The organism is Pseudogemmobacter sp. TB195, from assembly GCF_058313095.1.
In genome coordinates, this window is sequence record NZ_JBZEGG010000013.1 from 56854 (window position 1) to 113226 (window position 56373).

53 protein-coding genes and 1 riboswitch (2 of these 54 cut by a window edge) are annotated in these 56373 nt (G+C 64.0%); of the genes, 32 read left to right on the forward strand and 21 right to left on the reverse strand.

Annotation, left to right across the window (positions count from 1 at the left end; genetic code table 11):
- From AC4FS3_RS14405 to AC4FS3_RS14415, 3 genes are all read left to right on the forward strand, one after another.
- Window positions 1–656, forward strand: the 3' portion of a protein-coding gene (locus tag AC4FS3_RS14405; RefSeq protein WP_491021146.1) for a DNA alkylation repair protein. The gene continues 40 nt to the left of window position 1, outside the view; only the last 656 of its 696 coding nucleotides appear in the window; the start codon falls outside the window, past its left edge; the stop codon is at window positions 654–656.
- A 113-nt stretch (window positions 657–769) separates the two neighbouring features.
- The gene (locus AC4FS3_RS14410; protein ID WP_491021147.1) at window positions 770–1390 is read left to right on the forward strand and encodes a glutathione S-transferase family protein; all 621 of its coding nucleotides are present in this window, start codon (window positions 770–772) and stop codon (window positions 1388–1390) included.
- 21 nt (window positions 1391–1411) lie between these two features.
- On the forward strand, window positions 1412–2908 hold the full coding sequence (locus tag AC4FS3_RS14415) for a VOC family protein (RefSeq protein ID WP_491021148.1): 1497 nt from the start codon (window positions 1412–1414) through the stop codon (window positions 2906–2908).
- Here the strand turns inward: AC4FS3_RS14415 and AC4FS3_RS14420 are convergent.
- Complete coding sequence (locus tag AC4FS3_RS14420; protein ID WP_491021149.1) at window positions 2905–3846, reverse strand: LysR family transcriptional regulator; 942 nt, start codon at window positions 3844–3846, stop codon at window positions 2905–2907. The two genes, AC4FS3_RS14415 and AC4FS3_RS14420, sit on opposite strands and share 4 nt — an antisense overlap.
- Window positions 3847–3963: 117 nt before the next feature.
- On the opposite strand from AC4FS3_RS14420, the gene AC4FS3_RS14425 reads away from it, so the two are divergent.
- The gene (locus AC4FS3_RS14425) at window positions 3964–4920 is read left to right on the forward strand and encodes a ring-cleaving dioxygenase (RefSeq protein ID WP_491021150.1); all 957 of its coding nucleotides are present in this window, start codon (window positions 3964–3966) and stop codon (window positions 4918–4920) included.
- A 133-nt stretch (window positions 4921–5053) separates the two neighbouring features.
- Here AC4FS3_RS14425 and AC4FS3_RS14430 read toward each other — a convergent pair whose 3' ends face one another.
- Window positions 5054–5959 carry an EamA family transporter gene (locus AC4FS3_RS14430; protein WP_491021151.1) on the reverse strand — a complete coding sequence of 302 codons (906 nt, stop codon included), beginning with the start codon at window positions 5957–5959 and terminating at the stop codon, window positions 5054–5056.
- 193 nt (window positions 5960–6152) lie between these two features.
- Here AC4FS3_RS14430 and AC4FS3_RS14435 point away from each other — a divergent pair, with 193 nt between their 5' ends.
- Entirely contained in the window at window positions 6153–6650 is a 498-nt protein-coding gene (locus tag AC4FS3_RS14435; protein WP_491021152.1) for a hypothetical protein, read from the forward strand.
- A gap of 62 nt (window positions 6651–6712) precedes the next feature.
- Here AC4FS3_RS14435 and AC4FS3_RS14440 read toward each other — a convergent pair whose 3' ends face one another.
- Window positions 6713–7132 (reverse strand): hypothetical protein, encoded by a 420-nt coding sequence (locus AC4FS3_RS14440; RefSeq protein WP_491021153.1) that lies wholly within the window; start codon window positions 7130–7132, stop codon window positions 6713–6715.
- Window positions 7133–7352: 220 nt separating this feature from the next.
- Here AC4FS3_RS14440 and nrdR point away from each other — a divergent pair, with 220 nt between their 5' ends.
- Both nrdR and ribD read left to right on the forward strand, forming a co-directional pair.
- Entirely contained in the window at window positions 7353–7823 is a 471-nt protein-coding gene (nrdR, locus tag AC4FS3_RS14445) for a transcriptional regulator NrdR (RefSeq protein ID WP_198837080.1), read from the forward strand.
- Window positions 7824–7855: 32 nt separating this feature from the next.
- Window positions 7856–8950: a bifunctional diaminohydroxyphosphoribosylaminopyrimidine deaminase/5-amino-6-(5-phosphoribosylamino)uracil reductase RibD gene (ribD, locus tag AC4FS3_RS14450; RefSeq protein WP_491021154.1), complete on the forward strand. Its 1095-nt coding sequence runs from the start codon at window positions 7856–7858 to the stop codon at window positions 8948–8950.
- Window positions 8951–9049: 99 nt separating this feature from the next.
- On the opposite strand, the gene AC4FS3_RS14455 is transcribed toward ribD, so the two are convergent.
- The 3 genes from AC4FS3_RS14455 to AC4FS3_RS14465 all read right to left on the reverse strand — a co-directional run bounded on the left by AC4FS3_RS14455 (window position 9050) and on the right by AC4FS3_RS14465 (window position 11862).
- A complete protein-coding gene (locus AC4FS3_RS14455; RefSeq protein ID WP_491021155.1) occupies window positions 9050–10648 on the reverse strand; it encodes a trimethylamine methyltransferase family protein in 1599 nt (532 codons plus the stop codon).
- A gap of 125 nt (window positions 10649–10773) precedes the next feature.
- The gene (locus AC4FS3_RS14460) at window positions 10774–11466 is read right to left on the reverse strand and encodes an HAD family hydrolase (RefSeq protein ID WP_491021156.1); all 693 of its coding nucleotides are present in this window, start codon (window positions 11464–11466) and stop codon (window positions 10774–10776) included.
- Between the two features lie 114 nt (window positions 11467–11580).
- Window positions 11581–11862 carry a DUF3572 family protein gene (locus tag AC4FS3_RS14465; protein ID WP_491021157.1) on the reverse strand — a complete coding sequence of 94 codons (282 nt, stop codon included), beginning with the start codon at window positions 11860–11862 and terminating at the stop codon, window positions 11581–11583.
- Window positions 11863–12330: 468 nt separating this feature from the next.
- On the opposite strand from AC4FS3_RS14465, the gene AC4FS3_RS14470 reads away from it, so the two are divergent.
- The gene (locus AC4FS3_RS14470) at window positions 12331–13716 is read left to right on the forward strand and encodes a diguanylate cyclase (RefSeq protein ID WP_491021158.1); all 1386 of its coding nucleotides are present in this window, start codon (window positions 12331–12333) and stop codon (window positions 13714–13716) included.
- 245 nt (window positions 13717–13961) lie between these two features.
- On the opposite strand, the gene pdxY is transcribed toward AC4FS3_RS14470, so the two are convergent.
- Window positions 13962–14816, reverse strand: a complete 855-nt coding sequence (gene pdxY, locus AC4FS3_RS14475) for a pyridoxal kinase (RefSeq protein ID WP_491021159.1) — start codon at window positions 14814–14816, stop codon at window positions 13962–13964.
- A gap of 249 nt (window positions 14817–15065) precedes the next feature.
- Window positions 15066–15260: riboswitch (cobalamin riboswitch) on the forward strand.
- A gap of 110 nt (window positions 15261–15370) precedes the next feature.
- Here pdxY and AC4FS3_RS14480 point away from each other — a divergent pair.
- From AC4FS3_RS14480 to AC4FS3_RS14500, 5 genes are read left to right on the forward strand one after another with little or no spacing between them, the layout of a single operon-like run.
- Window positions 15371–17512 carry a TonB-dependent receptor gene (locus tag AC4FS3_RS14480; protein WP_491021160.1) on the forward strand — a complete coding sequence of 714 codons (2142 nt, stop codon included), beginning with the start codon at window positions 15371–15373 and terminating at the stop codon, window positions 17510–17512.
- An 11-nt stretch (window positions 17513–17523) separates the two neighbouring features.
- Window positions 17524–18477 carry a DUF6925 family protein gene (locus AC4FS3_RS14485; protein ID WP_491021161.1) on the forward strand — a complete coding sequence of 318 codons (954 nt, stop codon included), beginning with the start codon at window positions 17524–17526 and terminating at the stop codon, window positions 18475–18477.
- Window positions 18474–19334: an ABC transporter substrate-binding protein gene (locus tag AC4FS3_RS14490; protein ID WP_491021162.1), complete on the forward strand. Its 861-nt coding sequence runs from the start codon at window positions 18474–18476 to the stop codon at window positions 19332–19334. The genes AC4FS3_RS14485 and AC4FS3_RS14490 overlap by 4 nt, the downstream gene beginning before the upstream one ends.
- Entirely contained in the window at window positions 19334–21265 is a 1932-nt protein-coding gene (fhuB, locus tag AC4FS3_RS14495; RefSeq protein WP_491021163.1) for a Fe(3+)-hydroxamate ABC transporter permease FhuB, read from the forward strand. The genes AC4FS3_RS14490 and fhuB overlap by 1 nt, the downstream gene beginning before the upstream one ends.
- A 5-nt stretch (window positions 21266–21270) precedes the next feature.
- A complete protein-coding gene (locus AC4FS3_RS14500; protein WP_491021231.1) occupies window positions 21271–22056 on the forward strand; it encodes an ABC transporter ATP-binding protein in 786 nt (261 codons plus the stop codon).
- A 133-nt stretch (window positions 22057–22189) separates the two neighbouring features.
- Here AC4FS3_RS14500 and AC4FS3_RS14505 read toward each other — a convergent pair whose 3' ends face one another.
- The 6 genes from AC4FS3_RS14505 to AC4FS3_RS14530 all read right to left on the reverse strand — a co-directional run bounded on the left by AC4FS3_RS14505 (window position 22190) and on the right by AC4FS3_RS14530 (window position 27944).
- On the reverse strand, window positions 22190–24166 hold the full coding sequence (locus AC4FS3_RS14505) for a TonB-dependent receptor plug domain-containing protein (protein WP_491021164.1): 1977 nt from the start codon (window positions 24164–24166) through the stop codon (window positions 22190–22192).
- A 283-nt stretch (window positions 24167–24449) separates the two neighbouring features.
- Window positions 24450–25235 (reverse strand): ABC transporter ATP-binding protein, encoded by a 786-nt coding sequence (locus AC4FS3_RS14510; RefSeq protein ID WP_491021165.1) that lies wholly within the window; start codon window positions 25233–25235, stop codon window positions 24450–24452.
- On the reverse strand, window positions 25223–26227 hold the full coding sequence (locus AC4FS3_RS14515) for a FecCD family ABC transporter permease (RefSeq protein WP_491021166.1): 1005 nt from the start codon (window positions 26225–26227) through the stop codon (window positions 25223–25225). Before AC4FS3_RS14515 ends, AC4FS3_RS14510 begins: the two co-directional genes overlap by 13 nt.
- 16 nt (window positions 26228–26243) lie before the next feature.
- The gene (locus AC4FS3_RS14520) at window positions 26244–27287 is read right to left on the reverse strand and encodes an ABC transporter substrate-binding protein (protein WP_491021167.1); all 1044 of its coding nucleotides are present in this window, start codon (window positions 27285–27287) and stop codon (window positions 26244–26246) included.
- Complete coding sequence (locus tag AC4FS3_RS14525) at window positions 27284–27742, reverse strand: SAM-dependent methyltransferase (protein WP_491021168.1); 459 nt, start codon at window positions 27740–27742, stop codon at window positions 27284–27286. The genes AC4FS3_RS14520 and AC4FS3_RS14525 overlap by 4 nt, the downstream gene beginning before the upstream one ends.
- Entirely contained in the window at window positions 27735–27944 is a 210-nt protein-coding gene (locus AC4FS3_RS14530) for a TOBE domain-containing protein (RefSeq protein ID WP_092898552.1), read from the reverse strand. Before AC4FS3_RS14530 ends, AC4FS3_RS14525 begins: the two co-directional genes overlap by 8 nt.
- A gap of 183 nt (window positions 27945–28127) precedes the next feature.
- Here AC4FS3_RS14530 and AC4FS3_RS14535 point away from each other — a divergent pair, with 183 nt between their 5' ends.
- The 5 genes from AC4FS3_RS14535 (at window position 28128) to AC4FS3_RS14555 (ending at window position 32975) form a co-directional block, all read left to right on the forward strand.
- A complete protein-coding gene (locus tag AC4FS3_RS14535) occupies window positions 28128–28868 on the forward strand; it encodes a metallophosphoesterase family protein (RefSeq protein WP_491021169.1) in 741 nt (246 codons plus the stop codon).
- Window positions 28865–30274, forward strand: coding sequence for a protein kinase domain-containing protein (locus tag AC4FS3_RS14540; protein ID WP_491021170.1), 1410 nt, complete (start codon window positions 28865–28867; stop codon window positions 30272–30274). The genes AC4FS3_RS14535 and AC4FS3_RS14540 overlap by 4 nt, the downstream gene beginning before the upstream one ends.
- Before the next feature lie 83 nt (window positions 30275–30357).
- Window positions 30358–31149, forward strand: a complete 792-nt coding sequence (locus AC4FS3_RS14545; protein WP_491021171.1) for a dimethylarginine dimethylaminohydrolase family protein — start codon at window positions 30358–30360, stop codon at window positions 31147–31149.
- The gene (locus AC4FS3_RS14550) at window positions 31092–32153 is read left to right on the forward strand and encodes a GT-B fold glycosyltransferase domain-containing protein (RefSeq protein WP_491021172.1); all 1062 of its coding nucleotides are present in this window, start codon (window positions 31092–31094) and stop codon (window positions 32151–32153) included. The genes AC4FS3_RS14545 and AC4FS3_RS14550 overlap by 58 nt, the downstream gene beginning before the upstream one ends.
- A 300-nt stretch (window positions 32154–32453) precedes the next feature.
- Window positions 32454–32975, forward strand: coding sequence for a hypothetical protein (locus AC4FS3_RS14555; protein WP_283178444.1), 522 nt, complete (start codon window positions 32454–32456; stop codon window positions 32973–32975).
- Between the two features lie 57 nt (window positions 32976–33032).
- Here the strand turns inward: AC4FS3_RS14555 and AC4FS3_RS14560 are convergent, their stop codons facing one another.
- Window positions 33033–33944, reverse strand: a complete 912-nt coding sequence (locus AC4FS3_RS14560; protein ID WP_283178445.1) for a response regulator — start codon at window positions 33942–33944, stop codon at window positions 33033–33035.
- 91 nt (window positions 33945–34035) lie between these two features.
- Between AC4FS3_RS14560 and AC4FS3_RS14565 the strand changes: the two genes are divergently transcribed.
- The 3 genes from AC4FS3_RS14565 to AC4FS3_RS14575 all read left to right on the forward strand — a co-directional run bounded on the left by AC4FS3_RS14565 (window position 34036) and on the right by AC4FS3_RS14575 (window position 36727).
- Window positions 34036–34212 (forward strand): NepR family anti-sigma factor, encoded by a 177-nt coding sequence (locus tag AC4FS3_RS14565; RefSeq protein ID WP_491021173.1) that lies wholly within the window; start codon window positions 34036–34038, stop codon window positions 34210–34212.
- Window positions 34213–34289: 77 nt separating this feature from the next.
- Window positions 34290–34874 (forward strand): sigma-70 family RNA polymerase sigma factor, encoded by a 585-nt coding sequence (locus AC4FS3_RS14570; protein WP_283178447.1) that lies wholly within the window; start codon window positions 34290–34292, stop codon window positions 34872–34874.
- Window positions 34871–36727 (forward strand): sensor histidine kinase, encoded by a 1857-nt coding sequence (locus AC4FS3_RS14575; protein WP_491021174.1) that lies wholly within the window; start codon window positions 34871–34873, stop codon window positions 36725–36727. The genes AC4FS3_RS14570 and AC4FS3_RS14575 overlap by 4 nt, the downstream gene beginning before the upstream one ends.
- Before the next feature lie 170 nt (window positions 36728–36897).
- On the opposite strand, the gene AC4FS3_RS14580 is transcribed toward AC4FS3_RS14575, so the two are convergent.
- The 3 genes from AC4FS3_RS14580 to AC4FS3_RS14590 are packed head-to-tail and all read right to left on the reverse strand — an operon-like array spanning window position 36898 to window position 38781.
- Window positions 36898–37815: a hypothetical protein gene (locus tag AC4FS3_RS14580; protein WP_491021175.1), complete on the reverse strand. Its 918-nt coding sequence runs from the start codon at window positions 37813–37815 to the stop codon at window positions 36898–36900.
- A complete protein-coding gene (locus AC4FS3_RS14585; RefSeq protein WP_491021176.1) occupies window positions 37808–38299 on the reverse strand; it encodes a phage holin family protein in 492 nt (163 codons plus the stop codon). The genes AC4FS3_RS14580 and AC4FS3_RS14585 overlap by 8 nt, the downstream gene beginning before the upstream one ends.
- Entirely contained in the window at window positions 38296–38781 is a 486-nt protein-coding gene (locus AC4FS3_RS14590) for a hypothetical protein (RefSeq protein WP_283178452.1), read from the reverse strand. Before AC4FS3_RS14590 ends, AC4FS3_RS14585 begins: the two co-directional genes overlap by 4 nt.
- A 1288-nt stretch (window positions 38782–40069) precedes the next feature.
- Here AC4FS3_RS14590 and AC4FS3_RS14595 point away from each other — a divergent pair.
- Window positions 40070–40882 (forward strand): lytic murein transglycosylase, encoded by an 813-nt coding sequence (locus AC4FS3_RS14595; protein ID WP_491021177.1) that lies wholly within the window; start codon window positions 40070–40072, stop codon window positions 40880–40882.
- Between the two features lie 1938 nt (window positions 40883–42820).
- On the opposite strand, the gene AC4FS3_RS14600 is transcribed toward AC4FS3_RS14595, so the two are convergent.
- Window positions 42821–43249: a VOC family protein gene (locus tag AC4FS3_RS14600; protein ID WP_491021178.1), complete on the reverse strand. Its 429-nt coding sequence runs from the start codon at window positions 43247–43249 to the stop codon at window positions 42821–42823.
- Between the two features lie 327 nt (window positions 43250–43576).
- Here AC4FS3_RS14600 and thyA point away from each other — a divergent pair, with 327 nt between their 5' ends.
- The 4 genes from thyA (at window position 43577) to AC4FS3_RS14620 (ending at window position 46097) form a co-directional block, all read left to right on the forward strand.
- A complete protein-coding gene (gene thyA, locus AC4FS3_RS14605) occupies window positions 43577–44473 on the forward strand; it encodes a thymidylate synthase (RefSeq protein ID WP_491021179.1) in 897 nt (298 codons plus the stop codon).
- Between the two features lie 367 nt (window positions 44474–44840).
- A complete protein-coding gene (locus AC4FS3_RS14610) occupies window positions 44841–45320 on the forward strand; it encodes a dihydrofolate reductase (protein WP_491021180.1) in 480 nt (159 codons plus the stop codon).
- Window positions 45321–45418: 98 nt separating this feature from the next.
- Window positions 45419–45766, forward strand: coding sequence for a hypothetical protein (locus tag AC4FS3_RS14615; RefSeq protein WP_198837109.1), 348 nt, complete (start codon window positions 45419–45421; stop codon window positions 45764–45766).
- Window position 45767: 1 nt separating this feature from the next.
- Window positions 45768–46097: an arsenate reductase family protein gene (locus tag AC4FS3_RS14620; protein ID WP_491021181.1), complete on the forward strand. Its 330-nt coding sequence runs from the start codon at window positions 45768–45770 to the stop codon at window positions 46095–46097.
- Between the two features lie 298 nt (window positions 46098–46395).
- Here AC4FS3_RS14620 and AC4FS3_RS14625 read toward each other — a convergent pair whose 3' ends face one another.
- Both AC4FS3_RS14625 and thrS read right to left on the reverse strand, forming a co-directional pair.
- A complete protein-coding gene (locus AC4FS3_RS14625) occupies window positions 46396–46602 on the reverse strand; it encodes a cold-shock protein (RefSeq protein WP_092898588.1) in 207 nt (68 codons plus the stop codon).
- A 278-nt stretch (window positions 46603–46880) separates the two neighbouring features.
- On the reverse strand, window positions 46881–48827 hold the full coding sequence (gene thrS / locus AC4FS3_RS14630) for a threonine--tRNA ligase (protein ID WP_491021182.1): 1947 nt from the start codon (window positions 48825–48827) through the stop codon (window positions 46881–46883).
- Between the two features lie 510 nt (window positions 48828–49337).
- Between thrS and AC4FS3_RS14635 the strand changes: the two genes are divergently transcribed.
- Entirely contained in the window at window positions 49338–50120 is a 783-nt protein-coding gene (locus tag AC4FS3_RS14635; RefSeq protein WP_491021183.1) for an alpha/beta fold hydrolase, read from the forward strand.
- Window positions 50117–51118 (forward strand): alpha/beta hydrolase, encoded by a 1002-nt coding sequence (locus AC4FS3_RS14640; RefSeq protein ID WP_491021184.1) that lies wholly within the window; start codon window positions 50117–50119, stop codon window positions 51116–51118. The genes AC4FS3_RS14635 and AC4FS3_RS14640 overlap by 4 nt, the downstream gene beginning before the upstream one ends.
- Before the next feature lie 99 nt (window positions 51119–51217).
- Here the strand turns inward: AC4FS3_RS14640 and phaZ are convergent, their stop codons facing one another.
- Window positions 51218–52537, reverse strand: coding sequence for a polyhydroxyalkanoate depolymerase (gene phaZ / locus AC4FS3_RS14645; protein WP_198837114.1), 1320 nt, complete (start codon window positions 52535–52537; stop codon window positions 51218–51220).
- A 159-nt stretch (window positions 52538–52696) separates the two neighbouring features.
- On the opposite strand from phaZ, the gene phaC reads away from it, so the two are divergent.
- From phaC to AC4FS3_RS14665, 4 genes are all read left to right on the forward strand, one after another.
- Entirely contained in the window at window positions 52697–54508 is a 1812-nt protein-coding gene (gene phaC / locus AC4FS3_RS14650) for a class I poly(R)-hydroxyalkanoic acid synthase (RefSeq protein ID WP_491021185.1), read from the forward strand.
- A 354-nt stretch (window positions 54509–54862) separates the two neighbouring features.
- Window positions 54863–55312, forward strand: coding sequence for a phasin family protein (locus AC4FS3_RS14655; protein WP_283178461.1), 450 nt, complete (start codon window positions 54863–54865; stop codon window positions 55310–55312).
- A gap of 189 nt (window positions 55313–55501) precedes the next feature.
- Complete coding sequence (phaR, locus tag AC4FS3_RS14660) at window positions 55502–56059, forward strand: polyhydroxyalkanoate synthesis repressor PhaR (protein ID WP_283178462.1); 558 nt, start codon at window positions 55502–55504, stop codon at window positions 56057–56059.
- Between the two features lie 24 nt (window positions 56060–56083).
- Window positions 56084–56373, forward strand: the 5' portion of a protein-coding gene (locus AC4FS3_RS14665) for a LysR family transcriptional regulator (protein ID WP_491021186.1). Its footprint extends 655 nt past the window's final position; 290 of the gene's 945 nt are visible here — the first part of the coding sequence; it begins with the start codon at window positions 56084–56086; its stop codon lies off the right edge, out of view.

The following is a 56373-nucleotide window of genomic DNA, read 5'->3' on the forward strand; positions in this document are numbered from 1 at the left end:
TTCGTGCCGCCGCCGACCCGGCCCGTGCCGCCGAGGCCGCCAGCTATCACAAGACCGCCCGTGACTATCTTGGCATCCCGGTGCCGGTGCTGACGGAGCTGGCAACCGCCTGGCGCCAGGGGATCGATATTGACCAGCGGGTCGCGCTGGCCTCCGGGCTTTGGGACAGCAATATCCATGAGGCGCGGATCGCGGCGGCCAGGCTGATGGTCCAGGCCCGGATCCGCCCGGATGACGGCGTCTGGGCGCTGATCGCCTCCTGGGTGCCGCAATTTGACGGCTGGGCGATAGCCGATCATGTGGCCGATGCCGGCGGGCGCCGGCTGATCGCCGATCCGTCGCGCCTTGACGAGGTCGAGACCTGGACCACCTCGCCGCATATGTGGTCGCGGCGCGCGGCGCTGGTCTTCACCCTGCCCTGGGCAAGGATGAGCAACCCGAAAGCCGCAGACCTTGAGATCCGCGAACGGGTGCTGGGCTGGGCCGGGCGCTATGTTACGGAAAGTGACTGGTTCATGCAAAAGGCGGTCGGCTGGTGGATCCGCGATTTTTCGAAACATGATGCAGCGCGCACCGAAGCGTTCCTCGCCGGCCCCGGCCAGGGGCTGAAGAGTTTCGCGAAAAAGGTTGCCCGTACCTGGCTGCCCCGGGACTGACGCCTCGCCACCTCTCGTTCGATAATCACGAACCCGGCTTTCCGCCTCCGGGGACTGCCTCTTCCGGCCATGAAATGGCATATGGGGGATGACAGTTTCGACAGGAGGCAGGAATGACCACTCTTTTCTACAAACAGGGCGCATGTTCGCTGGCGCCGCATATCGTGCTCGAATGGATCGGCGCGCCTTATGAGGCCGTGCGGGTCACCGCCGGCTCGCCCGAGATCCTCGCGGTCAATCCGACCGGCGCGGTGCCGGTCTTGCGCGAAGACGATGGCTGGCTTTTGACCCAGGCCGGTGCGATCCTCGACTATCTGGCGCATAAGCACCCCGGGGCCGGGCTTTCCGGCGGCGACAGCCTGCGCGCCAAAGCCGAGGCACATAAATGGTCGGCCTTCCTGACCTCGGATGTCCATGCCGCCTTCTGGCCGGTCTTCATGCCCGACCGCTATACGACCGATGGTTCCGATGCGGCAAAAGCCGCCGTGACCGCCGCCGGGATCGAGCAGGTGAAGAAGAAGTTCGCGGTGCTGAACGATCATCTCGCGGGGCGCGACTGGTTTCTCGACGGCGGGCGCTCGGTGATCGATGCCTATGCTTTCCCGATGATCCGCTGGGGCCGTGCGAAAATTCCGGGCGGGCTGAAAGATTATCCCCATATTCAGGCGCTGCATGACCGGCTGGCGGCTGACGAACAGGTGCAGAAGATCCTCGCGCGTGAAGCGGGGAAATAACCCCGCGAAAGGAGAGCTGAAATGACAACGGGCATCCATCACGTCACCGGAATCACGGCCAGTGTTCAGGCCAATGTCGATTTCTATATGGGCTTTCTGGGCCTGCACCTGGTCAAACAGACCGGCGGATTTGAGGATGCCGAACAGCTCCACCTGATCTATGGCGACGAAACCGGCAGCCCTGGCTCGCTTTTGACCTTCCTGGTCTGGGAGGCGGCGGGCCGGGGTCGCACGGGTCTCGGCCAGGTTTCGGAAATTGCCCTGGCGGTGCCGTCAGAGACGATCGGCGACTGGCTGACCAGGGCGCTCTCAGAGCGGATCCAGGTCGAAGGCCCGGGCCGGGAATTCGGCGAGCCGGTCTTGCGGCTGAAAGACCCGGACGGGATGGTCGTGAAGCTGACCGGCACCGATAGCATGGCTGCGATGCGGGTCCGGGGCGTCACCATCCTGACCGATAAGGGCGATGAGACCGCCGGTTTCATCACCCGCTTCGGCTATGGTGAGACCGCCCGCGACGGCGCCAGCCGCCGGCTCAGCTCTGACACGGATGTGGTTGATATTCGTGAGGTTTCCGGATTCGTGCCCTCGATCCAGGGCGCGGGCGTCGCCGATCACGTCGCCTTCCGCGCCCCGGATGTGGCAGCGGTCCAGGCGATGCGGGTCTCGCTTAAGGATTACGGGCCCACCCATGTCCATGACCGCAAATATTTCCTGTCGCTCTATGTCCGCGAACCGGCTGGCACGCTGATCGAATATGCCACGGACGGGCCGGGGATGAGCGTTGATGAGGCGCCGGATCAGCTGGGCAAGCGCCTGATGGTGCCGCCCTCTGATGCTGCGCGGGCAGATGACCTTCGGGTCATGCTGCCGCAATTCGCCCGACCGGGCGAGGAGAGATTTCCGATGCGCGATCTTGCCTTCATCCACCGTTTTCACCGGCCTGAAGACCCCGATGGCTCGACCATCGTGCTGCTGCATGGCACCGGCGGAAACGAAACCGATCTGATGCCGCTGGCGCATAAGATCCATCCGCGCGCCACATTGCTGGGTGTGAGGGGCCGCTCGACCGAGGAAGGCATCAACCGCTGGTTCCGCCGTTTCGACGCGGTGACCTATGACCAGGATGATATCCGCGCCGAGGCGGAGGCTTTTGCGGATTTCACCGCTGGCGCGATAAGGGGCTATGGGCTTGACGAGGGCAAGCTTTCTTTCCTCGGCTATTCCAATGGCGCGAACCTGCTCGGCGCGATCCTGCAACTGCATCCGGGCGTGGTGAACCGCGCGCTGCTCCTGCGCGCGGTGCAGGCGCTGGAGGTGCCGCCTGGTGGCAAGCTGGGTGCACCAGAGGTCCTGATGCTGAACGGCGCCCGCGATCCCTTCGCCCGAATGGCCCCGGCACTGGAAAGCGCTCTGCGCCAGGGCGGTGCAGATCTGACCGCCGAGACGCTTTCCGCCGGACATGAACTGGCCGCTGACGACCTGACCCATGCCCGGGCCTGGCTCCGGGCCCGCACCTAACCCTGTGTCGCCCCCTGGATCATCTTGAGCCAGGGGGCTTCGCCGTTGAAATGCCCCAGCAGATGGTCGATGAAGCGCCTGAGTTTCAGCGGCATCGGCTGCACCGGCGGCCAGAGCGCCGTCACCGGCAGGCTGCGCGTGCCGCATTGGCCTAAGACCGCCACCAGCGCCCCCGATTGAAGTGCAGGTGCCGCGATAAAGCCGGGCAGCATGGCAAAGCCAAGGCCCGCCACCGCCATATCGCGCATCGCCTCGCCATTATTGACGCTGATCCGCTCGGTCACGGCGGGCGAGACCATGCGACCGCCCTCGCTTAACTGCCAGAGATCCGCGTTGGAGATATGGCTGTAGCCGATCACCGGCTGGCCGGTCAGGTCCTGCAAACCTGCGGGACTGCCGTGGCGGGCGAGGAAATCGGGGCTGGCACAGACCAGCGAGCGATCCTCACAAAGCTTTCGCGACATCAGCGCGCCGCCCGGCGACTGCCCGACCCGGATCGCGAGGTCAAACCCTTCGCGCGCAAGATCACGGGCGCGGTCGTCGTAATCAACCCGGATCTCCAGCCCCGGGTGAAGCCGCGCGAAATCCGCAATGATCCCGGTCAGATGCAGGGTGCCAAAGGTCATCGGCGCGGCAAGTGAGAGCGTGCCGCGCAGCCCCTCGCCATCGCCTGTCCCTCCCCAGGCGGCGGATTCCGCCGCAGCGCGCAGATCGGTCAGCGCCGGGCGAAAGCGGTTGGCCAGCCGGTGCGCGGCCTCGGTCGCAGTGATGCGGCCGGCATTGCGGCGAAACAGCGCCACGCCAAGCCCGGTTTCCAGATCACCCAGCCGTTTTGAGACCACCGATTTCGACAGGTTCAGCCGCGCGGCAGCAGCGGTGACGGTGCCAAGCTCCATCACGGTCAGGAAAGTGTCGATTTCATCAAGAGTGTAGCGCATGACCGACTTTCGCCTGGACAGGGCCGTTCGTAAAGCGCGAACACCGGATCAGGCAATGCATCGCTGGAAGGAAACGGCCGCTGCACGCATATTCAGGACAACGAAAGGAGGCCGATCATGGCAAACTCTTCTGACCTTACACTCGGCGGCATCCATCACCTGACGGCGATCACCGCCAATGCCCCTGAAAACAAACGTTTCTATACCGAGACCCTGGGCCTGAGGCTGGTGAAAAAGACCGTGAACCAGGATGATACTTCGGCCTATCACCTCTTCTATGCCGACGGGCTGGCAAGCCCGGGCACCGATCTGACCTTCTTTGACTGGCCGGTGGGGCGCGAACGGCGCGGGGTGCATTCGATCAGCCGGACCGGCCTTCGGATTGCGCCTGACAGCTTTGATTTCTGGGCTGGACGGGTCCGCGATCATGGGCTGGTCAGCGGGGCTGTCAGCACGGTTGACGGGCGGGTGAGCCTCGATTTCGAAGACCCCGAAGGCCAGCGTTTCCGGCTGACCGCCGATGAACCGGGTGTGGCGAACCCCTGGGACCGGAGCCCGGTCGAGGCGGCGCATCAGATCCGGGGCCTTGGTCCGATCACCATCTCGGTCGCCGACCTGGCGCCGACAAAGGCAGTGCTGGAGCGGGTGATGAACATGCGCGAGACCGGAGAATATGCGAGCCCGGATGGCGAAGGGGTGGTGCATGTCTTCTCGATGGGCCAGGGCGGTCCGGCGGCGGAGCTGCATGTCGCGGTGCAGCCCGGATTGCCGGTAGCCCGTCAGGGCGCAGGTGCGGTGCATCATGTCGCCTTCCGCACCCCGGATACGCAAGGCATCCAGGACTGGGCCGCACGGCTCAGGGAGTTCCGCATTCCCTCTTCCGGCGAGGTGGAACGCTACTATTTCCGCAGCCTCTATTTTCGGGAGCCCGGTGGCAATCTGTTCGAAATCGCCTCGGACACGCCTGGTTTCACCGTGGACGAGCCGCTGGAAAGCCTCGGCGAACGCCTGTCGCTGCCGCCCTTCCTCGAAGCAAAGCGCGAGCAGATCGAGGCCAGGCTGAAACCGCTGTAATCTGGTCGTGCGATTAACCAGAGGCGGTGGCCGCCCGCCTCACGGCGGGCGGCGGGGAGGGGGCAGGGGAAGGGTTCCCCCTCCCCTGCCCCCTCCCCGGTTGCGCCTTTGGCGCAACCGCATCTCCCTCAGCTCAGCCGAAGATCAGGAGGACAAGGATCCCGCCCGTGATCAACAGGCAGCCGGTCACTTCGCGCGGCGCGATCTTTTCGCGAAAGAAGAAGACCGTCGCCGCAAAGGTGAATAAAAGCTCAACCTGACCAAGCGCCTTCACCACTGCCGCGTTTTGCAAGGTCATCGCCGAAAACCAGCACAGCGAGGCCCCTGCCCCGCAGACACCCGCAAAAAACGATACTTTCCATGCTTTTGCGATGCGGGAGAATTCCTCCCGCTCGCGCCAGAGCATCCAGCCCCCCATCACCACCACCTGCACGACCAGGGTCGCCACCAGCGTCAGGGTCGCCTGGGTCAGGAAATCCGGCCCGCCAAGCGAAAGCGACGCCGCCCGGTAAGACACCGCCGACCCCCCGAACATCGCCCCGGACCCCAGCCCGATCAGCGCATTGCGCGAGAAGACCGAGGTCAGGAGGCTCCGCCACCCCCCCTGGACATGCGCGACTGATATCAGCATCACACCCGCCACGCTGATCGCGATTGCAGCCAGCGCGCCCGGCGTCACCCGCTCGCCCAGAAAGATCAGTCCGAACAGCGCGGCCTGTGCGGGCTCGGTCCGCGAATACGCCGTCCCGACCGCAAAATTCCGAAAGGAAAACAGGTGGATCAGCAGGAATGTCCCCGCAATCTGCGACAGCGCTCCGATGAGAACCCAGAGCGCGAAGTCGATCTGCGGCACCGGCAGTGGCCCGCGCCCCGAGGCCAGCACCCCCGCCAGCATCAAAAGCGCCACCGGCAGACCAAAGCCAAAGCGCACGAAGGTCGCGCCGGTCGTGCCCATCGCGCCTTTCAGATGCTTCTGCGCCGCCGAGCGCAGGTTTTGCAAAAAGGCACCGGCAAGGGTGATCGGGATCCAGATTTCCATGCTCAGAACCTCCAGCTTTTAAGGCGACTATGCGAGCGAGGCGCCACTGGCAAGCGCCCGAAGCATGCGCCATCCCCACAGGACGGCACGCGCCCCGGTGAAAGCGCCCGGATGAAAACACAGGGAAAACCCTCCCTTGTGCCGCCATGCATCTCCGTCCAGACTCGCGTGAAACCCGATTTCAGGATGTCCGATGCGCCCGTTCGCTCTTGCTGCCCTTGTCCCTCTGGTCGCCGGCCTGCTTACCGCCGCCCCCGCCTTTGCCGCCTGCCAGGGCGAGGGTCTCTTTGAATGCCGCATCGGCAAGAAAGCGCTGGAAATCTGCCGTACCGGCAGCGCGGTAAGCTATCGCTTCGGCCCCGCAGGCAAGCCAGAGCTCGAGATCGCCACGGCACTGAGCGATCTGCAGTACCAGCCCTGGCCTGGCGTCGGCCGCGCGATCTGGGAGGCTGTCACATTCCACAATGACGGCACCAGCTATGAGGTCTGGTCCAGCTTTGACCGCCAGGACCCGGATGCAAGGCCCGAAGGCGGGGTGAATGTGCTCAAAGGCGAGAAGCTGATCGCCGCGCTCGACTGCACCAAAGGCTCCGTTCTAAGCGGGCTCGATCTGCTTTACGGCGCGAAAGAGAGCATCGGCCAATGCTGGAGCTTTGAGAACCACCGCTGGACCACCGCGCCCTGCAACTAGGCCAAATCCCCTTTTGATAGCCCATGCCGTCCGCCCCGGGCGGACCGATCTTCTGCTGCCCTTCATGCAGGATCGGTTTTCTCCGCCGGCGGAACGGCGTCAGGGGAAAGCACGCCTTCACCCATACCCGCGCGCGGAGCGGTCGGGCCCGCACCGTCCCAGGCCTCGCCCATCGCGACAAGGCAGCTCAGCCCATCCGCATAATTTTGCAGCAAAAGCCAGTTTCCATCCGCATCGGCACGGATCTCGATCATCGCCTCGGAATCGCGCAACCCCTGGCCCTGGGTGGCAAAGTCCCGCCCATGTTCAAGACGCGCCAGCAGCCGGGCCCTCGGGGCGCAGATCGTCTCGCCGCCAGGCCCCTTTTGCACCCGGCCTGTCTCTCCCGGGCCTTTCAGGGCCTCCTGCGCCGATAAACCAGGAGCACCGCCCGGAAACACGGCGAGACAGGCGGCGGATAAAAGGGCGAGGCGCTGCGTCATGCATGAAATCGTAACATAGAAATGACAAATGCCATGCAAAAACACACCCCTCCGGGGAGCAGCGTTTGAGTCCTCCCGGCCACACCTGGCCCACACAATATCCGGTGGTTAACTTTTTCCCTTTCTCCTCATCCGGTGGTGGTGCCTATAGTCAGAGCAATGAACCGGGGGGAACACCCGGTCTTGAGGCAGGCCAATAACAACAAGCAAGGAGGGCGCGATGCGCTGCCCGTTCTGCGGTAATATCGACACCCAGGTGAAGGACTCGCGTCCCGCCGAAGATCACGTCTCGATCCGTCGTCGCCGTTTCTGCCCCGCCTGTGGCGGGCGTTTCACCACCTATGAACGCGTGCAGCTGCGCGATCTGGTGGTGGTCAAATCCAATGGCAAACGCGAGGATTTCGACCGCGACAAGCTGGAGCGTTCGATCCGGATCGCGATGCAGAAGCGCCCCATCGACCCCGAGCGCATCGACCAGATGATTTCCGGCATCGTGCGGCGGCTCGAAAGCATGGGCGAAACCGATGTGCCGTCGCGGACCATCGGGGAAATCGTGATGGAATCCCTCGCCAGGATCGACACGGTGGCCTATGTTCGCTTTGCCAGCGTTTACAAGAACTTCCAGGCTGCGGGTGATTTCGACCGCTTTGTCAGCGAGCTGCGGCCCGCCACCGACAAGGCCGAGGAGTAATCCCCCGGGGCCGCAAAGGCCCCGGAGTGACCATGACCCGTCAGATCGATGAGACCCATATGACCCATGCCCTGCGCCTCGCGGCGCGGGGCAATGGCACATGCTGGCCCAACCCTTCGGTCGGCTGCGTGCTGGTGAAAGACGGGCGGGTCGTCGGGCGCGGCACCACACAGCCCGGCGGGCGCCCCCATGCCGAACGCGTGGCGCTGGCCCAGGCTGGCGCGGCCGCGCGCGGCGCCACCGCCTATGTGACGCTGGAGCCCTGCGCCCATCACGGCAAAACCAGCCCTTGCGCCGAGGCGCTGGTGGCGGCAGGCGTCGCGCGCGTCGTCAGCGCGATCACCGATCCCGACGCCCGCGTCGCAGGACGCGGCCACGCGATCCTGCGCGCGGCCGGCATCGAGGTGACCGAGGGCATCCTCGCCGCCGAAGCCACCGAGGTCACGGCAGGCTTTCTCAAACGGGTCACCCGCGGACTGCCTTTTGTGACGCTGAAACTTGCAACCACACTCGATGGCCGCATCGCGACGGGCACCGGCGAAAGCCGCTGGATCACCGGGCCGGAGTCGCGCCGCGCCGTCCATGCAATGCGGATGGCGCATGATGCAGTGATGATCGGCTCCGGCACCGCCCGTGCCGATGACCCGGATCTGACGGTGCGCGGCATCGGCGCGACCCGCCAGCCCATCCGTATCGTGATCGACAGCCAGCTGAGCCACCGCCCCGACAGCCGCCTCGGCCGCACCGCGCGCGAGGTGCCGGTCTGGCTGATGCATGGGCCCGATGCGCCCGCCGCCGCACAGACTGCCTGGGCCGCAACGGGCGCGAAACTGCTCCCCTGCCCCAGAACCGGCCCCCATCTCGACCTGACGGCGGCGCTGCAAGTGCTCGCCGCCGAGGGCCTGACCCGCATCTTCTGCGAAGGCGGCGGCAGCCTCGCCGCAGCGCTGATCCGCGCGGACCTCGTCGATGAACTGGTCAGCTTCACCGCCGGCGCGCTGATCGGAGAAGACGGGCGCGCCGCCCTCGGCCCGCTGGGGCTCAGCGCCCTGCAAGACGCGCCCCGCCTGGATCTGATCGCGCAACGCCGCATCGGCACCGATACCCTCAGCCAGTGGAGATTCTGACCCTCGGCGCGCCACAGAGAAACAAGGCGCCCGTGTGGAACGCCCCGGCCCCTGCCTGAAAGGCCGCGGCGTGCTTGTGGCCCCCGCGCGCCCTCAGGCTCAGAAATCGGTCGGCGCGCCGCCTTCCTGCTTGCGCCGCGCCACAAAGCGCGCGAGCTCCTCCTGCGCCGTATGATCCATGGCCGGAGGCTCGAATTCCGCAAGGATCTGCTTATAGATCCGATGCGCCCGCTCGGCGGTCCAGGTCGCCCCATCCAGCGCCCAGGCCTCATAATTGCGCCAGTCGCTGGCAAAGGGCTGATAGAACGCGGTCTGATAGCGCGCCTGGGTATGGGCGCAGCCAAAGAAATGCCCTCCCGGCCCGACCTCGCGGATCGCCTCCAGCGCGATTTCGTCCTCGCCGGAAGCAAAAGTCGCCTCCTCGAAATAGCGCTGGATCATTTGCAACACTTCGCAATCCATCACGAATTTCTCAGGGCTCGCGATCAGCCCACCCTCCAGCCAGCCCGCCGCGTGATAGACCATATTGGTCCCCGACTGCACGGCGGCCCAGAGCGAATTCGAGGTCTCCCACATCGCCTGGCCATCGGGGACATTGGCCGCACAAACGCCGGAAGACCGCAGCGGCAACCCGTAATATCGCACCAGCTGCCCAGTCATCTGCGTCGCGCGCATATATTCCGGCGTCCCGAACGCGGGCGCACCCGATTTCATATCGACATTCGAGGTGAAGGTGCCGATCGCCACCGGACAACCCGGGTTGATATATTGCAAAAGCGCCACCGCCGCCAAAGCCTCGGCCAGCGACAAGGCCACCGCCCCCGCCATGGTCACCGGCGCCATAGCCCCCGCCAGCGTGAAGGGTGTGATCACCACCGGCTGTCCGCGCCGCGCAAGCCGCATCGCACCATCGAGCATCGGATAGTCGTGTTTCAGGGGCGAGACCGAGTTGATATTCGTGTACATACGCGGCTTTGCGTCAAATTCGGAATGCGAAAGCCCGCCCGCGATGCGGACCATCTCCATCACATCCTCAACCCGTTCGGCACCCAGCGAATAGGCGTGAACCACCTTATCGGTCACCACCAGCTTTTCCTGCAGACAGTCGAGGTGCCGCACGCTTGCGTGAATATCAATCGGTTCGACCGGATAGCCGCCCGCAACATGGATACAGTTGAAATACTGCGTCAGTTTGATGAATTCCTGGAAGCTCGCGAAATCGCCCGAGCGTTTGCCGCGTTCCAGATCCCAGGAGTTCGGCGGTGACGACACATTTACAAACACCATGTGTTTGCCGCCGATCACGATCTCACGCCCGGGGTTACGCGGCGTGATGGTGAACTGGCTGGGAGCATGGCCCAGCATCTCCATCACGAAAGCCTCATCCATCCGCACATTGGTGCCGTTGATGATGCAGCCCGCCTTACGCATGATCTCCAGCGCCTCGGGGTTCAGGAACTCAATGCCGATCTCCGAGAGGATCGTCATCGCACCCCGGTGGATACGCTGGACGCCGTCGGCATCCAGTGGCTCGGTCGGGCGGTCGGGGTTCAGCGGGATTCGCCAGGGCATCTGTTCAATGGCCAAAGCGCCGCGAGATTTCATCCCGGCGCGCCCGCCGCTGCGCTTGCGCCGGCCCGTGTCAGCCCCGCTGTCAGAAGCGTGGTCACCTGCCTGGATCCCTGAATCCCCGGTCATCTGCGGCCCTCCCTGAAGCTCCGGGCGCGCGGCCCGGTCAGGAATCACGATGACTGAGCCTGCGCGCAGAGGCGCAACAAACCGGCGACATGCTTATGTCGTTTTTGGCGCGCGCCTGCAGATAATCAGTTCGACAGCTGATCCAGCCAGGCCGGCAGCGCACCGATATCACGCAAGACCAGATCGGCATGCGGCGCCAGATCTGCCTCGGTGGCGATCCCGGTCAGCACCGCGATCCGCGTCATGCCCGCCGCGTGCCCCGCCTCCATATCATGGCGCGAGTCGCCGATCATCGCCACCCGCCCGGGCCTGAGGCCCTGTTCGCGCAGAAAGGCGTTCAGCATCCCCGGCCCCGGTTTCGCCCCATGGCCGCTGTCATAGCCGGCAATGTAATCGACCAGCCCGGTCAACCCATGTGCCGCCATATGCGCCTTCGCCGGGCGCTCGGAATCATTGGTGACGATGCCAAGTTTCAGCCCGCGCCCCCGCAGCGCGGTGAAAAGTGGCACCAGCGGCACCGCCTCGACCATCCGCGCCTGGGCCGCCGCCTGGTCGATCCGCCCGGTCAGTTCGGCCAGCCCGACCCCCGGCAGATGCGGTTGCAGCGTTGCGGCTATATCCGCCGCTGTCGCCGCTATGACCGGGCTGTCGGGGTGAAAATCATTGGTATCAGGCAGATAGCCGACAGCCGCTGCCAGCCGGCTGGCATGATCCGCATCGCTCGCGATCTGGGTCAGAAAGCTCTGCGCCCAGGCGCCCCAGCTTTTGCGGAAGTCGAAAAGCGTGCCATCCTTGTCGAAAAGCAGGGCGTCGATCATCAGGCGGGTTCCTCTGGCTGCGGCCCTTTGCACTTAGGGCCGGGGGGTAACAGGATCGTCTCGCAGACTGCAGCCGCCGTCAGAAACGCGTGTGCGGCCGGATCGGCGCGGCTCTCAGGTCCAGTCGGGCACCTCGCCCCCGGGCAAAGCTGCCCGCGCCGCCGCCACCTCTGCGGGCGCACGCCCCGCCCCGGCCGCGAATTCTACGACCCGTGCATCATCGCCCAGCAGGAAATCCATCACCGCCGCCAGGACCTCAGTCTCGCCGGCCCGCGCCTGCAATTCCAGGATCCCGATGCCGCTTTGCGCCAGGAACGGGCCAATCCGGTCCTCATCCGCCGCAAGCCAGGCCAGGGCCTGAAGGGCCAGGATCTGCGCGTTTTCCTGCTGCGTCATCGGGGGGTTCTCCTGCTGTCATCGCGCACGTCCGAGGCTTCATCCATCCCACAGCCATCGGCGGCCGGCAATGCCGCATGTCCCGGCTGAGCCGGGGTGGGTCGCGAAAAAAGGCAGGGAAGCCACGCGCGATCTTGGGGGAAAGTGCCGACCGAGCCCCCTCCGGGAGAAGATTTTTCTAATCGTGAACCCGACCTCGGACCTGGCCCTTGCTGTTATCCAGAGCTTTACCCACAGATTCCAGGATTTATCGCCAAAAGGTGAGCGGGATCGAAGCGATTTGAAAGGATTTGTTAACCATCTGCATAACAAAATCCTGACAGATAAAACCGCGCTGTCTTTCCTGCATGCGACCAACCGAAGATCCTGCAATCTGACTTTCCGTCCCGCCCTCCCCAATCGGCCGATAATCCCCGTAATTGTCCGCCGCGCCCCGTTCCGACCGACCTTCCAGCAGGGAAGCCTGATATGCCACGCCGTATCCTGATCGCGGACTCTATCCCGGCAAACCGGGTCATCTTCCAGGTCCGGCTGAGCGATGGCTTTTTCCGGCCCCTGCTGACGGCGGATGCCACTTCCTGTCTGCGCGCAGCACGGCGCGAACGTCCCGATCTGATCGTAATCGATTGTGACCTGCCCGATATGCCCGGCCCGCAAGTGATTAGCGCGCTGCGCAGCGATCCGCGCACCCGCAACCTGCCGGTGATTGCCCTCATCGCGCCAGACACGCCAGAGCGCCGGCTGGCCGCGCTGCGGGCGGGCGCAGATGACGTGATGGTCAAGCCCCCCGATATGTCGGTCCTGCTGGCGCGGATCCGCAATCTGCTGCGCCAGCGCGAGGAAAGCCAGATGATGTCACGCGCCTGGGGGTGCGAGATCCCCGAGATGCTGGGCCTCGCAGACCGCAAGGGCAGCTTTCTGCCGGTCGGCCCCGTCGGCCTGATCGCCGCCCGGCCCGAGACCGCGCAGGCCTGGAAACAACAGCTGGACCCAAGACTGCGTGACCATGCGCGCGTACATGCCCCTGCGGAAGTGGCGAGCTATGGCGAACAGGCGGCCCATACCCATGTCTTCCTGATCGAGGCCGATACCGGCACCCATGGCGGCGGTCTGCGGCTGATGACCCAGCTTTCCGGCATTTCGCATTTCCGCCACAGCATGTTCTGCATCCTGGCGCCGGAAACCAGTGACACCGCCGCGCTGGCCTTTGATCTGGGCGCCCATGACGTGATCGACCCTTCTGTCAGCGCCGAAGAGCTGGATCTGCGCATTCGCCTGCTTTTACGGCGCAAGCAACAGGCCGATGCCGAGCGGAGCTCGATCGAGGCCGGGCTGCGGCTTGCGATCATCGACCCGCTGACCGGTGCCTATAACCGCCGCTATGCTTTCCCGCGCCTGGCAGGCATCGCCGAACAGGCGGCGGTCGAGGGCAGCGAATTCGCGGTGCTGGTAATCGACCTCGACCGGTTCAAATCCGTCAATGATTGTTATGGCCACACCACCGGCGACACTGTCCTGGTCGAAGTGGTCCGCCGCCTGCGCGACAATCTGCGGATCGATGATATGCTGGCGCGGATCGGGGGTGAGGAGTTTCTGATCGCCCTGCCCGAAACCACCGCCGCCGAGGCGCAGCGCATTGCCGAACGGCTGCGCTGCGTGGTCGGCGCCACGCCGGTCGATGGCGGCAATGGGGTCACGCTCAGCGTGACGGTTTCCATCGGCGTGAAAACCGGCGGCGGCCCGATGGCGCCTTCCGAGGATATCACTGCCATGGTGGATGCGGCCGATGGCGCGCTTTTGCGGTCGAAAACCCTGGGCCGCAATGTCGTAACGCTCAGCCATTCCTCTGTGTGACGCCACCTCTTGCCGCCATCCTGCGGCGCCCCGGTGATATGGCGCGGACGGAAGAGCCCGCGTCCAGCGCCTTGCCAAAACCGGGCACCAGACCTCGCCCTCGCATCCTCAGACCAGGCAGCGCCGCACCTGTCTGTGCAGGAGACCTGCTGGCGGCCCCTGCGCCCTGGTCAGGAAGACAGCTGGCGGAAACCGATGCCACATCCCCACAGGCAGAACAGCGCGGACGGGCCCGGTACCCGAGGTCAGCGGCGGATCGCCGCCAGCTCTGCCAGGCTCGCCAGAAATTCCGCGCTGCTCAGCATGACCTCCTGCCGTCCGAGTGCCGCCGCCTCCCCCATCGCAATCCCGGTGAGCTTTTGCGCAAAAACAACGGCATCGGCCAGGGAACGGCCGCGCCCCAGCCCGGCAATGATCAGCGCCGCGAACAGATCCCCGGTCCCCGACAGCGCCAGCGGCAAATGCGGCGCGGGGTGACGGCTCACGCCGTCCGGCGTGATCACAACGCTTTCAAGACAGCCCTCGGGGCTGTCTTCCAGCACGCATCCGGTCGCAATTACCCGCGCACCAGGCCTCAGGTTCAGCCCCGCCCGCGCCAGCGCCAGATCTTCAGGCCGCGTAATCTTCTGCCCCGACAACAGCGACAGCTCAAACGGGTTCGGCGTGGTCAGATCGGCCAGCGGCAGCAATTCGTCGCGGATCACCGCCACCACCGCTTCGGGCACATAGCGCCCCGGGCCGGCATCGCCGATCACAGGGTCGCAGAGATAGACCAGTCGCGGGTTGATCTCGCGCGCTTTTGCGATGAATTCCGCCGCCAGATGCGCGATCGCGGCCGAACCGATATAGCCCGTCACGATATAATCGGCCCGTTCGGGCAACCCACGCTCCATCGCGCCCAGAAGCAGATCGGCGAAAAAATCCTCGGGCAGCGCGCGACCGCGCAGGCTCGGGTAATCGGGGGTATTCGAGAACACCACCGTCGGGATCGCCGCCACCTCCAGCCCGGCCGCGCAAAGCGGAAACAGCGCCGCCGAATTGCCGACATGGCCGAACACGACCTGGCTCTGGATCGAAATGACGAAAGGCGGGGTCTGCATGGCTATGTCCTTCCTGCGCAGGATCCCGGTCATGGCCCGGCGCGCGCGGGCAGAGGTTACATCCGCCCGCGCGCAAAAGGCCATGGGGTAAACCACGGGGCTTTGGGGAAATTTCAGCAAAGAAATGAAGAGGGGGGCCGAACGGCAACCGCCCGCCCCGCCCCTCAGGACAGGCTCCTCACAAGGGGTCCCGGATGCCCCCTTATAACGCGCCCGTGATAACGGGCGTTGACAGACCACCACCCCGGCGGGTAGCGCAGAGGCGACGGTTCCCGCGAGGGAGGAAAGAGGGAACGCAGCAGGGCATCCGCCCGATCTGCGGCTGCCCCCGCAACTGTGAGCGGCGAGGGTTTCGCGATATGCCACTGGGGTTCAGGGACCCTGGGAAGGCGCGAAACCCACTGACCCGCGAGCCAGGAGACCTGCCGTCGGCCATATTCACGGGCAGGCACATCGGGCGGGGGTTCCTGATGGCAAGGATGACATGCGGGTGATTGCCCGTCGGTTCCTTGCAGTCTGCAGTGACGTGCAAAACGCCTTTCGGGGTAAAATTCATGCCGTCCATTTCCCGCCGCACGTCTGTGCGGCTTTTGCTGACACTTACCGCTCTCACCCCCATCGCCGCTGCGCCGGCGCTGGCAGAAGAGACCACCATCGGCCTTGGCACCATCTGGCTGCCGGTCGATGACGACGCAGGCCAGGGACTTGACGCCACCCCGCCCACCGCCAGCCGGCTGGGCGAAAAAATCCGCGACATCCCTGCTGCCGTCGAGGTGATCGGCACCGAAACCATGGCCGAACGCGGTCTCCATTCGATCACTGCTGCCGTATCGCAGACCGCAACCGGGGTCACCGCGACCGGAGCGCCAAATTACGACAATCATTTCGCCGCGCGCGGCTTTCAGGGCAGCAGTTCGGTCATGATGCTGTTTGACGGCACCAGGCAGTTTCCCGGACGCGGCAATATCTCTTTCCCGGTCGACAGCTGGCTGATCGAGGAATTCGAGGTCCTGAAAGGCGGCGGTTCGGTGATCCATGGCCATGGCGCGATTGGCGGTTTCGTCAATGCGATGCCCAAACGCCCGTTTGACGGTGCGCCGCGCCATTTGCTGACCGCGCTTGCGGGGTCAGATGGCAGGCTGCGCTTTGGCGCCGACAGTGGCGGCTCGCTCTCGGATACGCTTTCCTACCGCATCGCGGTGATCGCGGATGGATCCGACGGCTGGATCGACGGTGCGGATGACAGTCTCGGCGCCGTGACCGCCGCGCTGAGCTGGAAGGCGACGCCCGATCTGACCTTCACCCTGTCCGCCGATTACGCAAAGCGCGAGCCGATGACCTATTATGGCACGCCTTTGCGCAACGGGATCCTCGTCGCGGGGACCGAGGCACTGAACTACAATGTTGAAGACGCGAGGACCGACTTCACCGATCACTGGCTGCAGCTGAAAACCGAATGGGCGCCGTCGGACGCGGTCCGCGTCTCGGCAGTGCTGTACCGCATCGGCTCTGACCGCAGCTTCCGCAATGCTGAAACCTATGAATGGGATCCGGTGACCGATACGGTATCGGTCGGCGAATTCGTCGCCATCGACCAGGATCAGGATCAGACCGGCTTCCGGCTGGATGCAGGCTTGCGCCATGGGATCGCGGGCTATGACAGCCATACGGTGATCGGCTTTGACCTGAACCGCTCGAAATCCAGCTATGCCAGTGCCTTCAACTTCGGCTCGGTCACGGTCGATCCGTTCAACCCGCGCCCCGGCCGTTTCCCCACCGGCCTGACCCCGGTGGCGCAATACCGCTCGACCCTAGACCAGCGCGCGATCTTTCTGGAAAACCGCACCGAGCTTGGCCAGGGGCTGGCGCTCAGCCTTGGCCTGCGCCAGGACTGGTTCGATCTGAGCCGCCAGGGCATCGCAAACCCCGCCACGAGCTTTGACGCCAGCTACAAGGCGCCATCGGCGCGGGTCGCGCTCAGCTGGGCGGCGACTGAGACCACGGTGGTTTACGGCCAGCTGGCCTGGTCCACCGACCCGGTGAACGTGCCGCTGATGGATTACGCCGCGAATTTCCGCGACTTCGACCTGACCACGGGGCGACAATTCGAGATCGGGCTGCGCCAGAGCTTTGCCGATGGCCGCGCCGAATGGTCGCTCACCGCCTATGATATCGTGAAGCGCAATGTGCCGGTGCTGGCGCCGGGGTCTTTCACGATGCAACAGGCCGGGCAGCAATCGTCGCGCGGGATCGAGCTGGCAGCCAGCGCCAGGGTGACCGATACCCTGCGGCTCAGCGGCAATATCGCCCGCACCAGAGCGCGGTTTGACGATTTCACCTACCTCGATTTCAACACCTTTTCCTGGGTGGATTATTCGGGGAATGTGCCGCTCCTCGTGCCGGAAACCTCGGCCAATCTCTGGGCCTCCTGGGAATTCGCCGATGTCTGGACTGCGCATCTGGGTGTGCAATTCGTCGGCAAGGCCTGGTATGATTACGCCAATACCGAGAAACGCGGCAGTTTCTCGCTGATCAATGCCGGGCTTGACTGGCAGGCGGGCGAGAGCTCGACCCTGTCTTTGCGCGTGACGAACCTCTTCGACAAAAGCTATGCGGCATATCTCTACCCCGAAAAGGGTCAGGTGGTTCTCGGTGCGCCGCGCCGGTTTGAGTTGCAGCTGACCTCGAAGTTCTGAAAGCTCGCGCCATGACCGATGCCCCACAAGATGAAACCTTCGCGTTGCTTGCCCGGCTTTTCGGCGCCGAAGGGCATTTGTGGAGCATCGGCACCCTTGCGGGGTTCATGGGGTTTGACCTGACCGGTATCCCGCAAAAGATCGGCGGGGCACTGGTGCTGGAAGGTGAGACCGGGCGCGCCCGTCTCACCCCCGGAGCAAAGCTTCTCGCATTCGAGACCCTCAGCAGCGAGCCGAGGGGCTGGAATCACGGGATCGCGCTATGCGAGGCAGGTGGGCTGCCTCCCTGCCCCCGCGACCACCACCTTACCGTGGTCGCGGATGACGCGGCCCTGGTCGCCGCAGACCAGGGCGCACCGGCGCTTGATCTGGGGCTGGGCCATGCCGGGCTTCGCTGTTTCTTTCGACCTGCAGCGACGGCCCGCGCCCGGGCCCTGCTGCTGGCGGGCCAGCACTGGAACGATTGCCGCGAGGCGCTGGCCGCGCTTCCGGGTGACTGGATTGCCGAGACCCCCTTTCTGCGCGCCGAGCGGGTGGCGGATGGCGCCTGCCCGATCCATGCGATCCCTTCCGCCGGTAGCCGGGGCCTGACCCATGCCGCGACCACGCCGGTACCAGAGGGCTGGCTGCCCTTTGCTCATATCTTCCCGCCGCATCCGGCGCGGGTGCGCCCGGGGCAGCGCCGCCCGTTCGATCCCGATATCCATACCGTATTCCAGACCATCCTCGCGCGTCATGGCCGCCCCGACCTGATGGCGCTGAAAGCCGCGACCCGCGCGCGGCTGCAAAGCGGCCTGCCGCCCGAGGCAACCGATGCGCCCGGGCAGAAGCCCGACCGCCACGCCCAGGCCGTCATCCGCGTCACCCTGCGCCAATGGCTCGCCGAGACCGGCGCAGCCCCGCCCGAAGCCTGGCTCTCGCGCTATGACCGCCCGCTTCTGGCTGCGGTCCGGAGCCAGACATGACCCCCTTCCCCCCTCTGACGCGGCGCGGGGCACTGGCGCTCGGGGTTTCTGCGCTCCTTCCGGCCCTTGCGCCGCGCGGGGCCCGTGCACAGGATGCGCACGCGCCCCGTTTTGTCACGACCGAACTGATCCTGACCGAAACCGCGCTGGCGCTTGGGCTCACCCCGCTCGCCGCCGGCAATCTGCCGCTCTATCGCCGCCTCGTCGGCGTTCCGGCATTGCCCGATGGCCTGCATGACCTCGGCCCGCTCAATGAGCCGAATATGGAGCTGCTGTTTCACCTCGCCCCCGATCTGATCATTGCCGCCGACTGGCAGCGCGGGCCGCAGGCAGGGCTGGAACGGATCGCGCCGGTCCTCTGGCTGGAGACAATGCCCTTTTCCCGCCCCGGTCTTGAGATCGCGACCGATCTGGCCCGAGAGATCGCCGATGCGGGGCAGATCAGTGCGGATGACCTTGTCACCGGATTTGACCATGCGCGGGACCGCCTGACCCGGGCCATCGCAAGCCGCAACCCGCCCCCCGTTCTGCTGGCCCGCTTTCTGGAAGATGGCCGACACGCGCTGGTTTTCACCGAAGGCTCGCTGCCCGGGGATCTGCTGGCCGCTGCCGGAGGGCGCAATGCGCTTCCCGGCAGCGGCCCGCCGGGCGCTTTGCCCCTTGGCCTCAGCGAGATCCTCGCCACCGGCGCCCCGATCCTCGCCACCGGGCCGCTGCCGCAAGGCGCGCTCTTCACCCGTGTGATCGAAAGCGGCGCCCTGCGCGCCATTCCCTTGCCGCCGGTCTTCCCCGCAGGCGGTCTCGCCTCGGCCACCCGGCTCGCCGATGCCCTTACCACCGGGATCGGGCTGATCTGATGCGCGCTTTACTGATCCTTTTGCCCGGGCTGACCGCCCTGGTGCTCTTCGCGCTGAATGCCGGGACTGCGCTGCCCGGCCGCTGGCCTGCCGCGATCCTTTGGGCCGATCCGGGGGATATCCCGGCGCTTATCCTGCATCTGAGCGCCGCGCCGCGCCTCGTCACCGCCGCCCTCGCGGGGGCGGCGCTCGCGCTGGCCGGTGCTTTGCTGCAGCGCGTTTTCCGCAACCCGATTGCCGAGCCCGCGACGCTGGGGATCACCGCCGGGGCGCAATGTGCGCTGACGCTGACACTCCTGAACGCGCCAGGCCTTGCGCCGGCCTGGCTGCCGCTGCCGGCTTTCGCGGGCGCGCTTACGGCACTGGCGCTGGTGCTGGCTCTGGCCGCGCTTCAGGGGGTCTCGTCGCTCACGCTGATCCTGTCGGGGCTGGTGGTGACCACGAGCCTTGGCGGGCTGAATGCCGTGCTGACGCTGTTTCACCATGAGGTGCTGCAAAGCCTGTTCCTCTGGCAGGCGGGCGCACTGGAGCAGGAGGGCTGGACCATTGCCGCGCGGCTTGCCCCGGCACTGGCGCTGGCGCTGGTGCTCGCGCCTTTCGCGCGCAGGCCGCTCGAGGTGCTGGCGCTTGGCGATCAGGGCGCGCGGGTGCTGGGGCTGGCGCCGGGCGGCTGGCGGGTCATGCTGGCGACGGCGGCGGTGAGCCTTGCCGCGCTGGTGACCGCGCTGACCGGGGTATTCGCCTTTCTCGGCATCATCGCGCCGCTGGTGGCACGGGCGCTGACCGGCCGGACGCCGGGATCCGGCGCGATTGCCGTGACGGGCGCCGGGATCCTGATGCTGGCAGATCAGCTGGTCCAGCTGCTGCGCCCCTGGATCCCGGTGCAGACCGGCACGCTTCTGGCCCTGATCGGGGCGGTGCTGATGATCGCCCTGTTGCGCAAAAGCAGCCAGCCCGCGCCGGAGCATCTCTTGCCCGCTTTACCACGCCGCGCGCGGCCTGTGCCCCGGCTGCCCCTTCTCCTGCTGGGGCTTCTGGCGCTGTTTGCCGCCGCCCTTGCCATCGGGCGCGGTCCGGAGGGCTGGGATATCTCGCCCCTCGCCATGTTTGACTGGCGGGTGCCGCGCGTGGCCGGTGCTGCGGCAGCCGGGGCGGCCTTCGGTCTTGCGGGCTGCCTGATGCAGCGGCTGACCGGCAATCCGCTGGCCAGCCCCGAGCTTCTCGGCATCAGCGGCGCGGCGGCACTTGGCCTCGTGCTGGCCGTCGTGATGACAGGTGGCGGCGGACGCGGGCTGCTTTACGGGGCCACCAGCCTTGGCGCCCTCGCAGGTCTGGTTCTGATCCTTGTGGCAGGAGCGCGGCTGCGGTTTTCATCCGAAGGGCTGCTGCTTGCCGGGCTGGCGGTCTCGATGCTCCTGTCGGCGGTGCTGGCGATGCTGCTGGCCTCGGGCCATCCGCTTGCGGGGCAACTGATGACCTGGCTCTCCGGCTCCACCTACCGGATCGCCCTGTCAGATGCCGTCATCGCGTTAAGCGTGACGGCGGCGCTTCTCGGCCTCGCACTGCTGCTCCGCCGCTGGCTCGACCTGTTGCCTCTCGGGCCAGACGCCGCCCGCCTGCTGGGGCTACCGCTGACACGGGCCCGCGCAAGCGTGGTGGTGCTCGCGGCGCTGGCCACGGCTGTCGGAACGATCCTGACCGGCCCGCCGGGGTTCATCGGGCTGATCGCCCCCGCCATCGCGCGGTTTTGCGGCCCGCCCCGCGCCAGCGCACAGCTGCCGCTTGCCACGCTATGCGGGGCCGCGCTGATGGTTCTGGCCGACTGGCTTGGCCGCAATCTGGCCTTCCCCTGGCAGATCCCTGCGGGGATGATGGCGCTGCTTTGCGGCGGGGTTTTCCTCATGATCTTTCTCGCAAGGAGACCGGCGTGACCCGCATGACCATTGGCGACCCCGTTGGATTTCATCTGGAAAATCTGGGCCTTACCCTGAACGCTCAGCCGGTTCTGCGAGAGATCAGCCTGCGCCTGGCCCCCGGAAGGGTCTGCGGCGTGATCGGGCGCAACGGCTCGGGAAAGTCGAGCCTGTTGCGGGTGCTTGCCCGGCTCTCCCCGGTCGATGCCGGCATATGCAGCCTTGACGGCCTGGCGCTTGACGCCTGGAAGTCGCGCGATTTCGCCCGACGCGTCGCGCTGATGCCGCAAAGCGCGCCCGCCACCGGGGTCATGGTGCTACACGATCTGGTGGCACTTGGCCGCTATCCCTGGCATGGTGCCTTTGGCCGTGCGGGCCCGGAAGACCAGCGGGCCATTGCCGAAGCCATCGCGCTCTGCGGGCTGGACGGTCTTGCCACGCGCCCCCTCGACAGCCTCTCGGGCGGTGAGGCGCAACGCGCCCGGCTTGCGATGATGCTGGCCCAGGGCGCTGACTGGCTGTTGCTGGATGAGCCCTCGGCCTCGCTCGACCTGGCCTGGTCTTTTGATCTTTTATCCGCCCTGCGGGACCTTGCGCGCGCGGCCGGGCGCGGTGTGGTGATCGCGCTGCATGACATGAACCTCGCGGCGCGGTTCTGCGATGATCTGGTGGCGCTGAAGGCGGGCCGGGTGACCGGCGCTGGTCCCGTCGCCGATGTCTTCCGCGCGCCGATCCTGAGCGAAACCTTCGGCCTTGCTGTCACCACCGGCAGCGTTGCGGGCCTGCCTGTGGCGATCCCCTCCCCCTGATCGCGCCCTGATCTCCCCCTGATCTCTGCCTCAGACCCCATGAAAAACGCCGCTCCCATCAGATGGGAGCGGCGTTCAGAAGACTGACCCCTGTGAGAAACGTGAAGCCCGGCCAGCCCGTCTGTGAGATGGATCAGAACCTGATCTGCGAGGTCAGGTAGAAGGTACGCCCGGCCTCGGGATAGCCCTCGACAACCGAGACGTTGCGGTCAAAGAGGTTGCGGATGCCAAAGCCCACATTCGCCTGATCGCTCACCTGCCAGGCCATATCGAAATTGGCCAGCGCGAAGCCGCCCATTTTCGTATAGATCGGCGCGTTGCGGTTCCCCGAGCCAATGGCCGGATCCGACCAGCGGCCGCCATAGACCTCGACCGAGGGCGAGACCGTCAGCCGGTCCAGCGCCTGCCAGTCCAGCCGCAGATAGGCTTTGTGATCGGGCAGATCGGTCACTTTCGCGGTGGTGACAACCGGATCTTTGACGCTGGTATGCAGGTAGGTGTAATTCGCCGTCAGCGCGACACTGTCATTCACTTCCCAGTTCGCCGCGATCTCAAAGCCCTTATAGGTGCCTTTCGCAAGGTTCTGGCGCTGCGATTGCGGAAGACCGGAAATCGGGTCGATCGTCCCCAGATCAATCGACTGGATCAGATCGGTGATGCGGCTGTAGAACACCGCGCCTTCCAGCTGCACCGGGCCAAGATCGCCCTTATAGCCCAGTTCGAAATTCAGCGCGCGCTCTGCATCCAGATCCGGGTTGGGCACCATCGAGCCAAAACCGGTCGAGTAGCGGTGGAAGAGCGTCGGGAAGCTGGTCCTGGACGAGAGGCTCGCATGATATTCGCCGCCTGCACCCGGGGTCCAGATCGCAGCCAGCTGCCAGTTCACCGCATCGACCGAAACCGTCGGCTTGCCCGGACTGGCAGCGGTGCGGTCGGCCTCAAGCACTTTCGCCTTGTCATAGGACAGGCCCGCAACAATGCGCAGCTCGTCATTGACGCGCCAGGTGTCCTCGATCGCCAGCGAGAGGGTCTCTTCCTTGCTGTGCTCAGTCGGGTCGATCCGTGCCAGCGTCGGATGGTCGGGGCGCGCGTAATTGGTGGAGCGGTGGACATCGCGGCGGAAGAAGGACGCGATCCGCAGATCGTGATCGCCAAAGCTCAGCCCGTATTCGACGCTGCCGCCGACCGAATAGTCATCATAGACGCTGTTAAAGGCCCGCGCGAGGGTCTGGGCGGAATGGTTCGCATTGTCCCAGGCCGAGAGCGTATTGTCGAACGTGTTGTAGAAAAGTTTGGTCTTCAGCGTACCGGATCCGACTTCGGTCGTCGAATAGAAGGCGATGCTGCTGATATCCCATTGCGGCCAGGTCCAGTCCCGCTGGTTCGACCCCGGACCGGTGCCCGGATAGCCCATGACCGGCAGAAGCGTGCTGTAAGGCGCCGATTTCGAGCCTTCCTGGCGGGTATAGCTCAGAACATATTCGTCGGTCGCATTGGGCGTATAGCCAACTTTAAGGTTCAGACGGCTGTCATCGGTGGCGCTGTCTTTGCGCAGACCTTCGCCCTGATAGGGGTAGCGCGGATCGGGAACATAATCGCGCGACAGGTAGAAGCCGTCGACATTGCGCCGCATGTAAGAAACCTGGCCGTACCAGAATTCCTGTTTTGTGCCGAGCGAGAGATAGCCCGTACGCCCCGTCACATCGCCGCGATTGCCGGCGTCGATGCCCAGCCGCGCCTCGCCTTCGAAGGGCTGCGTCGGTTTGCGGGTCACGAGGTTGATCGCGCCGCCCATGCCGCCCGGGCCGTTGATCACCGAGACATAGCTTTTCTGCACCTGGACCTCGGCGAGGTCCGGGGTCAGGAAACGGCCATGGTCCAGCCGGTTGTCGGCAGGCAGAAAGATGCGGATGCCGTCAATCGACAGCGGCACATGCCAGCGGTCAAAGCCGCGCACGAAAACCTCGCGCTCGTTTCTGGATCCACCGCCCGAGGGGGTGGAAGAAACGCCGGGCAGAACGCTGAGTGTGTCATCAAGCGTGGCGCGGTTCTGTTTCGCGGCCTCTTCGCCGGTCACTTTCGCGGTGGTCCCCCCCCTGACCTTCATCATCGACGCCAAGCCAGATCGTGCCGAGCGCGAAGGCGGTCTCCTCGGAGGACTGAGCGAAAACGGGGGCGGACAGCCCGGGGAATAACAGACCTGCAATCACCAATCGCTGCAATAAAGACATCAGGAATCCTTCCAGTGGCATGGCTTTTCATCCGCGACCGCCCGGCTTTCGGCGGATTTTCGCGAATCGTTATGTATGATGAAATATATCGTCACGAAATTGGCAAGAAGCCCGGGCGCAGGTTCCGGGCTCTTTTTCCCGGGCGTAGCAATCCGATCACTGTCAGTAGAAATGCGGCCTGCCGTCAGGCCCCTCGATCCGGCGCACCGCAATGCCGTAAAGCCGGCTCAGGGCGGCGTCCTGCATGACATCCGAGACCGGCCCCGAGGCGATCACACCGGCGCGGCTGACCAGCAGGGCCTCATCGCCCAGCATTGCCGCCTGGCCCGGATCATGGGTCGAGACCACCACCGCCTGGCCCGCTGCCGCCAGACCAAGGATCGCGGCCTCCACCGCTTTCACATTGGCAAAATCGAGGCTGGCGGTCGGCTCGTCCATCACCAGAACCTGCGCCTCCTGCGCAAGGGCGCGGGCGATCAGCACCATCTGACGCTGGCCGCCCGAAAGCCGCGTGACATCCTCATCCGCCAGATCCGCAATGCCGAGCCGGTCGAGCGCGGCCAGGGCGCGGGCCTCTTCGGCGCGCCCGGGCCGGGCAAAGGCGCCAAGCCCCACCGAAGCCCCCATCAGCACAATATCCCGCGCCGTATAGGCAAAAGGCGAGGCCAGCGCCTGGGGCACATGCGCCAGCCGGGCGGCAATCTGGCTGCGGCTCAGACCGTCCAGATCGGCGCCGCCCAGCAGGACCTTGCCCGCAACCGGCGGGATCAGCCCCAGAAGGGTGCGAAACAGTGTGGTCTTCCCCGCCCCGTTCGGGCCGAGGAGGCACAGAACCCGCCCCGCATAAAGGTCGAACCCGATGCCCCGGATCAGCGCCCGGGCGCCATGGCCGACCGCCAGATCACGCGCCGACAGCAGCGGCGCCCCAGTCGCTGTCAGCCGTTCCATGCCCGCGCCCCCTTGGCCAGCAGGATCACGAAAACCGGCGCGCCAAGCACGGCGGTCAGGATGCCCAGCGGCACTTCCATCGGTGCGATCATCCGTGCGGCGGTATCGACCAGCACCATGAACGATGCCCCCGCCAGCAGCGCCGCCGGCAGCATCCGGTCAAAGCGCGGCCCCGCCACCAGCCGCGCCATATGCGGCACCATCAGCCCGATCCAGCCGATCACCCCCGCCAGCGCCACCGCTGCCGCCGTGATCAGCGTCGCCGCCGCGATCACCACAAACCGCAGGCGCCCGGCCTCGATCCCCATCGCGCGGGCCTCGTCATCGCCCATCGCCAGAAGCCCGATGCGCCAGCGCAGCGCGATCAGCGGCACGAGGCCCAGGATCACCGCCGGCGCCGCCGCCAGCAGATCGACCCGCTTGACGCCGGCAAGGCTGCCCATCAGCCAGAAGGTAATCGCGGGAAGCTGCTCATCGGGATCTGCAAGCAGCTTCACCAGCGAGATCCCCGCCCCCGCCAGCGCGCCAATGACGATCCCGCATAAGACCATGACCAGAAGCTGCGCACCGCCCCTGAGCGCCAGTGTCAGCCCGATCACCAGCGCAACCGTCGCGAGGCCAAAGCCAAAGCCCATCAGCTGGATCGCCATCACCGGCAGGCCCAGCAGGATCCCGAGCACCGCGCCAAACCCCGCCCCGGCCGAGACGCCAAGGATATCGGGCGAGACCAGCGGGTTGCGGAACACCACCTGATAGGCCGCCCCCGCCGCCGCCAGCCCCGCCCCGATCAGCGCCGCAGAGATCACCCTTGGGCCGCGGATATTCCACAGCACCACCTGCGCCTGGCGATCATCCCCCGCCCCCGTCAGGCCCCCGGTCAGCCCGCCCGTCAGAGCATCAAAAATCTGGCCGGGGCTCAGCGGGTATGGCCCGAGGCCGATCCCGAGGATCAGCGCGAAGACCAGCGCCAGCGCCAGCAGGGAAAGCCGCATTCTTCTGGTCCCGATCCTATTCGCCCAGCAACGCGTCCAGCGCTGCCGCATCCGGCGTCACCTGGTAGAAGAGCGTGTAGAAATCCGCGATCTCCTGGCGCAGATCAGCCTGTTCCAGATCTCCTCCGGCCAGGTCCGGGTAGAAGACATGCGCCAGATATTTCAGGCCGATCAAGCGGTTGACCGAAGGCGGCGCATCGATAAAGCCAAAGGGCTCACCGGGTGCAAGATAGATGCGTCCCTGATCGACCGCCGGGATCCCCTGCCATTCCGGCATCTTGCGCACATTGGCCGCGAAATCGCGGTCCACCGTCAGAATGATATCCGGCGCCCAGGCCTGGATCTGTTCGGGCGAGACCGTGACCAGCCCACGCGTCTCGGCCTCGACCACGTTGATGCCGCCCATCCGTTCAATGATCTCGGCATTGATCGAGCCGCGCGCCGGGCTTTCCAGCCCCTCCGGACCTCGGGCCAGGTAGACGCGGGGGCGGTCTGCATCGGGCACCTGCGCAAGCAAAGCGTCCGCCTCCGCATAGGCGGCCTCGGCGTAAGTTGCGAGCTGCTCGCCCCGGGCATCGACCCCAAGGATCGCCGCCATCTCACGGATCGCCTGTGGCGTCGCGGCAAAGCTGCCATCGATCAGCACATAGGGCAGCCCCGCCTGATCCTGCACCCGCGTCGCCAGGTCGCGGTAAGTGGCATTCACGGTGCCGAAATCGACGATCAGCTCGGCCCCGGTGGTCAAAAGCACCTCAAGGTTCAGCGTATCGCCCTTGCCGGTCAGCCGCCCGAGTGCCGGCAAGCCGCGCGTCTCAGGCAAAAGATAAGGCAGATCGACGGGTTTTGGCGCCATCACCCAGCCGACCATCGCTTCGGGCTTCAGCGCATAAAGCAACACCGAGGCGGGCGGCCCGGCAGCAAAGACCTTTGCCGGGTTCAGAGGCACCAGCACCTCGCGGCCGGTGGCATCGGTGACGCTTTGTCCGTCAAATGCCAGAACCGGCGCGGCCAGAGCGGCAAAAACCGCGGCCAGCATGGCGCGGCGGGTTGGGAAGCTCATGGAATCGCTCCGAATTCGCCTTTGATATCAACAAGCGGCGTGCCATCGACACAGTCCAGGCCGCGCACATGCAGAACCGCGCCTTCAACGCGCAACAGCCGCACCACCGTCGCCGCGATCGGATTGGGCCGGACCGGCGAGCGCAGCGAGAATGTCCCGACCGAGGCATCGCCGAAATTCGGGTTCTGCCGCATCAGATCGCGGCGCGAGAGATGCATCCAGTATAACAGCTGGATCCGCTCGCGCCCCTCGACCCCCGCCAGGCCCTCGATCCAGCGCGGGTCAAGTTCGACCCGGCAATCGGGCCCGCTGTCGGGATCGCCCCGGCGCGGGCACTGGCTGCGATCGGTCCACGGCGTGCGCAGCCGGCCAATGAACCAGATCGAGGCGTCGAATGCCCCGGGCAGCGGCACTGCCACTTCATGCGGGCGCAGGTCGGCAACGTGATCAGTCATCGGTGCCGATCATCACATCCGAGGCCTTGATCACCGCCGAGGCTTTTGCGCCCACGGTCAGACCCAGCTCTTTCACCGCCTCATTGGTGATCGCAGCCGTAACAATTGAGCCGCCAAGATCAAGGCGGACATGGCTCGTCACCGCGCCGGTGACAATCTCGATCACCGTTCCCGGCAGGACATTTCGGGCGCTCAGTCGCATCTCGGTCTCTCCCCCTGATGGCGGCCATATGGCCGCGCCTTATGTATGGTGCAATACAACGGAGGGCGCGGCAAGCCCCGGCGCCCCGACCAGCTTGCCAGCCTGGTGCAAAGCTGCGCGGAAAATATGCGTTTTGCCCGGGGCCGCGCTCTGCCAGGATGGGCAGAGCAACCGGAGAACCGCATGCGGATCGCCCTTCTCAGCGATATTCATGGCAATCGCGAAGCGCTGGAGGCAGTGCTTGCCGATGCAGAGGCGCGGGATATCGGGCGCTATGTGATCCTTGGCGATATCGTCGGATATGGCCCCGATCCGGCCTGGTGCGTGGAGCGGATCCAGAAGCTGGAGGCCGCCGGCGCCCTGGTGATCCGGGGCAATCATGATGCCGCCATCGCAGGATCGGCGCGCGACATGAACGCCACGGCGCGGGCCTCCATCGACTGGACGCGGCCACGGCTTTCCGCCGCGCAGACCGGCTGGCTTGCCGCGCTGCCACTGACGATCCGCGAGGAGGACCGGCTTTACACCCATGCCTCGGCCCATAGCCCGGGCGACTGGATCTATGTCACCTCGGACCGCGATGCGATGGCTAGCTTTCGCAGCTCTGACGCCGGTGTGATCTTTTGCGGTCACGTTCATGTGCCGGCGCTCTACAGCTCTGACATCCATGACCGGATCCAGGCCCATGCAGAGAGGCCCCGGATCCCCGTGCCGCTTTTGTCGTCGCGGCGCTGGCTGGTGGTGGCAGGCTCGGTCGGGCAGCCCCGTGATGGCAGCCCCCAGGCCGGCTGGGCCATCTTTGACACCACAACCCGCGAGCTCAGCTTTCGCCGCACGCCCTATGATACCGCCATCACCGCCGGAAAGATTCTGGCTGCCGGCCTGCCCGAAGAGCTTGCCCTGCGCCTGAGGAGCGGAGAATGAGCCGCAGCCAGAAACGCCCGGCCGAGGGGCTTCAGATCGATGGCTTCACGCTTGGCCCGCTTTTGCATCGCGGCGGCTTTGCCACGATCTGGGAGGTCACCCATCCGGACCATCCCGGGCCAATGGTGATGAAGGTGCCGACCATTCTCGACGGCGATGACGGGCCGACGATTGTGGGGTTCGAGATCGAACAGATGATCCTGCCGCGCCTTTCGGGCCCGCATGTGCCACAGCTGATCGCGGCGGGGGATTTCGCGGTCATGCCCTATCTGGTGACGGCAAAACTGCCAGGCGCCTCGTTCCAGGAGCTGTTTGACCGCGCGCCGCTGCTGCCCGATCAGCTGGTCGCGCTGGCCATCGAGATCGCGACGGCGCTGCATGAGGTGCATCGCCAGCGGGTGATCCACCTGGACCTCAAGCCCGGCAATCTGATGCGCGATGAGGCCGGGCGGCTGGTGCTGATCGATTATGGCCTCGCACGCCATCTTGATCTGCCGGATCTGCTGGGCGAGGAATTTGCCATTCCGATGGGCACCTTCCCCTATATCGCGCCCGAACAGTATCTGCATCACCGCGATGATCCGCGATCGGATATTTTCGCCTTCGGTGCAATGCTTTACGAGCTTGCGACCGGAAGGCTGCCCTTTGGCCGGACCACCACGCTGCGCGCCGTGCGACGCCGCCTCTGGCGCGACCCAAAGCCGCCGCGCGCGCTGAACCCCGAGCTGCCGCCCTGGTTGCAGGAGATCATCCTGCGTGCGCTGGAGGTCGAGCCGGAAGAGCGCTTTCAGTCGGCGGCGCAGATGGCTTTTGACCTTGGCCATCCCGATCAGGTGCAGCTTACCGCGCGCGCCACAAAGCTCGTGCAGGACGGGGTCTGGCCGGTGCTGCGGCGCCGCTGGCGCGCGCGCCGGATCCGGGGCTACCTGCCCGCCCCGACCGCCGAAGACACCGCCCGCGCCCAGGTGGTGATGGCGGCCGTCGACCTCTCGCCCGAGATGGAGGCTTTGTCGCAGGAGATCCTCAGCGCCACACGCGAGATCCTGCATTTCCGCCCCGAGGCGCGGCTTGCCTGTGTCAATGTGCTGCGCAGCGCGCGGATCCAGCTGGATCAGGGCACCGATGAGGCGGGTAACAATCTGCATGTCGCCCGCCTTGTCGCGCTGAAAGCCTGGGGCGAGGCGCTTGGCCTGCCCGAAGGACGCGTAACCTATACCGTGCTTGAAGCCCCCGACCCCGGCAATGCACTGACCGAACACGCGACCCGTATCCTTGCCGGTCATATCGTGATGGGCGCGCGGGCAAGTTCGGCGCTCCGCCGCTATCTTGGCTCGGTCTCGGCCCAGGTGGTGGCCGAAGCGCCCTGCACCGTGACCATCGTGCGTCTGCCCGCCCCCGGAGGCTGAGACCTCTGCGCTGAGAGCGGGGCCTTTTCGTGCCCGCCAAATCAGGCTAGCCATGGTCGGAACAATTTTCCCGGGGAAATCCGATGCCGCGCTCCTATTCTTTCACCCACGCAATCAGCCGCAAACCGGCGCAGTCGATCATCCGGGGGCTGCGCGCCGTGGATACCGGCAACCCGGACCTTGCCCTGATGGAGGAACATCACAGCGCCTATATCGCAGCCTTGCGCTCGACCGGGGCCGAGGTCACGGTACTGGAGGCGCTCGACGCCTATCCGGACAGCGTTTTTGTCGAAGACACCGCGCTCTGCCTGCCTGAAGGCGCAGTGATCATGCGGCCCGGCGCGCCCTCGCGCCTCGGTGAGGCGGCCGAGATGGAGCCGCATCTGCGCGCGCTTTACAGCGAGATCCGCCGCATCGAGGGCGAAGACAGTTTCATCGAAGGCGGCGATATCCTGATGGGCGAAACCGAGATCCTTGTCGGCCGCTCGGCCCGGACCAATGAGGCCGGGATCGCGGAGCTTGCGCGTCTGGTCGCCGATTGGGGCCAGGTGGTGCGCGAGGTCCATACCCCGCCGGGCGTGCTGCATTTCAAGACCGACTGCTCGCTGATGGATGCGGAAACCGTGCTCGCGACCGACCGGCTGGCGGCATCGGGCTGTTTCACCGGCTATAAGGTGATCGCGGTTGCCGAAGGGGAAGAGGCCTCGGCCAATGCGATCCGCTTCAACGGGATCGTGCTCTTCCCCGCCGGTTTCCCGAAAACCCGCGACCGGCTGGTGGCGGCGGGCTATGAGGTGGTCGAGATCGGCAATTCCGAATGCCAGAAAATCGATGGCGGCATGTCCTGCCTGTCATTGCGTTTCACGCCGCGCTGAGCGGGGTGGCGCCGGTGCCCCCTGCCCGCCCGTTCAATATCGCAGCCGTGGTGCAACGCGGCCGCCTTGGGCATGAGGCGCTCTTGCTCGCGGCGTCACTGCGCGCGGCGGATCCCGGCTTTCAGGGGCGCCTTTTGCTGGCCGAGCCGCAACCGGGTCCTCTCTGGCCCGAAGATCCGCGCCTGCCAAAAGGCGCGCTTCGCGACCGGCTGGAAGAGCTGGGCGCCGAATTCGTGCCCTTTGACAACAAGGTCTTTGGCGCCGCCTATGCGATCGGCAACAAGATCGAGATGCTGACCGCGCTGCCAGATGAACCTTTCCTCTTTCTCGACACCGACACACTGGTGACGGGGCCGCTCTCGACGCTGGCACCGGATTTCTCGCGCCCCTCGGCGTCGATGAAACGCGAGGATACCTGGCCGGTGATTGAGCTTTACGGCCCTGGCTATGCCGAGACCTGGGCCGCGCTTTATGACCGGTTCGGGCTGGATTTCGCGGGTTCGCTGGATCTGTCCTGGCCCGATGAACACTGGCAGCGCTACATGTATTTCAACGCGGGCTGGTTCCTGCATGACAGCCCGCAGGACTTTGGCCGCCGGTTTCTGGATTACGCGGAGACGATCCACAAAGACCGCCCGGCAGCACTGGTCTGTCAGGAGCTCTGGCCCTGGCTGGATCAGATCGCTCTGCCGCTGGTGATCGCTTCTTTCGGCGGCGGCAGGCCAGGAGCTGATCTGGCCGGGCTCGATGGTGATCTGACGCTGCATTACCGCACGCTGCCGCTGTTATACGCCACCGGGTCGGACCTGGCGGTGCACGTGCTGGAGACCGTTGCGAAAGAGAAAGAGAACCGCCGCCTGCTGCGCGACTGGGAACAGGCGAAACAGATGGTCTATCAGAACCGGGGCCGCAAGGCGCGGGCGCTGTTTGACCAGAATGATCTGCCGCGCCGCGAGAAGGTGATCCGCAATACGCTCAGACGCGAAGGGCTCTGGCTGCGCTGAGACGGCTGCGCTGAGCTGCGGCCAGGCTGGTTTCGGCGTATGGCCGGCGCCCAAACCAGCATGATTTCGCGCATTCCTTTTCCGATATCGCCCCTGACCGGCGGCCCTTCCCCGCCGAACTCCGTCGAAACTCCTTTTAAATCAGATATATAGAAAAACAGGCATCCGGTTCCCCGTCCTGATCTGCCCCAGCGGCACGGGAACCGGGATGCGGTACAGGGTGTTTTCCCTGCATCTGGAACCGTGCCGCGTAAGACACCGGACATTCCCGGACGCGGCCGCAGAACAGGAGTATTTCGCATGACGTTTACTGTGACCCGGATGAAAACCACCATCGCCGGAACAATGGCAGCCGCCATGACAATGGCCACGCTGGCGCTGCCGGCCTTTGCCGTTGATCGCGCGGATGCTGTGAAAAGCATCGAGGTGACCGCAGATATGGGGTCGGTTCAGAATACCGCCGCAGCCGCATATTGGGCCACGCTCGACAAGGATCTCGAAACCGCGATCCTGACCAAAGTGACCGACCGGATGGGCGATGAAGGCGCCGCGATCACCGTCGATATTGACGAGGTTTCGCTGGCCAGCGGCTTCGCAGAATCGATTGGCCTGGCAGATTCGAAGCTTTCGGGCCTCGTGAAAGTGTCTGACCCGACCCAGCCGGGGCGCGGCGATTCCTATACGCTGACGGTTGACATGAATTCGACACTGCCTGCGCTTGGCGCCGGGTTCGATATCACCTCGCCCGAAGTCGATACCGCCGCGGTCTATGCCGCGATGCTTGACACATTTGCCGCCCAGGTGGTGACAAACCTCAAGTAACGCAAAAAGGCGCGGGAGCAATCCCGCGCCTTTTCAACCCTTGATCTGTTGACCGGCTCAGCTGTTCAGGGTCTCGGTCGAGGAAAAGAACATTGCCTGGCTCACCGCCGAGCGCACCTGTTCCTCGGTATAGGGTTTGTTGATCAGGAAGGTCGGCTCGGGTCGTTCCCCCGTCAGCAGGCGTTCGGGGAAGGCGGTGATGAAGATCACCGGGATCGACCCAAGATCGGCCAGGATATCATTGACCGCATCAACGCCGGAGGAATTATCCGCTAGCTGAATATCGGCCAGGATCAGATCCGGCACCTTTTGGGCAGCAAGCGCCACCGCCTCGCTGCGGGTCCTCGCAACGCCGGTTACCGCATGGCCCATCGCCTCGACAATGGCGGTGATATCCATCGCGATGATCGCTTCATCCTCGATCACCATGACCTTGCCGAGGATCGAACTGGCCATTTCGGCAAAGGCGCGTTCAACCAGCGCCGTGGCACTGGCGGTGTCAACGCCAAGGATCGCCGCGACCTCGGCCGGGCTGAAGCCCTCGATGGTTTGCAGCAACAGCGCCTCGCGCGAATTCGGGGTCAGCCGCGCCATATGCTGCTGCGCCGCAACCGCCAGACGATCTTCGGCGGCAGTTACCGGGGAATCGGCTTTTTGCCAGACCTCATGAAAGCAGGCGAAAAGCCCGACCTTCACCGAGACCGCCCTCAACACCGGGGATGGATCCGCCAGAACCGCCTCGATTGCGGCAATGGCATAGGCATCGCCGCTCACCTGGTTTCCGGTCAATGCGCGCGCATAGCGCCGCAGATAGGGCAAATCCTGCGCAACTGCGCGGGAAAGATCTTCGCCAGACGTCACTTGCCCGGCGATTTGCCCCCCGGCAGACACCGCAGCCGAAGCATCATCTGCCGCTGCCCCCGTCGCGGCTCCCGAAGGAGCCCGGGCCGGAGCCCTGGAATCGGCCATAAAAAATTCTCCGTTCTGCGTACTTCTTGCGGAACCAAACGCGTCGAAGCCGCGTTTGGTTCCGTAGAGCAATGGCAGGACCACGAAAAAAATGCTACCAGGCAAACCCGCAGTCGCGACAGATCGCTCAGCGATCCGCACTCAGATCGATGAAAATCTGAGGCGGGTTTATGATGAGGTCCTGACTGAAGCGGTGCCTGACCGCTTTCTCCAGCTGCTCGCCCAGCTGAATTCTGATCCGCCTGCCAATGCCGATACCGATAAATGAGCCCGACAAGTGACCCCGCTTCCGGCCGGACTGCCGGCTCCGGAGCCGCGCAGGACAAGGTGGTAAAAGACAGGGCCATGAAAGATCAGTCTCCTCCCGCTCAGGCCGTACCTGATCCGCGCGAGCAGCTGGCGGCCCTCCTGCCCAATCTGCGGGCATTCGCGATCAGCCTGTCGCGGAACGTGGTTCTCGCCGATGATATCGTGCAGGAGACCATTCTGAAGGCCTGGTCGAATATGGACAAATTCGACCCTGCAACCAATCTCGAAGCCTGGCTCTTCACCATCCTGCGCAACACCTATTATTCGTTCCTGCGTAAAACGCGCCGCGAGGTGCAGGACAGCGACGGCGTCTTCGCTGGCAGCCTCTCTGAGGCCCCGGCCCATGACAGCCGCCTTGCCTATGGCGATTTCCAGCGAGCCTTTGATCAGCTGTCGCCGGAGCATCGCGAGGTTCTGATCCTGATCGGCGCCTCCGGCTATTCAGTGGAAGAAGCGGCGAAGATGATGGCCGTGGCGCCGGGAACCGTCAAAAGCCGCGCCAGCCGCGCACGCAAGCGCCTGTCCGAACTGATGGGCCTTGCCGAGGGCGAGGATCTGTTTTCTGGCATCAGCGGCGTCACCGCTGCCGTGATCAGCCGGCCGACCACACCGGCGACATGAAACTCTTCGCGGCACGGGAGATCACGTCCGGCCTTGCGCTGCGGCTGGCCGCGATGGTTATGATCGCCCTTTTGCCGCTTGGCCTGCTGGCGCTGGCCCAGACCTATATGACAATGCGCCAGACCGACGAGACCCGCCTTGCGGCCTCTGTCGGACGGACCCTCCAGGAAGCACTGCATGAGATCCGGCTGATCCGTGCCTCGCAGGTGACCGCCCAGCTTTTGGCCAGCAGCCTGCGCAATCATCCCGGGGATTGTGCCAGCCGGATCGCTGCCTATGCCACCAGCGACGGGCGCATCTCGCGCGCGGGGGTTGTCTCGGCAGATGGCCGGATGGTCTGCAGCTCTGACGGCAGCACGCGCGATTTCTCGCAGACCGAACGCTTTGCCGAAATCCTTGCCTCGGACCAGCCGCGCATCTTTCACGACCCGCAATGGTCCGACCCCGGGCAATCGGATGTTTCTCTGACATGGCCGCTCGGCGATGCCTCGTACCAGACCGACCCTCGCTCGGAGCAGCCTGAGGGGTTTATCCTGCTCTGGCTCCCCGAAAGCGCGCTGATTGACCTGCCCGATGACCTCGTTTCCCTTCCCGGTGGTACAATACCCAGAACCAGCGACCGACCTCTGGCACTGATCGCAGCCAACGGCGCGGGCGAGGTGATCTATGCCTCGACCGGGATTGCCAATGCCGGGTTATATCTGCCCGGCCAGGCCAGCCTGAAAAGCCTGATCCCGCAGAAAGCCCATAGTTTTTTTGACCATCCCAAGGGGTGGGAAACCCTGATGTATTCCTGGGTGCCGGTCAATCGCGATCTCTTTTTGCTGGGCGCCTGGACCTTGCCGGTCGAGGAAAATTTCCTGAACCGCCATGTGCTGCCCTATCTTTTTCCGGCGCTGATGTGGCTGACCGGGGTTGGCGTGACCATTCTCGGCGTCGAACGGCTGGTCACGCGCCATGTCCGGCACCTGTCGCGGGCGATGCGCGATTTTACTTCGGGGAACCGGCTGCCCACTCAGGATGTCACACTCGCTCGGCCCCCCGCCGAAATTGCCAGCCTGGCCGAGGAATACCGCTCGCTGACAGACACGATCCTGCGCGATGAGGCCGAACTGGAAAACCTCGTGCGACAAAAGGATGAACTTCTGCGCGAGGTGCATCACCGCACCGGCAACAGTCTGCAACTGATCGCCTCTTTTCTGCGGATGCACCGGCGCGAGGCCGAGGACGAAACCATGCGCCTTGTGCTTGACGATCTGCATAACCGGGTGATGTCGCTTTCTTCAGTGCATCTCGGGCTTTACCGGATGGCCGGGGGCACCGGAGTCACAGTCGATCTGCTGATGGCCGAAGTGATCTCCAAGGTTGATCTGATCCATGGCCGGGCGGGATTGCAAGGGGCAGTCCAGGCGGATCTGATGCCCCTTCTTCTGCAGTCGCAACAGGCGGTGCCGCTGGCGCTGTTACTGGCCGAGATCCTCTCCTGTTTCCCGCCTTCCGAAGCTGGAAATCAACCGGTACGGATCAGGCTGAGCCATGGCCGCGCCGAAGATCAGCCGGGGCCTGCATCCTCCGAAGTCTCAGGGCCCGACACGAAGGTCGTTACTCGCGCGGGCACTGAAATCGCCCGGCTTGAAGTCTCCGGTGCCATTTCCGCGCGGGGCCGCCTGACCGGAGAACATGCCGGCGCCCCTTCTGTAATCGGCGCAAGGCTGATCCGCGGATTTGTCACGCAGCTGCCCGGCGACCTGCAAATCATCGAAGACAGCGCGCGGGTCCGGGCAGTGGTCACCTTTGCCTTCGATCCGGCGCTGACGCAGGTGCCAGAGATCGCCGCCGCCAGTCGCGCCTGACTGACCCACGGCGCGCGCGCCTGAGCGCATCCCGTCCGGAATCAGATCGGCCCCCCTCCCTCACCGGAGAGCGACCCGAAACACGGCCCGGGCAGGCGCCCTTTCGCAACTGAGCCACCTCTGAGCCCCAGTTGAGCCCCAGTCTGACGGCAGAAAGCGAGCCATGCCCCTCAGGCCGCGCCCGCATCCTTATCGCGCAAGGCCGCCTCCGCCGGTGTTTCGTCCCGCCGTGTCGCGGTGCTTCCAGCCCGGGAGACGGTCTCGTCCACCACCGATTGCAAGGTCGCGGTCAACCTTGTCACAAGCAGGCTGAGCTGTTCCAGATCATCACGCAGCTCCTCGCGCGCTTCGGCCTCTTCCGTTCCGGCGTCGTCAGGGTCTCTCGCTGCCGCGCCTGAAGATGGCTGGCCCCGCGACAACAGGCTCGCGACAAAGCCACCGGCCGCAGTCAGTGCCGCTCCGGCCGTGACAATCTTCCCGACCCGGCCAAGCATCCCACCACTCTGTCCGGACGCGCCGGTTCCGTCCTTGCCGAATTCGCGCCTGCAGGCGGCCTCGCGCGCGGCCAGCGCCGCAGCGCGGGTCTCGGCATCCAGCCCGTCCAGACCCTGGCCGATTTCCTGGCGGATCGCCTGTTCCAGCGAGGCCGCGATATCTTCGAGACTGTCACGCGCCGCAACCTCATCCAGCGCACCGCTGTCTCTGGAGCGCTGCACCCGGGCGCGCAACCGGTCGGCCTCCTCCCGCAATGCGGCTATCCCTTCCAGCCATTCCGGTCGCGCCGCACGCGAAGACGCCGAGCGGCGGCGAATTCCGCTCCAGGCGAGCCAGGCCAGCCCCGCGCCGGCCAGCGCCGCCGCACGCGGATTGGCCCGGATGGCAGCGCCTGCCGCCTCGATCACCGGCATCACCGCCGCGCCCGGCGAAGCGGGATCCGCATGTCCTGACGCATCCGGGCCTGCTGCACGGCCCTGGCCGCCCCCGAAAAACCTTGTCATATTGAAATTTTGTTTAAGCGCCGCAATGGCCTCGGCCAGATCCTGGCGGCTGCGGGCGATCTCTTCACCGATCCGGTCCCGATCATGCATCTTCCGTTCCTCCACCAATGGGTCCCCGTTCACGTGACCTCCGCTCACCGGAAACCCGCTCACTGGAAACCCGCTCGCCGGCTGGCGGTTCCTCGGTCGTGCCAGGCTGAAGTGCTCCGCCCCGCGCGAAGATCTCGCGACGCGCGAAATAGGAGGCGTGGCTGATGCGGCGCAATTGCCACCAGATCAGACCGGCGGCGATGAAGCACAACCCCAGCCCCAGCACCAGCGAGGCCCAGACCGGTGCCAGCCCCGCCATGACGAGGAGCGCATGACCCGCCGCTGCCAGCTGGACAAGTCCCAGCAAAACCAGCGCAAACCCGATCAGAATGACAACCAGTGCCCGGATCACGATCAGCGCGATCTCACGCACCTCGGCCTTGCGCATCGCGATCTCGCCGCGCAAGAGACGCATTGCGGCACCGGCGATCTGCAGGATCAGACCACCAGGCGTCGCCTCTTCACTTTCCGGAGCGCCGCTCAATCCCTGCGATCTCCGCGCGGCGTCAACAGTCGCGCAAGGGCAAAGCCCGCCAGAGCCGCACCTGCCATGAAGACACCGGGATGGCGCTTTGCCATATGCCGCAGATCGGCCGCGATCTCACCGGCAGTGCTGCCTTTCAGCCGCGCCGCCGCATCGGACGCAACCTCTGACGCGCGCGCCGGGATATCACGGGCGTAACTTTCGGCAGTGGAGGCAGCCTTGCGCAATTTGTCATTCAGTCGCTCGCCGGATTCGGTCAGGGCGTCGCGTGCGGCATCGCGGGCGGAAGCTGCCCGTTCCAGCACCGCTTCACCGGCTGCGCGCGCCGGCCGGCTGATCCGCCGCAGAACCTCCTGCCCGCTGTCCTGGACGCTTTCGGCGGCATCAGTTACTGCTTCGGCCATGGTCTTTGAGGCACTGGCCTGTTTGCCAGACCGTCTGGCCGACGCTTGCCGCGGGGGTTGCTTGGGGGATTGTGCCATTTCAACGCTCCTGTCTTCGGGTTTCGTCTTCCGGTCCCGGCCTTTGCAGATGTGGCCGGTCAACCTTCACCGCAATCCTATTGGAGACAATTCGGGGTCTCCTGTCGCCAGAAGATCGGCATGCAGGCTGTCTTTCGCCGATCCGGAGCCTCAACATCGGCAATTCACCCGGGTTTTGCAATTGTGGATTGAGCTACGACCCTGGCTAAAACACCCATTGGATGAAATAATTCAGAATACTACTTTTTTGACTTTTACCGGGAACCGCCCCCGCTGCACCGCGTTAACGATTTAACAGGATACGGAGCAGGCTAAAATGCGCAACCCATTGGCCAAGCTGGATAATATTGTGCTGCAACCGCATAAAGGATGATGAGAGGGTGAAGGTGGCGAAAATATGTATCGGCGAGGATTTGCCGGCTTATCTTTCGGATTACCGCAGCCATGGAACCCCCTTCTTCACCGATCTGCGAGGGATGGTCATCGGCGGCAAAGCGCCGAATCGAGCTGCCCCGACCTGGTCACTCAACTCGGGGTCACACAACTCGGGCTGAATTCCTGAAAAACGGAGAATTACAAAGGCGTCTCCACCGCCCGCTGTCGCGCGGCCCGTTGGCAGGCGCCGGTAAAAGAAAAGATGTGCTTTCCCGCCCCCAAAGGCACAGGTTCAGAGCATATCCAAAATCCGCAGCCAGACCCCAGACTGGCTCGGTCGCACCCCCGGTCAGGGAGGCGAACAGGACGCGGCTTTCGGCATTACGAGTGTTTTTTTATGTGCCAGTCTCCGAAAGCAACGACCACGAAACGACGGGCCCGGTCACGGGTAATCAGTGCGATTTTTTTCAGTCGCCGGGCCCGTCACCTTATCTCGCGTTGTTACGCGAGATAGCCTGAGGCCGCTGTACCTCCACTGTGTTCGGTTGTGTAACCGGGGGGCAGCGGCCTTGTATTTTTTTGCAGCCTTGTGTTTTTCCGGCGCAACTTCTCGCAGCGCCCCGGCCTGGCCGGCAAAAATCCGGGAATCATTCTCGCTGCATCAGGGCCAGATGGCGCGCGCAAACTTCGGTTCGGAACGGCATCGGCCACGATCGCCCATCATGCGATCGGCCGGGCTTTCTGCATATTGTGGTGCCGGCATCCGCCGATACGACAGTATCCGGAATTCCCGCCCCCTGCCAGCAACCTGCGCAGGCCCTGGCAATAATGTGAGAACACTTACGCCGGCAAATGCTTGATTATGTGCGCAATCACACTAGACTTGAGCGAAATCCAGCCAGCAGGTGAACAAGTGCGCCTTAATAGTATTCTCAGCGGCCTTTCAGCAACGAGCGCGCTGCTCATAGCTCTCTCCTCTCCGGCTCTCGCGGCTTTTTGCTCAGACAGCGGCGGTCGCTATGAGGAGTGGAAACCTGTTATCGCCAAAGAGGCCCGTGCGGCCGGCGTCGGAGAGCGTGGAATCCAGGCTCTGATGGGCAGCTCTTATTCCAAGGCCACGATTTCGGCCGACCGGAACCAGAAGAGCTTTAAATATTCGCTTGAAAAATTCATGCAGGTGCGCGGCGCCGATACGATCGTGAAACAGGCGCGGTCGCGTAAGGCGAAGAATGCCGATTTCTATGCCTCGATCGAGCGGCAATATGGCGTTCCGGTCGGCGTACTTCTGGCCATTCACGGCATGGAAACCGCCTTTGGCAATTATATGGGCGATACCAATGTGATCTCCGCGATCGCGACGCTGTCCTATGACTGTCGGCGCAGTGACTTTTTCACACCGCATATGATTGCTGCGCTGATTCTGGTTGATCGCGGCTCGATCAGCCCGCAGAGCATTGGCGCAAAACATGGCGAGCTGGGCCATACCCAGTTCCTGCCCGGCAATGCGCTGCGCTATGGTGTTGATGGCAATGGCGACGGCAAAATTGATCTGAACAATGTGACCGATGCCCTTGCTTCTACAGCGAATTTCTTGCGCCAGAAAGGCTGGCAGCCCGGTCAGGGTTATCAGGAGGGCCAGCCGAATTTCGCGGTGATCCGCGAATGGAATGCCGCAACGGTCTATCAACAGGCCATCGCCATCATGGGCAGCCGCATCGACGGCTGAGCCGGGGGCTGACAGCACGGGGGCCCCCGTGCTGTTTCCACCTGCGCCATGACGCGGTGGTGATGCGCCTTTGCCGGTTACGCCCGCCCTACTGATACGTCATATAAGAATACGCCTGCCGGCAGAGAAAGACGATCAATCAGAGTGGCTTCTGTCACGCATCACCGTTTGCAAATCCTGCAAAGGTGGCGCTCCCTCAGCGGCACCGCCGGCGTGCTCTTCAGACGGACAGACTGCTCTGCCGCAAAAGCCATTCCGCCAAGACCGTCAGCGCTGCGATGCAGCAGGCAGATTAGCGTGCGATCGCGGCCTTTCCCGGGTCACCAGCTGCACAGGCCTTCTGGAAACGGCAACAGCGCCAGACATATTGCCCTCTGCCGTCGCCACATTACCGGTGACAGTCATCATATGGCCTCGCCCGATGGCCTGGCCAAAGCGGTCATTCGCCTTGTTTGAAGAAATCGAGATCAGGCTGCATCACCGAGAAAGGGCCACCCTTCCCGTCACAGCCGGGCGATGCGGCGGCACGGCGATTGCCCGACCGAGGCGGCTTGTGCGGCGCTGACCTGGTCGCGCGCGAGAACTTCAGGTCTGACGCATGCTCCGTGTCAGGTAGTCGCATCCGGCAGCCAGTTGTCGCCGCGATTGCAATCCCTTGCATCCCACCCGGGCAGCCACTCCGGCGCGGCGCGCGACAGACCAGCAGGTTCAGGCTCAGCCGGGAACTCACGGTCCGGCCCGAAAGCCTCGCGCCCCGGCCGCAGCTCGGCGGTGAGCACCTGTTTTCGTCGCCACCTGCGCCTTTCACGCGGGCTTTTCCATGTCAGGTTAAAGGCTCTGCCCACCGAAGAAATGGCTTTCCGGCAGCCGGACAGAAAGCGCAATTCTCGAGCCTCCCGGAAAGCTTTCCTCTGCGATCAGAACCAGCGCCCCGTACTCAACCGCCATGGCCCGCAAGGCGCCAGGCCTGATCTGGCCCAGTTCCTGCACCCTTTCGATGCAGCTGAACCGGAAGAGGTCGCCCGGTGAACAGAGACGTTCGGCACGGCATAATCGCAGCAGCCGCCGCGCCGCAGCATTGTCGACACTTGATGACCCAGGCGCCAATATCCTCATGGGTGACGGCAACCGGGCGTTCCGGCTCCGGCGCAGAATGGTGCAAAACACTGCGTTAAACCTCGATCCTGTGGTTCAATGCCGATGTGCGATGCCCCGATCGCCGCAATGATCCGAGCCCAGGCATAGGGATCGAAATTCTCTGGAAACAATCCTGCAGCGCGCGCAGTACAAAGCCTGCCACCCCACCAACCGCCTTCGCCGCAAAAGTGCGGTACCCGGCAAGCCTGGCAGCGAGATTTTAACAACTGGCTGCTTTTCTCTCACCCAGGGGTATGGAACAAGATGAATCCCGCCCTCGCCGCTGCCGCCAGGCTGGTTCGGCCGGTCGTGCACCGGCGGCGACGACGTCACGCGCCAGATCTCTGACATGGCGACCGCATCAGTGAACCCAAAGGGTTCCCCATCGCCCCGCCGCAGCCTGGACTGGTGACCTTGCCCGACCTTACGGCCAGATGTCGCTGCCCTGCGGCCGTTCGTCGCCCTTCAGCGGCACCAGCAACGGCTATTCGCCCGGCTTATCCGGCGGCAGATCGGCCACCAGCAGCAAACAGAAGGTCGCGGCCGGATATCCCGACCAGGGCCAGCCCGACCGGAAACGCGCGCTGCTGAAATGGCGTCATCCCTGGCCGGTCCGGCAGCACTACCATTCAGACCGCATAGGCCGAGACCGCTCCGGTCAGCGCAAAACCCGCGACGCGTGACCGGACCAGGAAAACGGATCTGGCGCATGATGCCCAGCCATACTCAACCCAGCTGACAGAAAAGCCCGGTATAGCAGCGCCCCCTGACCTGCCGCAGATCAGGGGGTGCATCATGGATTTACCAGTGACCGGTATTCTGCTTCGAGCTCCAGGGCTCTGCCGGCGGCAGCGCGCCGCCCTTTTGCAACAGCTCGATCGAGACATTGTCGGGGCTGCGCACGAAGGCCATACGACCATCGCGCGGGGGGCGGTTGATCACCACGCCATTGGCCTCGAGATGCGCGCAGGTGGCGTAGATATCGTCAACCTCATAGGCGAGATGCCCGAAATGACGGCTGTCCGAGGGCAGCCCGTCATCGCCATCCCAGTTGAAAGTCAGCTCGACCGGGCAGTCCGGCTGGCCGGGCGGCGCGAGAAAGACCAGCGTGAAGCGGCCACCCTCATTATCGATGCGGCGGGTCTCTTCCAGCCCGAGAAGCTGGTAGAATGCCATGGATTTTTCAAGGTCCAGCACCCGGACCATGGTGTGAAGATAGCGGATCGTCATCCTGATTTCCTTTGCCAAAGGGTGTGTTATGGCTAACACGGCACGGGGCAAGGCGACAGACGGGATTTCCCACCGATGTCCCGCAGCCGGCGCAGTGGCGCATAACTGCAGAGCCGCACCGCCCTAAGTCTTTGCGCAAAAATGGCAATTTGTAGCGCAGGCAGGTCGCGGCTTCCCGCCCATGGATCTGTGATATTGCCGAAGCCTGCGGGCCTGCCTATAGTCAGGGGACCTCAGGCCCCGTGGCCCGCGCGCATCCCCCTGTCGGCTGCCGCAAGGCAGTACCCTGGGCCAGACCCGCCACCACCTCACCAGGAAAGCCCCGCAGTGCGACACCCGGAATATCAATATCTCGACCTCATCGACCGCATCTTGAAAAGTGGCGATGAGAGGGTCGACCGGACGGGTGTCGGCACGCGGTCAATCTTTGGCGCAATGACCCGGTTTGACCTGTCTGACGGGTTCGCGCCCATCCTGACCACGAAAAGGGTCTATTGGAAGACCGCGATCAAAGAAATGCTCTGGTTCCTCAAAGGCGGCACCAATATTCAGCCGCTCCTGCAGGACAATGTGCGGATCTGGACCGACTGGCCGCTTGCGAAATACCGCAGGGAAACAGGCACGGCGATCTCTCAGGAGGAGTTTGAGCGGCGTATCATCGAGGATGACGCTTTTGCGAAAACCTGGGGCGAGCTTGGCCCGGTTTATGGCAAGCAATGGCGCAGATGGGTTGGCTCGGATGGACGGGAACATGATCAGATCGCGACGCTGATCCATACATTGCGGACAAACCCTTCGAGCCGCCGGATGCTGTTCCACGCCTGGAATGTGGGGGAGCTGGAGGAGATGGCGCTGCCGCCCTGCCACATGGTCTATCAATATCATGTCACCAGCGATGGCAGGCTGAACAGCCTGTGTTTTCAAAGATCTGCCGATCTGCTGCTGGGGGTTGCCTTCAACTGGGTCGGGGCGTCCGCCCTGCAACTGATGATCGCCCAGCAGGCGGGGCTGAAACCCGGCGAGCTGGTCTGGTGCGCGGGCGATGTCCATTTGTATCTCAACCACCTGGACCAGGCCCGGGAACAGCTGCAAAGAGAGCCCCGTGAAATGCCGAAGCTGCGGATCATTCGCGAGGTTGCGCGCATCGAAGATTATCGGATCGAGGATTTCGAAGTCGAAAACTATGCGCCGCATGCGGTTATCAAAGCCGAGGTCGCGGTCTGAACCTTTGCTGCATCGCAGGGCTTTTCTGCGCGCCGCCGGACGCGGCGCACAGATCTCTCTCAGACTTCATACTGGCCACACGGCACGGCTTCCCCAGGCCCGCGATGTGGCCCTCGCAGTTTCGGCTGCCCCGAAACACACTTATACCTGAACATCATTTGCGCCGTCTGTCGGGCAGGGAGATCACAGTGAAATCAGGACATTCCCGGCGGGTCAGAGCGCCCTTCACCATTGCCCACCCGCCCCATATGCAGGCGCGCGCCCTGCACAGCATCCGTAAAGGGGGCGGTGAGACCCTGCCTGTTCCCGGTGGCGTCTGCCTCATAGCACCCCTCATCGGGCACGATTGCGCCAAAGGCGGTGTTCCGTGCTGAGCCTTATCGTTGCCCGATCGAAGGAAGGTGCCATCGGCCGCGACGGCGATATTCCCTGGCACGCGCCCGAAGATCTCGGCTTTTTCAAGCGCGAAACCCTTGGGGGGGCGGTGATCATGGGGCGGCGCACCTGGGAAAGCCTTCCCTTCAAGCCTTTGAAAAATCGCGACAACATTGTCGTCTCTTCGACGATGGAAGAAGATTTCGCAGTCCCTTCTCTGGAAGAAGCCCTCGCCCGTGCCACGGCGCTTGGCCATCGCCGGATCTATGCGATTGGCGGCGCCAGCATCTATGCGGCGGCGCTGCCGCTGGCCGACCGGCTGCTGATCACCGAGGTCGATCTCTCGGTTCCCGATGCCGATACGTTCTTCCCGCGTTTCGCCCCCGAGGACTGGCGGCTGGCGGGATCGCAGGATCTGCGCCGCGAGGCACCGTCTTGCCGGCTGGATGAATATCTGCGGCGCCAGCGCTGAAGGTACAGCGGGACCGTCAGGCCCCGCGCAGCGGGCGGAGGCCCCTTCCGGCAGCGTCGCCTTTGAGCTAGGCTGCCGCCTGATACAGGAGTTTCCCCATGTTCTTGCGCATATCCGCCCTTGCCATGATGCTCGCCTCGCCTGCTGTGGCGCAGATGTATTACGAACCATTCGAACCCAATGCCGAGCGCACCCGCGTCACCGGCGGTTATGAGCGCTATCAGACCCATGTGCTGAAACTGTCGAAACATCGCTATGCGGTGCTGTTCCAGCCGGGCTATGTCGATTTCGACACCGCTGTTCGCGCAGTCACCCCGCTTTGCGCGGCGCAGGGACGTGTGGCGCAGGGCGACAGCCGGGTCGCGCCGGTCGATGTGCTCCTGGAAAACGGCGCACCTGCGGTCCAGCAGGGCATCCGCGTAACCTGCGTGAAATCGGAGAAGTAACATGATCCTCTACGGCATCCCGACCTGTGACACCTGCAAAAAGGCGATCCGCACGCTGGAAGCGGCCGGGCGTGAGGTCACGTTCCGCGATATCCGCAAGGATCCGCTCTCGGAGGCCGAAATCCAGGAGATCGTCACCGAATTCGGCGAGCGCGCGATCAACAAACAATCGACCAGCTACCGCGCCTTTTCCGATTTCCTGAAGGCATCTGAGCCAGAGGCGCAGATCGCCGCACAGCCCACCGTGATGAAGCGCCCGCTGATCCGCGACGGGGCGAGCTGGACCATCGGCTGGGACGAGGCCATCGAGGGCCGTCTGACCGCAGGCTGAAGCCGGTCAGATAAGCGCGGTAAAATCAGGGGGAAACCGTTGCAGGCCCGGGGCCGGCGGCGCGTCTTTCGCAAATTACCCCTGCCCTCGCGCACGGAACAGCCGGGGCACCTCATATAAGGGCAAAGCGCAGCGGTCTTTCGTCCGGTTCAGTTACCGCGCCCGGCGAACCGGACAGCGGCAAAGACTTTGCGTCCTCAAGACTTTCGTCCCTTAGACTGGCAGGCAACTGACGGGAAAGCCGGCTCCGCTCAGGTTCCGGCAGCGCCATCAGCGCTCAGCTGGTCAACGCGGGCGGTCAGAGCAGTTTCAGCTCGCTGGCCGAGGACTTGCCGTCACGTCCGGTTTGCAGCTCGTAGCCGATCTTTTGATTGTCGTTCAGACCCTTCAGACCGGCGCGTTCAACCGCCGAAATATGCACGAAGACATCTTTGCCGCCATCATCGGGCGCGATGAATCCGTAGCCCTTCGTTGCGTTAAACCATTTTACGGTGCCAGTCGGCATTCCCGTCTCTCCCTTAGTAACCCTCCGGGCTGCGGAATTGCGGCCCGGTCGTAGCCGCCAGGTCTTCCGGGCCTGTCAGGGTAGAGAGGCTAGTCAGAAAGTCTGTCGTTACAGGGGCAGGATGCCACGGAGATATTGGAAATCAAGAATTTTGCCACGATTTCACAGGGAATCGCGGTTTCATGCCGGGTTTCAGAGGGGAATCTTTTAAGAAACTGGCTGATCCCGGTGATTTTTCTGACCATTTGATCGAAAAATCACCAGAATCAGGCCGTTCCTCAGTTCATTGGCGGGGGCAGTGCATCAAAGGCCAGTGTGGCAAGTGCGGATTCGAATCCCATGCTTTCGGTACGGTTTTCACCCAGGCGGCGCAGCGAGACGCTGCGCTCCTCGACCTCTTTCATACCCACGGCCAGAATTACCGGCACTTTGCCGACGGAATGCTCGCGCACCTTGTAATTGATCTTTTCGTTGCGGGTATCTGCCTCGGCCCGCACACCGGCCTTGCGGAGCGCAGCGACCACTTCGGTCACATAAGGGTCGGCATCCGAGACGATCGAGGCCACCACCACCTGGCGCGGCGCCAGCCAGAACGGCAGTTTGCCCGCGTAGTTCTCGATCAGAATGCCGATGAAGCGCTCGAACGAGCCAAGGATCGCGCGATGCAGCATATAGGGGCGGTGTTTTGCACCATCCTCGCCGACATATTCCGCATCCAGCCGCTCGGGCAGGTTCGGGTCGACCTGGAAAGTGCCGCATTGCCATTCGCGGCCAATCGCATCGGTCAGTTTGAAATCAAGCTTTGGCCCGTAGAATGCACCGTCGCCGGGGTTGATCTCATAGGGCAGACCGAGATTCTCAATCGCGGATTGCAGCGCGCCCTCAACCTTGTCCCATTGCGCATCGGTGCCGATACGGACCTCGGGGCGGGTCGAAAGCTTGATGTCGAATTTTTCAAAGCCCAGATCACGATAGACGGAAGACAGCAGTTTGATGAAAGCGCCGCATTCCGATTCAATCTGATCTTCCGTGCAGAAGATATGCGCATCGTCTTGCGTAAAGCCGCGCACCCGCATCAGCCCATGCATTGAGCCCGAGGATTCGTAGCGGTGACACGATCCGAATTCGGCCAGACGCAAAGGCAGGTCGCGGTAAGATTTCAGACCCTGGTTATAGACCTGGACGTGGCAAGGGCAGTTCATCGGCTTCAGCGCGTTGATGCGCTTTTCCTTCGCGCCCTCTTCGTCCACTTCCACGATGAACATATTCTCGCGGTAAGCTTCCCAATGCCCGGATTTCTCCCACAGCACCCGGTCGACGACCTGGGGCGTGCGGATTTCCTGATAGCCGGCGGCGCGCAGACGCCCGCGCATGAAGTCTTCAAGGCCCCGCCAGATCTGCCAGCCATTCGGGTGCCAGAACACCATGCCCGGCGCTTCCTCCTGGAGATGGAACAGATCCATTTCACGGCCCAGCTTACGGTGGTCGCGTTTCGCGGCCTCCTCCAGCATGGTCAGATGCGCCTTGAGGTCGTCACGGTTCCTGAACGCCACGCCATAGATGCGTTGCAGCATCGGACGGGATGCGTCCCCGAGCCAATAGGCGCCCGCGACATGGGTCAGCTTGAACGCATCCGCCGGCACCTGGCCGGTATGTTGCAGATGCGGCCCACGGCAGAGATCCTGCCAGTTCCCGTGCCAGTACATGCGGATGTCTTCATCGCCGGGGATGCGTTCGAGGAGTTCCACCTTGAAAGGCTCGCCGCGCTCTTCATAATATTTACGGGCGCGCTCGCGCTCCCAAAGCTCGGTTTTCACCGGCTCACGGGCATTGATGATCTGCTTCATCCGCGCCTCGATGGCGCCAAGGTCTTCCGGCGTGAAGGGCTCTGCCCGATCGAAATCATAGAACCAGCCCTGATCGCGGACCGGGCCGATGGTGACTTTCACATCCGGCCAGAGCTCCTGCACGGCGCGCGCCATGATATGGGCGAGGTCATGGCGGATCAGTTCAAGCGCCGGGGCCTCATCCTTCATCGTGTTGATGGAAAGCTGCGCATCCGTCCGGATCGGCCAGGCCAGATCCCAGTGCTGACCGTCAACCTGCGCCGAGATCGCTGCTTTCGCGAGCGAGGGCGCAATCGAGGCGGCAACCTCGGCAGGCGTCACACCGGCCTCATAGGTCCGGACATTACCATCGGGAAAAGTAAGGGAAATCTGGGCCATCGGCCTTGCTCCTCGTCGGTCTGGCGCCCACTGCGCGCCCGGTTGCGGGTTATATCCGCGCCCATTTGCGCCTGCGCCGGTCCGAGGTCAAGCGCATTGGCGGGAAAATTTGCGAAGGGGACCTCAGAGCGCCGTGACGGCTTTGCCGGACCTGTTGCTCTGGCCGGATGCGGGCGATTACGCCGAAGAAAGGCCGGGAAATGCAGTAAAGCGCCGCGGTATCCCGTCACTGGCCATGCGCAGTCAGACGGCGAGTGAAAGGGACGAAACGGCCGCGATATCAGGAGGCCGCACCTGTGATCCTGCCATATCCTGAACCAGTTAACTCAACCAGCGTTATGAGATCGACCGTCAGCCACCTGAAGCCAAACCCCAGCCACGGGCGCGGAAACCGAAACGGTTTCCGGCACGATTTCTTTGAAGAAATCGTGAGGCGCGCGATACTGGCGGGGGTACTTAGGCTCTGATAGGCTGCGCTTCGCGCGAAAGACGCCCGTGAAGGAGCAGCAATTGACCGAATTCCTTACCTCGCCCCAGGGCCGCCGGCTTGCCTTTACCCAAACGGCCGGAAGCGGCCCGACTGTGGTATTCCTCGGCGGGTTCAAATCCGACATGCAAGGATCGAAGGCCCTGTTCCTGGAGTCCTGGGCCCAGGATCAGGGCCGCGCCTTCCTGCGGCTCGACTATTCCGGTCACGGGCAATCCTCGGGTGATTTCGAGGCGGGCTGCATCGGTGACTGGGCCCTGGATGCGCGCGCTGTGATCGGGGCCCGGACCGAAGGCCCGCTGATCCTTGTCGGATCTTCAATGGGCGGGTGGATCTCGCTCCTCCTCGCCCGTGCGATGCCGGAGCGGATCGCGGGCCTGGTGGGCATCGCGGCCGCGCCGGATTTCACCGCCCGCACCTGGGCGGAAGAGTTAAGTGACGCCCAGCGCGATCAGGTCACCGCCGAGGGCAGGATCGAGATCGCCTCGGATTATGCCGATCAGCCCTATATCTTTACCCGCAGGCTGTTTGAGGATGGCGCGCAGAACCTGGTTCTGGAACGCCCGTTGCCGCTCCCCTTCCCGGTCCGGCTTTTGCAGGGCACGGCGGATACCGATGTGCCGCCTTCGGTCGCGCTGAAGCTCCTCGCGCATGCCGATGGACCGGATCTGCGGCTGTCGCTGGTCAAGGGCGCGGATCACCGCTTTTCGACCCCGGACTGCCTGGCGCAGATCGCGGCCAGCGTGAGTGAGGTCATCGCGCGCGCAGCCGGGCAGCAGACGGCGCAGGACAGGGCCGCGCGGTGATACACCGCCTTTTCGCCGCTTTGCCGGTGCCCGCACGGCTTGTCGCCGCCCTGCTGATCGCCATGCTGCTGATCGCCGTGCTCTGGGTCTTCGCCCCCCGCGAAAGGGTTGAGCGCGGCATCAGCTTTACCCCTGCGGTGCTGGGCGATGACCCCGAGGTCTGGCTCCAGGTCAGCGAGCAGCAATATGCCGATATCCGCCCGGGCGCCGCGAAACGCATCCTCTGGGCCGGCGAAAAGGGGCGCAAAACGCCGCTTGCCATTGTCTATGTGCATGGGTTCACCGCCTCGGCCGAGGAAATCCGCCCGGTGCCGGATGAGGTGGCCCGCGCGCTTGGCGCCAATCTCTTTTACACGCGGCTCGCCGGCCAGGGGCGCGCGCCCGAGGCCATGGCCGGGGTCGAAGCCGGCGCCTGGATCGAAGATATGGCCGAGGCTATGGCGATCGGGCGCATGCTGGGCGACCGGGTGATCGTGATCGGCACCTCGATGGGTGGCGCGCTGACTGCATTGGCGGCCACCGACCCGCAGCTTTCAGAAGCCATGGCAGGGGTGGTGCTGATCTCGCCGGCCTTCGCATTGCACAATCCGGCAAACTGGATGATCGACGCGCCCTTCCCCCGGCTGTGGACGCCATTGATCCTGGGGGCGACCCAATCCACAGCGCCGGTCAACAGCGGGCATGAGAAATTCTGGGCGACCCGCTGGCCGACCGCCGCCCTTTACCCCCTGGGCGCCCTGATGCGCGAGGCGCGGGCGGCCAATTTCACCGCTGCGATGATGCCGCTTCTGGTGCTTTACGCGCCCGCAGATCAGGTGATCGATCCCGCCGCCATCGCGCCGGTCATTGCGACCTGGGGCGGATCGGTCGCGGTGAACGAGCGCCGGATGCAGGCCGGTGATGACCCCTATGCCCATGTTATCGCAGGAGATATCTTCTCACCGGGGCAAAGCGAGGCCGTGGCAGAGCTGATCGTGAGCTGGGCGCGCGGGCTCTGACCCCGCCCTCTGAACCCGCTACCTGCCGCCATGAGAGCAAAAGGCCCCCCGAGGGGCCCTTTACGATATGTCTCGCAAGATCTGCAGCTGACCCGGGGCTCAGCCCGCCAGATCAGTCGGGCTGCCCTGAACGCTGGCCAGCCGGATCGGCGTCACGGTTCTGGCCCGTTTGCGCTCTGGCTTCGGGGCGGCCGCATTGGCGTCGATGAAGTCCAGAACCAGCGGGCGGATGTTCAGCCGCCAGGATTTGCCGGCGAAAATACCATAATGGCCGGCACCGGGTTCAAGATGCTGCGCTTTTTTCTCCGGCGGCAGGCCGGTCAGCAGGTCGAGCGCCGCAAGGCATTGGCCGGGCGCAGAAATATCGTCATTCTCACCTTCAACGATTTTCACCGCCACCCGGGTGATGGCCCCGATATCGACATGCTTGCCCTTCACGGTAAAGGCATTGCGCGCAATCTCGCGGTTTTTAAAGATCCGCTCGACCGTTGAGAGGTAGAATTCCGCGGTCATATCCATCACCGCCAGATATTCGTCATAGAAGCGGTTATGGCCGTCCTGGTCCGAGGCCTCGCCCCGCGCCTCGCGCATGATCTGGTCGGAAAACGCCTTGCTGTGGCGTTCGCCATTCATCGAGATAAAGCCCGCCAGCTGCAACAGTCCCGGATAGACCAGCCGGCCGGCGCCCTTGTACTTAAAGCCGACGCGCTGGATCATCATATGTTCCAGCTGGCCCATGGTGACGCGGTTGCCGAAATCGGTCACTTCGGTCGGCGCCGCATCGGGATCGACCGGCCCGCCCATCAGTGTCAGAGAACGCGGCTGCGCATCGGGATCTTCCTGCGCCAGCCAGGCCGTGGCCGCGAGCACCAGAGGCACCGGCTGACAGACTGCGACGACATGGGTGTCCGGCCCCAGCTCTTTCAGGAAATCCGCGATATAAAGTGTGTAATCCTCGACATCAAAGGTGCCCGCCGACACCGGAATGTCACGCGCATTATGCCAGTCTGTGACCCAGACATCTGCATCGGGCAAAAGTGACGCAACCGTAGACCGCATCAGGGTGGCATAATGGCCCGACATCGGGGCGACGATCAGGATGCGCCGCGCCATCGGCTCGCGGCGCCGCACAAAGAACTGCAGGAGATTGCCGAAGTCGCGCTCGAGCGTGATCTTTTCGTCAACAAGGTGGTCCTGGCCATCGGGGCCGACCACGGTGCGGATGCCCCAGTCGGGCTTTGCCACCATCCGCGCAAAGCTGCGCTCGGTCACCTTGCCCCAGGCCGCCATCACCGGAAGCATCGGATTCATCGAAAGCGCAAAGATCGGATAGCTCGCAAGCGCCTGCATGGACGCGCCCAGCCACTCATTTGTGTTACGGGCGCTTTCCATCACGTCATAGGTCGCCATATACTTCACGTCACGTCTCCATACCCGCCGGGGGTTCCTGAGGCATTTGCCAAAGATAACCCGTACCTGCGCTTCGCGCGCGACTGGTCCGGTCCCACATGGTTTCGGGCGGGGCGGGGCTGGAGTCGTTATGCTGCGCAGCAGCAAAGTTAGGGGGGAAATTTTTATATGACAACTACCGAAAAAAAAGAAGAAACGGATAGTGTCGCACGGATGGAACGGCTGAATGCCAATCTCGCCCGTATCGAAGAGCTGACGCAGCGCCTCACAGCCGCCGTTTCCGCCCGGCGCAGCCATGATGCCGCCCTCGATGGTCCTGCCTCGGATGTCTATCTCAAAGCCGCCGCCTCCTGGGTTGCCGGCATGATGCGCGACCCCGGCCGGGTGCTGGAACAGCAGATCGGCTATTGGGGCAAGACGCTTAAACATTATGTCGAAGCGAATCAGGTGCTTGCCAAAGGCGAGTTCAAAGCCCCCACTGATCCCTTCCCCAAAGACCGCCGCTTTTCCAACCCGCTCTGGGAGACGCATCCTTTCTTCAACTACCTCAAGCAGCAATATCAGCTGAATTCCGAGGCGATGACCGGCGCAGTCGGCCAGATGGAGACGCTTTCGCCCGAGGACAGAAAGCGGGTCGACTATTTCACGAAACAGATTGTTGATATGTTCTCGCCGACGAATTTCCTCGGCACCAACCCCGATGCGCTGGAACGCGCGGTCGAGACCGATGGCGAAAGCCTCGTTCAGGGGCTTGAGAACCTCGTCCGCGACATGGAGGCCAACAGTGGCGAGCTGATGGTGACGCTGGCCGATAAAGAGGCCTTTACCGTTGGCGGCAATATCGCGACATCCGAGGGCGCGGTCGTTTATCGCAACCGGATGTTCGAGCTGATCCAGTACACGCCGACAACCGACAAGGTTCACAGGACGCCGCTGCTGATCTTTCCGCCCTGGATCAACAAATTCTACATCATGGATCTGAAGCCGCAGAATTCGCTGATCCGCTGGATCGTCGATCAGGGTTTCACGCTGTTTGTCGTGTCCTGGGTGAATCCCGATGCCTCTTATGCCGATGTCAGCCTCGACGATTATATCCGCGACGGCTATCTGCGCGCGATGGCCGAGGTGCGGCGCATCACCGGCGAAAAGCAGATCAATGTCACCGGCTATTGCATCGCCGGCACCACGCTGGCGCTGACGCTCGCACATCTGCACAAGGCAGGCGACAAGACGGTCAAGACCGCGACCTTCTTCACCACCCTCACCGATTTTTCGGATCCGGGCGAGGTGGGGGTCTTTCTCGACAATGATTTCGTCGACGGGATCGAGCGGCAAACGGCCCAGGACGGGATCCTGTCGAGCCTTTTCATGCAGCGCACCTTCAGCTTCCTGCGTTCAAATGACCTGATCTACACGCCAGCGATCAAAAGCTATATGATGGGCGAGGCACCGCCGGCCTTTGATCTGCTTTACTGGAATGGTGACGCCACCAATCTGCCGGCAAAGATGGCGGTAGAATATCTGCGCGGGCTCTGCCAGCAGGACGGGTTCGCAAAGGGTGAGTTCCCCGTCTTCGGAGAACCGGTGAGCCTGGCCCAGGTCCAGGTGCCACTTTGTGCGATCGCCTGCGAGACCGATCACATCGCGCATTGGAAAGGCAGTTTCAACGGCATCAAACAGATGGGGTCCAAGGACAAGACCTTCATCCTGTCGGAATCCGGCCATATCGCCGGGATCATCAACCCGCCCTCCAAGGGCAAATATGGCCATTGGACCAGTGCCGCCCAGCCCGAGGGCACGCCCGAGGGCTGGCTTGCAGCTGCAGAAAAGACGCCCGGCAGCTGGTGGCCCCGCTGGGGCGCCTGGCTTGCCGCCTCTTCCGGTGCGATGGTGAAAGCCCGCGCGCCTGGCGGGCCGGAAAACCCGGTGCTTTGCCCTGCGCCCGGAACCTATGTAAAACCGGCAGCGGCACAGGACTAAGCCCCAGATGCATCAGTCATGCCCGGTGGTCGATTCGAAAAAGCCAGGTTTTCCTGGCTTTTTTGCTGTGTCATCCCGCCAGAAATGAGCGATCTCCCGCTACGTCATCCTTGCTTCTGCCGAAGCACTGATCTGCCTCAAAGGCGAACCGGAAAGCCAAGCGGAAGAAAATAGCCTTAAATCACAATTGCCTGCGCGGAAGGCACCCTGGCAGCCTTTGTCACTGCCCTGTGATCCCCTCATGCTAATGCTGCATTGCAGAATAATCATTGAAATGCTGCGCTGCAGCATGTATATAGTCCTTCAGGAAACGGGCTGAACCGCTGCAACCGCCCGATATTCAGGAGAATTGCAATGAACAAGACCACTGACTTCACCAAAGTTTTCCAGGACGTCCTGGCTTCTTTCCCGGTTGACGCTTCGGCTTTCCAGAACGCATTCAAAACCCAGGCCGCTTTCGGCGAGAAATTCTCGAAAGTCGCTCTCGAAGCCGCCGAGAAATCGACCGAGCTGTCGGCCATCTGGGCCAAAGAGACCTTCTCGCGTCTCTCGGACATCACCAAAGCCAAAACCGATCCGACTGACTACACCAAAGCCGTGACCGATTTCGCGTCGAAATCTGCCGAAGCTGCTGCCGAGAACCTGGCTGCCTTCGCTGAAATCGCGAAAAAAGTCCAGGTCGAGACCGTTGAACTGCTGCTTGCCGCCGGCAAGGAAGCCCAGGACGACGCATCCGCCGCTGTGAAAAAAGCCGCGGCCGACGTGCAGTCGGTTGCCAAAAAAGCCACCGCTGCCGCGAAGTAATCGCAGCCGCGAAACAGTCCCCGGCCGGAGCGTCCCCTCCCCGGGTGCCGGTCAGGATCCAGGTTTGAGCGGGCTCGGTCGAGCCCGCTCTTGCTTTTTGATCAGACGCGCCGCTAAGCTTCTCTGCGAGCGCAAACGGAATTGACGCCCTGCAGCGTCGATTACCGTAAATCCCGGGAGGAGAGCAGAATGTCCGCCACTGACAAGCCATTGCTGATCAAGCGCTATGCCAGCCGTCGTCTCTATAATACCGAGACCTCGGATTATGTGACGCTGGAGGATATTGCCGGCCTGATCCGCAAGGGGCGCGAGGTGCAGATCATCGACCTGAAAACCGGCGATGACCTGACGCGGCAATATCTGCTTCAGATCGTGGCGGAACATGAATCCAAGGGTCAGAATGTGCTGCCGGTGAATGTGCTCACCGATCTCGTGCGCAGCTATACGACCGGCATGCAGGCGGTGATGCCGCAATTCCTTGCAAGTTCGTTTGAAATGCTGCGCAACAGTCAGTCGAAAATGGTCGAGAACCTGTCCACCTTTCCCAATCCGATGGCCACAATGCCGGGTTTTGATGCGCTCCGGAAACAGCAGGAGGCCTTCCTCAAGACCGTGATGAACGGCATGCCGGGCTGGCCGGGGGCCACTTCGGGGCCGGAAGCCGAACCGGCCGCGGAAAAGGGCGAAGACCTCGCCGATATCCGAAAGCAGCTGGCCGAATTGCAGGCAAAGCTCTCGAAACTCTGACCCCAGCCCGCTGCGGAGGCCAATATGGCGGAAACCGAGGGCCGTGTAACGCTCTGGGGGATCGAGGTTTTCCTCGCTGCCGCCGAGGAAGGTGCGATTTCTGCAGCCGCGCGGCGGCTCGGGGTCAGCCCGTCGGCGGTCAGCCAGCAGTTGAGCGGGCTTGAAGCCGCGCTTGGCACGGTCCTGCTGGATCGCGGCGCAAGGCCGGTGCGGATGACTCCGGCGGGGACGATGTTCCGCCGCCATGCCCAGACCATGCTGAATGCAGCCCAGGAGGCGCGGGCGGAACTCGCGCGCTCAGATCTGGCCGGGCT

Coding starts and splice junctions, on each gene's coding strand:
- AC4FS3_RS14500 (WP_491021231.1), top strand. CDS start 21,271: ATGACCATTGGCGACCCCGTTGGATTTCATCTGGAAAATCTGGGCCTT.
- AC4FS3_RS14490 (WP_491021162.1), top strand. CDS start 18,474: ATGACCCCCTTCCCCCCTCTGACGCGGCGCGGGGCACTGGCGCTCGGG.
- AC4FS3_RS14655 (WP_283178461.1), top strand. CDS start 54,863: ATGAACAAGACCACTGACTTCACCAAAGTTTTCCAGGACGTCCTGGCT.
- AC4FS3_RS14485 (WP_491021161.1), top strand. CDS start 17,524: ATGACCGATGCCCCACAAGATGAAACCTTCGCGTTGCTTGCCCGGCTT.
- AC4FS3_RS14440 (WP_491021153.1), bottom strand. CDS start 7,132: ATGACGCAGCGCCTCGCCCTTTTATCCGCCGCCTGTCTCGCCGTGTTT.
- AC4FS3_RS14550 (WP_491021172.1), top strand. CDS start 31,092: ATGCCAGAAAATCGATGGCGGCATGTCCTGCCTGTCATTGCGTTTCAC.
- AC4FS3_RS14530 (WP_092898552.1), bottom strand. CDS start 27,944: ATGCGACTGAGCGCCCGAAATGTCCTGCCGGGAACGGTGATCGAGATT.
- AC4FS3_RS14415 (WP_491021148.1), top strand. CDS start 1,412: ATGACAACGGGCATCCATCACGTCACCGGAATCACGGCCAGTGTTCAG.
- AC4FS3_RS14620 (WP_491021181.1), top strand. CDS start 45,768: ATGATCCTCTACGGCATCCCGACCTGTGACACCTGCAAAAAGGCGATC.
- AC4FS3_RS14600 (WP_491021178.1), bottom strand. CDS start 43,249: ATGACGATCCGCTATCTTCACACCATGGTCCGGGTGCTGGACCTTGAA.
- AC4FS3_RS14590 (WP_283178452.1), bottom strand. CDS start 38,781: ATGGCACAATCCCCCAAGCAACCCCCGCGGCAAGCGTCGGCCAGACGG.
- AC4FS3_RS14465 (WP_491021157.1), bottom strand. CDS start 11,862: ATGACGCAGCAGGAAAACGCGCAGATCCTGGCCCTTCAGGCCCTGGCC.
- AC4FS3_RS14470 (WP_491021158.1), top strand. CDS start 12,331: ATGCCACGCCGTATCCTGATCGCGGACTCTATCCCGGCAAACCGGGTC.
- fhuB (WP_491021163.1), top strand. CDS start 19,334: ATGCGCGCTTTACTGATCCTTTTGCCCGGGCTGACCGCCCTGGTGCTC.
- phaR (WP_283178462.1), top strand. CDS start 55,502: ATGTCCGCCACTGACAAGCCATTGCTGATCAAGCGCTATGCCAGCCGT.
- AC4FS3_RS14425 (WP_491021150.1), top strand. CDS start 3,964: ATGGCAAACTCTTCTGACCTTACACTCGGCGGCATCCATCACCTGACG.
- AC4FS3_RS14410 (WP_491021147.1), top strand. CDS start 770: ATGACCACTCTTTTCTACAAACAGGGCGCATGTTCGCTGGCGCCGCAT.
- AC4FS3_RS14625 (WP_092898588.1), bottom strand. CDS start 46,602: ATGCCGACTGGCACCGTAAAATGGTTTAACGCAACGAAGGGCTACGGA.
- AC4FS3_RS14515 (WP_491021166.1), bottom strand. CDS start 26,227: ATGCGGCTTTCCCTGCTGGCGCTGGCGCTGGTCTTCGCGCTGATCCTC.
- AC4FS3_RS14570 (WP_283178447.1), top strand. CDS start 34,290: ATGAAAGATCAGTCTCCTCCCGCTCAGGCCGTACCTGATCCGCGCGAG.
- nrdR (WP_198837080.1), top strand. CDS start 7,353: ATGCGCTGCCCGTTCTGCGGTAATATCGACACCCAGGTGAAGGACTCG.
- AC4FS3_RS14510 (WP_491021165.1), bottom strand. CDS start 25,235: ATGGAACGGCTGACAGCGACTGGGGCGCCGCTGCTGTCGGCGCGTGAT.
- AC4FS3_RS14525 (WP_491021168.1), bottom strand. CDS start 27,742: ATGACTGATCACGTTGCCGACCTGCGCCCGCATGAAGTGGCAGTGCCG.
- AC4FS3_RS14430 (WP_491021151.1), bottom strand. CDS start 5,959: ATGGAAATCTGGATCCCGATCACCCTTGCCGGTGCCTTTTTGCAAAAC.
- AC4FS3_RS14420 (WP_491021149.1), bottom strand. CDS start 3,846: ATGCGCTACACTCTTGATGAAATCGACACTTTCCTGACCGTGATGGAG.
- AC4FS3_RS14435 (WP_491021152.1), top strand. CDS start 6,153: ATGCGCCCGTTCGCTCTTGCTGCCCTTGTCCCTCTGGTCGCCGGCCTG.
- AC4FS3_RS14580 (WP_491021175.1), bottom strand. CDS start 37,815: ATGCATGATCGGGACCGGATCGGTGAAGAGATCGCCCGCAGCCGCCAG.
- AC4FS3_RS14560 (WP_283178445.1), bottom strand. CDS start 33,944: ATGGCCGATTCCAGGGCTCCGGCCCGGGCTCCTTCGGGAGCCGCGACG.
- AC4FS3_RS14615 (WP_198837109.1), top strand. CDS start 45,419: ATGTTCTTGCGCATATCCGCCCTTGCCATGATGCTCGCCTCGCCTGCT.
- AC4FS3_RS14520 (WP_491021167.1), bottom strand. CDS start 27,287: ATGAGCTTCCCAACCCGCCGCGCCATGCTGGCCGCGGTTTTTGCCGCT.
- AC4FS3_RS14455 (WP_491021155.1), bottom strand. CDS start 10,648: ATGACCGGGGATTCAGGGATCCAGGCAGGTGACCACGCTTCTGACAGC.
- AC4FS3_RS14480 (WP_491021160.1), top strand. CDS start 15,371: ATGCCGTCCATTTCCCGCCGCACGTCTGTGCGGCTTTTGCTGACACTT.
- AC4FS3_RS14540 (WP_491021170.1), top strand. CDS start 28,865: ATGAGCCGCAGCCAGAAACGCCCGGCCGAGGGGCTTCAGATCGATGGC.
- AC4FS3_RS14460 (WP_491021156.1), bottom strand. CDS start 11,466: ATGATCGACGCCCTGCTTTTCGACAAGGATGGCACGCTTTTCGACTTC.
- thrS (WP_491021182.1), bottom strand. CDS start 48,827: ATGGCCCAGATTTCCCTTACTTTTCCCGATGGTAATGTCCGGACCTAT.
- AC4FS3_RS14505 (WP_491021164.1), bottom strand. CDS start 24,166: ATGATGAAGGTCAGGGGGGGGACCACCGCGAAAGTGACCGGCGAAGAG.
- AC4FS3_RS14535 (WP_491021169.1), top strand. CDS start 28,128: ATGCGGATCGCCCTTCTCAGCGATATTCATGGCAATCGCGAAGCGCTG.
- ribD (WP_491021154.1), top strand. CDS start 7,856: ATGACCCGTCAGATCGATGAGACCCATATGACCCATGCCCTGCGCCTC.
- AC4FS3_RS14545 (WP_491021171.1), top strand. CDS start 30,358: ATGCCGCGCTCCTATTCTTTCACCCACGCAATCAGCCGCAAACCGGCG.
- phaC (WP_491021185.1), top strand. CDS start 52,697: ATGACAACTACCGAAAAAAAAGAAGAAACGGATAGTGTCGCACGGATG.
- pdxY (WP_491021159.1), bottom strand. CDS start 14,816: ATGCAGACCCCGCCTTTCGTCATTTCGATCCAGAGCCAGGTCGTGTTC.
- AC4FS3_RS14565 (WP_491021173.1), top strand. CDS start 34,036: ATGCTACCAGGCAAACCCGCAGTCGCGACAGATCGCTCAGCGATCCGC.
- AC4FS3_RS14555 (WP_283178444.1), top strand. CDS start 32,454: ATGACGTTTACTGTGACCCGGATGAAAACCACCATCGCCGGAACAATG.
- AC4FS3_RS14575 (WP_491021174.1), top strand. CDS start 34,871: ATGAAACTCTTCGCGGCACGGGAGATCACGTCCGGCCTTGCGCTGCGG.